The organism is Streptomyces hoynatensis (assembly GCF_003626535.1).
Lineage (GTDB): Bacteria > Actinomycetota > Actinomycetes > Streptomycetales > Streptomycetaceae > Streptomyces > Streptomyces hoynatensis.
Genome location: NZ_RBAL01000010.1, coordinates 114,948 through 172,473 on the forward strand (window position 1 = coordinate 114,948; position 57,526 = coordinate 172,473).

45 protein-coding genes and 2 pseudogenes (2 of these 47 only partly in view) are annotated in these 57,526 nt (G+C 76.6%); 32 read left to right on the forward strand and 15 right to left on the reverse strand.

What is annotated here, in order from left to right; genetic code table 11:
* The 3 genes from D7294_RS18375 to D7294_RS18385 all read left to right on the forward strand — a co-directional run.
* Positions 1-88 carry the 3' end of a ChaB family protein gene (locus D7294_RS18375; protein WP_120681091.1) on the forward strand. It extends 323 nt beyond the left edge of the window, so the window shows 88 of its 411 coding nt (coding positions 324-411); its start codon lies off the left edge, out of view; the stop codon is at positions 86-88.
* Between the two features lie 118 nt (positions 89-206).
* Positions 207-1,475 carry a cytochrome P450 gene (locus D7294_RS18380; protein ID WP_241562454.1) on the forward strand — a complete coding sequence of 423 codons (1,269 nt, stop codon included), beginning with the start codon at positions 207-209 and terminating at the stop codon, positions 1,473-1,475.
* 145 nt (positions 1,476-1,620) lie between these two features.
* Positions 1,621-3,066, forward strand: a complete 1,446-nt coding sequence (locus D7294_RS18385) for an ATP-binding protein (protein ID WP_120681095.1) — start codon at positions 1,621-1,623, stop codon at positions 3,064-3,066.
* On the opposite strand, the gene D7294_RS18390 is transcribed toward D7294_RS18385, so the two are convergent.
* The gene (locus tag D7294_RS18390; protein WP_120681097.1) at positions 3,041-4,591 is read right to left on the reverse strand and encodes a hypothetical protein; all 1,551 of its coding nucleotides are present in this window, start codon (positions 4,589-4,591) and stop codon (positions 3,041-3,043) included. The two genes, D7294_RS18385 and D7294_RS18390, sit on opposite strands and share 26 nt — an antisense overlap.
* A 113-nt stretch (positions 4,592-4,704) precedes the next feature.
* Positions 4,705-5,067 (reverse strand): MmcQ/YjbR family DNA-binding protein, encoded by a 363-nt coding sequence (locus tag D7294_RS18395; RefSeq protein ID WP_120681099.1) that lies wholly within the window; start codon positions 5,065-5,067, stop codon positions 4,705-4,707.
* 198 nt (positions 5,068-5,265) lie between these two features.
* Here D7294_RS18395 and D7294_RS18400 point away from each other — a divergent pair, with 198 nt between their 5' ends.
* A complete protein-coding gene (locus D7294_RS18400) occupies positions 5,266-6,138 on the forward strand; it encodes an oxidoreductase (protein WP_120681101.1) in 873 nt (290 codons plus the stop codon).
* On the opposite strand, the gene D7294_RS33985 is transcribed toward D7294_RS18400, so the two are convergent.
* On the reverse strand, positions 6,101-6,520 hold the full coding sequence (locus tag D7294_RS33985) for an SDR family oxidoreductase (protein WP_422070716.1): 420 nt from the start codon (positions 6,518-6,520) through the stop codon (positions 6,101-6,103). The two genes, D7294_RS18400 and D7294_RS33985, sit on opposite strands and share 38 nt — an antisense overlap.
* A 150-nt stretch (positions 6,521-6,670) precedes the next feature.
* Here D7294_RS33985 and D7294_RS33265 point away from each other — a divergent pair.
* A pseudogene (locus D7294_RS33265) lies at positions 6,671-6,817 on the forward strand (AraC family transcriptional regulator); the annotation flags it as partial.
* Positions 6,818-6,872: 55 nt separating this feature from the next.
* On the opposite strand, the gene D7294_RS18415 reads toward D7294_RS33265, so the two are convergent.
* The gene (locus D7294_RS18415; protein WP_120681104.1) at positions 6,873-8,345 is read right to left on the reverse strand and encodes a glycoside hydrolase; all 1,473 of its coding nucleotides are present in this window, start codon (positions 8,343-8,345) and stop codon (positions 6,873-6,875) included.
* A gap of 315 nt (positions 8,346-8,660) precedes the next feature.
* On the opposite strand from D7294_RS18415, the gene D7294_RS18420 reads away from it, so the two are divergent.
* Entirely contained in the window at positions 8,661-10,169 is a 1,509-nt protein-coding gene (locus D7294_RS18420) for an MFS transporter (protein ID WP_120681106.1), read from the forward strand.
* A gap of 143 nt (positions 10,170-10,312) precedes the next feature.
* The gene (locus D7294_RS18425; protein WP_120681108.1) at positions 10,313-11,542 is read left to right on the forward strand and encodes a threonine synthase; all 1,230 of its coding nucleotides are present in this window, start codon (positions 10,313-10,315) and stop codon (positions 11,540-11,542) included.
* A 166-nt stretch (positions 11,543-11,708) separates the two neighbouring features.
* Here D7294_RS18425 and D7294_RS18430 read toward each other — a convergent pair whose 3' ends face one another.
* The 3 genes from D7294_RS18430 to D7294_RS18440 form a co-directional block, all read right to left on the reverse strand.
* Complete coding sequence (locus D7294_RS18430; protein ID WP_120681110.1) at positions 11,709-12,575, reverse strand: DNA-formamidopyrimidine glycosylase family protein; 867 nt, start codon at positions 12,573-12,575, stop codon at positions 11,709-11,711.
* A 74-nt stretch (positions 12,576-12,649) separates the two neighbouring features.
* Positions 12,650-13,066: a TIGR03668 family PPOX class F420-dependent oxidoreductase gene (locus tag D7294_RS18435; RefSeq protein WP_120681112.1), complete on the reverse strand. Its 417-nt coding sequence runs from the start codon at positions 13,064-13,066 to the stop codon at positions 12,650-12,652.
* A 10-nt stretch (positions 13,067-13,076) separates the two neighbouring features.
* The gene (locus D7294_RS18440) at positions 13,077-13,985 is read right to left on the reverse strand and encodes a LysR family transcriptional regulator (RefSeq protein WP_120681114.1); all 909 of its coding nucleotides are present in this window, start codon (positions 13,983-13,985) and stop codon (positions 13,077-13,079) included.
* A gap of 218 nt (positions 13,986-14,203) precedes the next feature.
* On the opposite strand from D7294_RS18440, the gene D7294_RS18445 reads away from it, so the two are divergent.
* Together D7294_RS18445 and D7294_RS18450 are read left to right on the forward strand one after the other, a co-directional pair.
* On the forward strand, positions 14,204-15,064 hold the full coding sequence (locus tag D7294_RS18445; protein ID WP_120681116.1) for an aldo/keto reductase: 861 nt from the start codon (positions 14,204-14,206) through the stop codon (positions 15,062-15,064).
* A gap of 199 nt (positions 15,065-15,263) precedes the next feature.
* Positions 15,264-16,586 (forward strand): SGNH/GDSL hydrolase family protein, encoded by a 1,323-nt coding sequence (locus tag D7294_RS18450; protein WP_120681118.1) that lies wholly within the window; start codon positions 15,264-15,266, stop codon positions 16,584-16,586.
* A gap of 24 nt (positions 16,587-16,610) precedes the next feature.
* On the opposite strand, the gene D7294_RS18455 is transcribed toward D7294_RS18450, so the two are convergent.
* Positions 16,611-18,257 carry a cytochrome P450 family protein gene (locus D7294_RS18455; protein WP_120681120.1) on the reverse strand — a complete coding sequence of 549 codons (1,647 nt, stop codon included), beginning with the start codon at positions 18,255-18,257 and terminating at the stop codon, positions 16,611-16,613.
* 150 nt (positions 18,258-18,407) lie between these two features.
* Complete coding sequence (locus D7294_RS18460; protein WP_120681122.1) at positions 18,408-21,383, reverse strand: AfsR/SARP family transcriptional regulator; 2,976 nt, start codon at positions 21,381-21,383, stop codon at positions 18,408-18,410.
* 298 nt (positions 21,384-21,681) lie between these two features.
* On the opposite strand from D7294_RS18460, the gene D7294_RS18465 reads away from it, so the two are divergent.
* The 4 genes from D7294_RS18465 (at position 21,682) to D7294_RS18480 (ending at position 25,916) form a co-directional block, all read left to right on the forward strand.
* A complete protein-coding gene (locus D7294_RS18465; RefSeq protein ID WP_120681124.1) occupies positions 21,682-22,614 on the forward strand; it encodes an alpha/beta hydrolase in 933 nt (310 codons plus the stop codon).
* A 323-nt stretch (positions 22,615-22,937) separates the two neighbouring features.
* Positions 22,938-24,266, forward strand: coding sequence for an extracellular catalytic domain type 1 short-chain-length polyhydroxyalkanoate depolymerase (locus D7294_RS18470; protein ID WP_120681126.1), 1,329 nt, complete (start codon positions 22,938-22,940; stop codon positions 24,264-24,266).
* 127 nt (positions 24,267-24,393) lie between these two features.
* Entirely contained in the window at positions 24,394-25,152 is a 759-nt protein-coding gene (locus D7294_RS18475) for an ArsR/SmtB family transcription factor (RefSeq protein ID WP_120681128.1), read from the forward strand.
* A 5-nt stretch (positions 25,153-25,157) separates the two neighbouring features.
* Positions 25,158-25,916, forward strand: a complete 759-nt coding sequence (locus D7294_RS18480) for an SRPBCC family protein (protein ID WP_120681130.1) — start codon at positions 25,158-25,160, stop codon at positions 25,914-25,916.
* Positions 25,917-25,992: 76 nt separating this feature from the next.
* Here D7294_RS18480 and D7294_RS18485 read toward each other — a convergent pair whose 3' ends face one another.
* On the reverse strand, positions 25,993-26,823 hold the full coding sequence (locus D7294_RS18485; RefSeq protein WP_120681132.1) for an NAD(P)H-binding protein: 831 nt from the start codon (positions 26,821-26,823) through the stop codon (positions 25,993-25,995).
* Between the two features lie 122 nt (positions 26,824-26,945).
* Here D7294_RS18485 and D7294_RS18490 point away from each other — a divergent pair, with 122 nt between their 5' ends.
* Positions 26,946-27,347: a winged helix-turn-helix transcriptional regulator gene (locus D7294_RS18490; RefSeq protein ID WP_120681134.1), complete on the forward strand. Its 402-nt coding sequence runs from the start codon at positions 26,946-26,948 to the stop codon at positions 27,345-27,347.
* Positions 27,348-27,585: 238 nt separating this feature from the next.
* On the opposite strand, the pseudogene D7294_RS18495 reads toward D7294_RS18490, so the two are convergent.
* Positions 27,586-28,194 (reverse strand): annotated as a pseudogene (locus tag D7294_RS18495) (TetR/AcrR family transcriptional regulator); the annotation flags it as partial.
* 97 nt (positions 28,195-28,291) lie between these two features.
* Here D7294_RS18495 and D7294_RS18500 point away from each other — a divergent pair.
* From D7294_RS18500 to D7294_RS18520, 5 genes are all read left to right on the forward strand, one after another.
* Positions 28,292-30,916 (forward strand): beta-glucosidase family protein, encoded by a 2,625-nt coding sequence (locus D7294_RS18500; protein WP_120681136.1) that lies wholly within the window; start codon positions 28,292-28,294, stop codon positions 30,914-30,916.
* Between the two features lie 268 nt (positions 30,917-31,184).
* A complete protein-coding gene (locus D7294_RS18505; RefSeq protein WP_120681138.1) occupies positions 31,185-33,587 on the forward strand; it encodes a phosphoketolase family protein in 2,403 nt (800 codons plus the stop codon).
* A gap of 264 nt (positions 33,588-33,851) precedes the next feature.
* Entirely contained in the window at positions 33,852-35,186 is a 1,335-nt protein-coding gene (locus tag D7294_RS18510) for a glycosyltransferase family 4 protein (RefSeq protein WP_120681140.1), read from the forward strand.
* Positions 35,183-36,079, forward strand: coding sequence for a hypothetical protein (locus D7294_RS18515; RefSeq protein ID WP_241562455.1), 897 nt, complete (start codon positions 35,183-35,185; stop codon positions 36,077-36,079). The genes D7294_RS18510 and D7294_RS18515 overlap by 4 nt, the downstream gene beginning before the upstream one ends.
* A 232-nt stretch (positions 36,080-36,311) precedes the next feature.
* Positions 36,312-37,607: a phosphoribosyltransferase family protein gene (locus tag D7294_RS18520; RefSeq protein ID WP_120681318.1), complete on the forward strand. Its 1,296-nt coding sequence runs from the start codon at positions 36,312-36,314 to the stop codon at positions 37,605-37,607.
* Positions 37,608-37,685: 78 nt separating this feature from the next.
* Here the strand turns inward: D7294_RS18520 and polX are convergent, their stop codons facing one another.
* Entirely contained in the window at positions 37,686-39,428 is a 1,743-nt protein-coding gene (polX, locus tag D7294_RS18525; protein ID WP_120681142.1) for a DNA polymerase/3'-5' exonuclease PolX, read from the reverse strand.
* Positions 39,429-39,634: 206 nt separating this feature from the next.
* Between polX and D7294_RS18530 the strand changes: the two genes are divergently transcribed.
* Positions 39,635-40,765 carry a site-2 protease family protein gene (locus D7294_RS18530; RefSeq protein ID WP_120681144.1) on the forward strand — a complete coding sequence of 377 codons (1,131 nt, stop codon included), beginning with the start codon at positions 39,635-39,637 and terminating at the stop codon, positions 40,763-40,765.
* Positions 40,766-40,836: 71 nt separating this feature from the next.
* On the opposite strand, the gene D7294_RS18535 is transcribed toward D7294_RS18530, so the two are convergent.
* Entirely contained in the window at positions 40,837-41,250 is a 414-nt protein-coding gene (locus tag D7294_RS18535; protein WP_120681146.1) for a nuclear transport factor 2 family protein, read from the reverse strand.
* A 122-nt stretch (positions 41,251-41,372) separates the two neighbouring features.
* Here D7294_RS18535 and D7294_RS18540 point away from each other — a divergent pair, with 122 nt between their 5' ends.
* The 6 genes from D7294_RS18540 to D7294_RS18565 all read left to right on the forward strand — a co-directional run bounded on the left by D7294_RS18540 (position 41,373) and on the right by D7294_RS18565 (position 45,269).
* Complete coding sequence (locus tag D7294_RS18540) at positions 41,373-41,984, forward strand: TetR/AcrR family transcriptional regulator (protein WP_120681148.1); 612 nt, start codon at positions 41,373-41,375, stop codon at positions 41,982-41,984.
* Positions 41,985-42,172: 188 nt separating this feature from the next.
* The gene (locus D7294_RS33740) at positions 42,173-42,511 is read left to right on the forward strand and encodes an SH3 domain-containing protein (RefSeq protein ID WP_120681150.1); all 339 of its coding nucleotides are present in this window, start codon (positions 42,173-42,175) and stop codon (positions 42,509-42,511) included.
* Between the two features lie 260 nt (positions 42,512-42,771).
* Entirely contained in the window at positions 42,772-43,029 is a 258-nt protein-coding gene (locus D7294_RS18550) for a hypothetical protein (RefSeq protein ID WP_120681152.1), read from the forward strand.
* 32 nt (positions 43,030-43,061) lie between these two features.
* A complete protein-coding gene (locus D7294_RS18555; RefSeq protein ID WP_120681154.1) occupies positions 43,062-43,799 on the forward strand; it encodes a TetR/AcrR family transcriptional regulator in 738 nt (245 codons plus the stop codon).
* Entirely contained in the window at positions 43,792-44,034 is a 243-nt protein-coding gene (locus D7294_RS18560; protein ID WP_120681156.1) for a hypothetical protein, read from the forward strand. The genes D7294_RS18555 and D7294_RS18560 overlap by 8 nt, the downstream gene beginning before the upstream one ends.
* 134 nt (positions 44,035-44,168) lie before the next feature.
* Positions 44,169-45,269 (forward strand): C40 family peptidase, encoded by a 1,101-nt coding sequence (locus D7294_RS18565; RefSeq protein ID WP_120681157.1) that lies wholly within the window; start codon positions 44,169-44,171, stop codon positions 45,267-45,269.
* A gap of 81 nt (positions 45,270-45,350) precedes the next feature.
* Here the strand turns inward: D7294_RS18565 and D7294_RS18570 are convergent, their stop codons facing one another.
* Both D7294_RS18570 and D7294_RS18575 read right to left on the reverse strand, forming a co-directional pair.
* Entirely contained in the window at positions 45,351-45,851 is a 501-nt protein-coding gene (locus D7294_RS18570; RefSeq protein ID WP_120681159.1) for a roadblock/LC7 domain-containing protein, read from the reverse strand.
* A 612-nt stretch (positions 45,852-46,463) separates the two neighbouring features.
* Entirely contained in the window at positions 46,464-49,280 is a 2,817-nt protein-coding gene (locus D7294_RS18575) for a sensor histidine kinase (protein ID WP_158674651.1), read from the reverse strand.
* Positions 49,281-49,544: 264 nt separating this feature from the next.
* Here D7294_RS18575 and D7294_RS18580 point away from each other — a divergent pair, with 264 nt between their 5' ends.
* The 6 genes from D7294_RS18580 to D7294_RS18605 all read left to right on the forward strand — a co-directional run.
* A complete protein-coding gene (locus tag D7294_RS18580; RefSeq protein WP_120681162.1) occupies positions 49,545-50,420 on the forward strand; it encodes a hypothetical protein in 876 nt (291 codons plus the stop codon).
* A 263-nt stretch (positions 50,421-50,683) separates the two neighbouring features.
* The gene (locus tag D7294_RS18585) at positions 50,684-51,541 is read left to right on the forward strand and encodes a lysozyme (protein WP_120681164.1); all 858 of its coding nucleotides are present in this window, start codon (positions 50,684-50,686) and stop codon (positions 51,539-51,541) included.
* A gap of 200 nt (positions 51,542-51,741) precedes the next feature.
* Entirely contained in the window at positions 51,742-52,551 is an 810-nt protein-coding gene (locus D7294_RS18590) for a spermidine synthase family protein (RefSeq protein WP_120681320.1), read from the forward strand.
* Between the two features lie 116 nt (positions 52,552-52,667).
* Positions 52,668-53,552 carry a response regulator transcription factor gene (locus D7294_RS18595; RefSeq protein WP_241562457.1) on the forward strand — a complete coding sequence of 295 codons (885 nt, stop codon included), beginning with the start codon at positions 52,668-52,670 and terminating at the stop codon, positions 53,550-53,552.
* A 58-nt stretch (positions 53,553-53,610) separates the two neighbouring features.
* Positions 53,611-54,675, forward strand: a complete 1,065-nt coding sequence (locus tag D7294_RS18600; protein ID WP_120681322.1) for a HAMP domain-containing sensor histidine kinase — start codon at positions 53,611-53,613, stop codon at positions 54,673-54,675.
* Positions 54,676-55,011: 336 nt separating this feature from the next.
* Positions 55,012-57,526: the 5' portion of a multifunctional oxoglutarate decarboxylase/oxoglutarate dehydrogenase thiamine pyrophosphate-binding subunit/dihydrolipoyllysine-residue succinyltransferase subunit gene (locus tag D7294_RS18605; protein WP_120681166.1), read on the forward strand. Its footprint extends 1,283 nt past the window's final position; 2,515 of the gene's 3,798 nt are visible here — the first part of the coding sequence; its start codon is at positions 55,012-55,014; its stop codon lies off the right edge, out of view.

Consider the following 57,526-nt stretch of genomic DNA (forward strand, 5'->3'; position numbering starts at 1 on the left):
CTCCGGCATGAACAAGTCCGACCTGCTGTCGGCGATCCGCAAGGAGAACCGCTCCGAGACCCGTTCGGCCCGTGGCTCCGGCCGCTGACCGGCCCCCAGGCGGGCGCGGGCCCGCACCGGCCCACCACCGGCGCCTCTCCTCACCCCGGCTCGCGCGGCCGGGGCATGCGGCGGTCCGCGACGAACTACGGCTGGCGACACGGCTGTTGCTGCCCGCCCTCGCCGAGGGCCTGATCCAGCGCCGGCCGCGCGCCATGGCCAGGGCGGAGCGCAAACAGGCCGACCGCACGGCCATCGACCTGGTGCGCGACCTGCGGGCGCGTTACGGGGAGGGGCCGCTCGGGCTGCGCGCCGGGCCGCGGCGGGTGGCCCTGCTGCTCACCGCCGACGACCTGGAGCGGGTGCTGCGCCAGACGCCCGAGCCGTTCAGCCCGGCCGCCTGGGAGAAGCGCCGCGCGCTCGACCGGTTCCAGCCGCACGGCTCGCTGATCAGCGGCGGCGAGCCGCGCCGGGCCAGGCGGCGGATCAACGAGGCCGCCCTCGACCTGGCCCGCCCGCCGCACGCCGAGCTGCTGCCCGCCCTGGCCGCGCGGGTGACCGAGGAGGCCGGGCGGGTCGCCAGGGAGGCCGAGGGCGGCGTCCTCGCCTGGGAGGGCTTCGCCGCCGGCTGGTGGCGGGCGGTCCGCCGCGCGGTGCTCGGCGACGCCGCCCGCGAGGACACCGACCTGACCGGCCGGCTCGCCGCGCTGCGGGCGGCAGGCAACTGGTCGCTGCTGGGGCCGCGGCGGCGCCTGCCACGCGCCGAGTTCCTGGTGCGGGTGCAGCGTTACGCCTTCCACGCCCCGCCCGACACGCTGGCCGGGCAGCTGCGGGCCCTGGACACCCGCCCGGAGGCGGACCCGGTGGGGCAGGTGCCGCACTGGCTGTTCGCCTTCGACGCGGGGGGCGCCGCCACGCTGCGGGCCCTCGCGCTGCTCGCCGCCCACGAGGAGAGCGCCGAGCGCGCCGCCCGGGAGGCCGCGGAGGGCGGCCCCGGCGGCCCGTGGGACCTGCCCTTCCTGCGGGCCTGCGTGCAGGAGTCCGTGCGGCTGTGGCCCACCACCCCGCTGCTGCTCAGGGAGAGCACCGAGGACACCCGCTGGCGCGGCACGCTCGTGCCGCGGGGCACGGCCTTCGTGGCGTACACGCCCTACTTCCACCGCGCCGAGCCCGCCGCGCCGTACGGGGACGCGTTCGCACCCGGGATCTGGCTGGACGGCCGGGCCGCCGGGCTGCCCGCGCTGGTGCCGTTCAGCGCGGGCCCGGGCGCCTGCCCGGGCGAGGACGTGGTCCTGCTGACCGCGAGCCTGTGGCTGGCCGCCCTGCTCCGGCGCCACCGCTACGCGCTCGGCCCGAAGGGCCCGCTGCGGCCCGGCCGCCGGATCCCGGCCACCCTCGACCACTTCGCCCTCCGCCTCACCCCGCACCCGGCCTGAGGCCGGGGCCCCCGCCCCGGGCCCCGGAATCCCAGGGACCCGGGGCCCGGCGTCGCGCGAGTGGTCACCCACCGTCGGAGAACAGTTACTCTATTTCGTCTTACTATGATGAAGTTGAGTAAGACTCTCACGAGGGAGGCGGGCGATGGCGGGCTTCGTGGGACGCCGGGCCGAGCTGCGGGTGCTCAGGCGGCATCTGGACTGGGTGCGCGAGGGCAAGGGCGACCAGCGCGGCCGGGCCCTGCTGTTGCGCGGCAGGCGGCGGGTGGGCAAGTCCCGCCTCGTCGACGTCTTCTGCGCGGAGGCCGGGGTGCCCTTCGTGGTGCACCAGGCCACGCGCGGCGAGGCGCCCGACCGGGAACGCGCCCGGTTCCTCGCCGAGGTCGGGCGGCTCCCCTTCCCGGAGACGGCGCTGCTCGCCGGGGTGCGGGGCGTGGCCGACTGGGACACCGCCCTGCGCCAGCTCGCCGCGGTGCTGCCCGACGACGAGACCACCGTCGTCGTCCTGGACGAACTGCCCTGGATGCTGGAGGCCGATCCGGTCCTGGAGGGCACCTTGCAGACCGTGTGGGACCGGGTCCTCAGCCGCAAGCCCGTGCTGCTCGTCCTCATCGGCAGCGACCTGGCCATGATGGAACGCCTTTCCGACTACGGCCGTCCCTTCCACCAACGCGGCGTCGAAATGGTGCTCCCACCGCTGTCGCCGCAGGAGGTCATGACGATGACCGGGCTGCCGGCCGCCGAGGCCCTGGACGCCTGCCTGATCACCGGCGGTCTCCCGCTGATCTGCCAGGAGTGGCAGGCGGGCGAGAGCCGCACGGACTTCCTGGCGCGTGCCCTGGAGGACCCCACCTCTCCCCTGCTGGTCTCGGGCGAGCGGATGCTGGCCGCCGAGTTCCCCGCGGCGCTGCAGGCCAGGCACGTGCTCTCCGTCATCGGCACCGGCGAGCGCACCTTCGGGAACATCGCCGCCCGGGCAGGCTCGGCGGCCCAGCCGCTCGCGCCCGGCTCGCTCAACCCGGTGCTGCGGACCCTGCGGGACAAGCGCCTCGTCGCCGTCGACGTCCCGCTGTCGGCGCGCCCGGGCGAGCGCGACCGCCGCTACCGGGTGGCCGACCCCTACCTGCGCTTCTGGCTCGCCTTCCTGGAGCGGGGCATCGCCGAGGTCGAACGCGGGCGGGGCCGGCTGGTCGCCGAGGCGATCGAGCGTGGCTGGGCCTCCTGGCGCGGCCGTGCCGTGGAGCCGCTGATCAGGGAGGCGCTGGCGCGGCTGCTTCCGGACGGGCGGTGGCCGCAGGTGCGCGAGGTCGGGGGCTGGTGGCCGCGCACCAACAGGCCGGAGATCGACCTCGTCGGCGCGGACCGGGCCCCGGCCCGCGACATCGCCTTCGTCGGCTCGATCAAGTGGCACGAGCAGGAGCCGTTCGACGCACGCTCCCATGCGGCACTCGCCAGGGACGCGGCGGCGGTGCCCGGAGTCACGGAGGAGACCGCGCTGATCGCGGTCTCCCGCACCCGGTGCACGGCGCGTGACCTCGCCGCCGTCTACCGCCCCGAGGACCTGATCAGGGCGTGGCCCCCGGCGGAGTGAACTCCCCCGGCCCGTCGGCCGCTTGGGCGAGGAGGCCGGACAGCGGCAGCCAGGCCCGCTCGCCTTCCGGGGCCACCGGCGCGGCGGCGAACCGCTCCCAGGCCGCCGCGTCCTCGCCGAGCGCCTCGGCGACCACCGCCTCGACCGCCGGGTGCCCGGCGCGCAGCGCCGCCCAGGCGGGCAGCGCCCGCACGGCCTGAGGCGTGCACGGGGGCGCGTCCAGCACCAGCCGCACCCAGGCCGCGCGCTCCTCGGCGCCCCCGCCGAGGCGGACCTGGAGCTCCCGGGTCAGCCTGAGCAGCGCCTCGGCGGGCGCCGAGTGCGCCGCGAGCAGCCCGGCGAACCCGGCCGCGTCGCCGCCGCGCGCCGCGTGCGCCGTCAGCGCCCGCTCCCGCGCCTCGTCGCCCTCTGCGGTCGCTGCGGTCGCTGCATCCCCTGCGTCCGGCCCCGGGTTCGCGGCGAGGCAGGCGATGGCCGCGAGGAGTTCGGCCGCCTCGGCGTCCACGGGCGAGGCGCCGGCCAGCAGCCTGGCGACGCCCTCCCGCACCTCGGCCGTGGGGGCACCGGGCAGGTGCCGCAGCATCGCCCGGACCCAGCGCAGCTGGTCGGCGCGCCGGCGCGGCCGGGCCTCCGCCGGGTCCCACAGGCCCAGCGCCTGCCGCGCCCGCTGGGCGAACTCGGCGGCCAGGGCGGCGAGTTCGGCCGCAGGGCAGCGCCACTCCGCCGCCGCCTCGCCCGGGTGCAACAGGTGCCGCCAGCGGGTGTTCGCGGCCCTGGTGATCCAGTCGACCGCCGCGTTGTGCCCGCCGGAGGGGTGGGCGCCGCCCGGCACCAGGTAGGACTCGGGCAGCGGGCGGGCGGCCTGGGGCAGGGCCGCGAGCTCCGGCGCGACCTCGGCCCACACCTCATCCCGGGCCCGGCCGCCCTCCAGCAGGCGGCAGACGCGGGTGGCCAGGACCGCCCCGGCGAACCGCTCCAGGTCGGCGCGGGCCACCTCGGCGAGCAGCCCGGGCTCCACCGCCCAGGGCAGCGTGCCCAGCAGGTGGTCGCGGATCACGGTCTGCGCGGGCGTGCCCTCGGTCAGCGCGAGCAGCCGGGCGTGGCGGGCGGGGTGCGCGCGCAGCACGTCGCGCCACATCAGCCGCCAGGCGGTGAAGGCCGGCCGGTACGCGGCCAGCCAGGCCCTGGCGTCCTGCCCCGGCCGCAGGTCGGCGGGCGGTCCCGGCAGCAAGGCGACGGCCGCGTCGAAGAGTTCCCCCTCCGGCGGCCGGGCGGCCAGCACCGCCTGCGCGGGCGTCGGCTCCTTGAGGAGTTCGGGCGTCATGGCGGGAACGCGCGGGGTGCGGCGGCGCAACTCCCGTGCGGCGGCCGCGGGCAGCGCGGCGGCGAAGGCGGCCAGGCCGGCGTCCGTGCAGCGGGCGAGATGGGCCTCGCGGGCCCGTGGGGGGCAGCCGGGGAGGGCGAGCACGGCCCGCGCGAAACGGGGGTCGCCAGGGGCGGCGGGCGTGGCGGGGGGCTCGCTCACCGGCTCACCTTCCGTGGGGGTGCGGCGGACGGCCCGCGGCGCCTCGGGGCCGGGACCGGGCACGGAATGTATCAGGCCGCCCGGAACGCCGGTGGTTCCCCCCGCCCCGCGGCTCAGGGGCGGTCGAGCCGCAGCCGCTCCGCGCGCGGCAGCGTGGCCACGACCAGGGCGTAGGAGTCCTCGATCAGGTCGGCGACCATGGGGTCGGGCAGCGAGCCGTCCAGCGTCACGGTGTTCCAGTGCCGCTTGTTGAGGTGCCAGCCGGGGGCGATCGCCGGGTACGCGGCCCGCAGCCCGGGGGCCAGGTCCGGATCGCACTTGAGGCTCACCTTGAGCGGCGAGTCGTCCAGGGCGCTGAAGGCGAAGATCTTCCCCAGCACCTTGAAGGCCGAAAGGCCGGGGTTGCGCGGGAAGGGGAAGTCCTCCACGGCCGCGTTGTGGCCGAGGCACAACGCCCGCAGCTCGGAAGGGGTCACCCGCCCAGTATGCGCGGCGAAGGGGGGAGCACCGCACCCCCCTTCGGCCCCCCGCCCGGCCGCCCGGCCGCCTAGCCTCGATGCCGCGGCCGCCCTGGCCCCCCGGGGGCCGAAGCCGCCACCGGCGCCACCGCCGCCGGGGGCCCGGCCCGCCGAACCGGCCGGGCCGACGAGGACGACACCGAGTGAGGACACCGCATGACCGACGCCGACTCCCCCGTCTGGTTCGTCACCGGCTGCTCGACCGGCCTCGGCCGGGCGCTGGCCTCGGCCGTGCTCGCCCGCGGCTGGCGTGCCGCGGTCACCGCCCGCGATCCGGGCCGGGTCGCCGACCTGACCGGCGGCGCGGCGGGGGCCGCCGGGCACGGGGGGCGGGCCCTGGCCCTGGCCCTCGACGTGACCGACCGGCAGGCCGTCGCCGCCGCGGTGCGGCGGGCCGAGGAGGAGTTCGGCCGGGTGGACGTCCTCGTCAACAACGCCGGCTACGGCTACCTGGCGGCCGTCGAGGAGGGCGAGGACGCCGAGATCCGCGCCCTGTTCGAGGCCAACGTCTTCGGCCTCGCCGAGGTCACCAGGGCGGTGCTGCCCGGGATGCGCGCCCGCCGCTCGGGGCACATCGTGAACGTTTCCTCCCTCGGCGGCCTGGCCGCGTTCGCCGGCACCGGCTACTACCACGCGACGAAGTTCGCCGTGGAGGGCCTGTCCGAGTCGCTCGCCGCCGAGGTGGCGCCGCTGGGCATCGGGGTGACCCTCGTGGAGCCCGCCGCCTTCCGCACCAACTGGTCCGGGCCCTCGATGCGGCAGTCGGCGCTCCGCATCGGGGACTACGCGCCGACCGCGGGCGCCAGGCGCGAGAGCACCCTGGCCGGCTACGGGCGCCAGCCGGGCGACCCGCGACGCGCGGCCGAGGCGATCATCGCGGCGGTCACCGCGGAACGCCCGCCGCTGCGGCTGCTGCTCGGGCGCACCGCCTGGGAGGTGGCGCGGGCCAGGCTCGACACGCTGCGCGCCGGCTTCGAGGAGTGGCGGGAGGTCACCCTGGGCGCCGACTTCCCCGAGCCGGCCGCCTGAGCCCGCCGCCTGAGCCCGCCGCCCGGGCGGGCCCGCGCCCCCGCCACCGCCCGTGGCGCCCCCGGCCGGCCGGGGGCGTGGGCGCGCCTCGGGACCAGGCGCCCGCCGCCGCGGCCTCCCCGGTCAGGGCCGCCACGGCGACCTCGGCGATGTCCTCGGCGTCGACGAAGGGCGTGCGCCCCTCTCCGGTGGGCAGGGCCGGCGTTCCGCCGCGGACCAGGGGGAGCCAGAAGCCCTCGCCGAAGTTCTGCGCGAACCAGTCGGGCCGCAGGATGGTCCAGGCGACGCCGCTCTCCCGCACCGCCCGCTCGGCGGGCCTGAGGGGATGCCCGCCGTCCGCCTCGCCCACGCCGTGGGCCGTGAGCAGCACCAGGCGCCGCACGCCCGCGGCGACCGCGGCGGCCCCGAGGGCCGGAACCCGCCCCCGCGGGTGGGCCGCGGCGGCGGCCAGGTCGGGCTCCGCGAGGCAGGCGGCCTGCGCGCCGTCCAGCGCGGGCCCCCGACTCGCGGGCCCCGCCAGGTCGAAGGCGCGGTCGCGGCCGACCTGCTGCGCGACACCGAGGAGCCGATCGCCGCGGTGGGCCGCCGGGTGGGCTACGCGGACGCGTTCGCCTTCAGCGCCGCGTTCCGGCGCCTGCGCGGCGTCGGCCCGTCCGGCCGGCGCCGCCTCGGGCGCTGAGGCCCGCGGGCGCGGGCGGCCCGCCGCCGGAGGTGGGCCGCCCGCGCCCGGCCGCTCAGAGCGAGACGCCCTCCACCTGGAAGGTCTGGATCTCGCCGGCCGCCAGGGAGGCCGTCAGCAGGCGGCCGTTCAGCCTCAGGTCGTCGTGCCGGGCGTACCGGTCCCCGTTGCCGGAGGTCTGCGTGTTCCAGCGCGGGACCGCGCCGCCCGAGCCGCCGGTGACCTGGCCGAAGCGCGAGAGGTCGAAGGTGAAGCTCTGGGCGGTGTCCGGGCTCGCCGCGACCAGCACCAGGCGGCGCGCCGCCGCGTCGTAGGCGGCGACGGTGTTGCCCAGGTCGGTGGCGAGCAGCCGCATGCCCGGCCTGATGTGCCGGGTGAACTGGGCGAAGGCGTAGTACTTGGTCTGCACCTCGCCGGCCTGGAGCGTGCCGGGGTCGTAGTGGATCATCGCCCAGCCGGGGCTGGGGTCCATCACCTGCCAGTAGCAGTACGCGGTCGGGTGCAGCCAGCGGAAGTCCAGGATCAGGTTGGTCGCCAGGGACATGCCGGTGGCGTCGTTCTGCCCGGTCTCGGAGTTCCACAGCCCCTTCCCCGCGCCGGTGACCTCCTGGTACAGCAGGTCACGGCGCCCGCCCGCGCCCTGGTAGCCGTGGACGTTCACCCGGTCGACCAGGGCCCTGGTGCCGGCGCCGAACGAGGCCCAGGTGGTGCGGGCCAGGTCGTAACTCGTCTCGTCCGAGGCGGCGATGGGGGTGTCCGCCAGGCCGAGCCGGTCCAGCTCCGCGCGGAGGTGGCCGAGCACGGTGGCCTGCACCGAGGCGTCGACGTGGCAGCCCTCCTGCCCGCCGTCCGCGACCCACCAGGCGGAGGAGGGCTCGTTGAACGGCTCCACGGAGGCGAAGGACACCCCCCAGGAGTCGCGGGCCCGGCGGGCCACGGTCGCCAGGTAGGTGGCGAACTGGCGGTAGTTCCACGACTGGAGGTTGTTGCCGCCGTCGGCGGCGCCCGAGGGGTTGTGGTTCAGGCACATCCACCACATCGGCGAGTTGGAGAACAGCTCGGCGCGCGCCCCGCGCGCGACGGCGTTCAGCAGGGCGGCCCGCTGGGTGGCGTCGGCCTCCCAGTGCCAGGCGGCGGAGGCCGGGTCCTCGCTGGTCCAGTCCCACCAGTAGCCCTCGATCTGCTTGTAGCGGGGGATGTGGGGGGAGACGGCCATCGACTCGCCGTTCACGCTGTTCCAGCTGCATCCGCCGAGGTTGTAGCGCGCGAGGTTCAGCCCCAGCCCGGGCAGGGTGCGCCCCCCGTAGGAGACGTCCCGCAGCGTGAAGAAGGCGTCGGCGAAGTCCTGGCGGGTGCCGAAGACGTTCGCCCACCAGGCCAGGGAGGTGCCCCAGCCTTCCCACTCCCCGAAGTTCGCGCCCGGGTCGACCGTCGCGGTCGCCGCCGCGGCCGTGCGGGCCGTGCCCGCCGCGACGGCCCCGCCGAGCACCGCGCCGCCGGCGGCGGCGAGCAATGTCCTGCGTCTCATCGGCTCCTCCTGTGGTCGGCGGCCCCCGGAAGCAGGTTGGGGCCGGGGCGCCGGGCTGTCGAGGGCTGCCGCAGCGCTTTCCCGCACGCTCTTCAAACGATTCACACGCGTCGTCCCCGGGCCCGGGGACCGGGGCGCGGCACCCGGGTGAGGGCGTGTCAGTTCCGCCGCGGGCCGTCGCACGGGCCGTAACCTCAAGCCAGCGGCCCGGGCGCACCGCCGCCGCGCCGGGGCGCGCGCCGGAGCGCGGGCACCGGCCCGGGGTGCCGCCGCGCACGAACGGCCGCCTTCCCGCCCACCCTTTCGGAGGCGAAGATGCGCTCCCCTGCCCCTCGGCGCGCCTCCGGGCGTCTCGCCCGCGCCCTCGGCCCCTTCCGCGGGGTCCCCTGGGCCGGGAACTACCCGGCCGCCGCCGCCCTGGTGCTGCTGGCGCTGTGTCCCTTCCTGGTGCTGACCACGGCGACGACGCTGATGCGCCCGCTGCTGATGGAGCACCTCGGCGCCACCGCGTTCCAGCTCCAGCTGACCGCCGGGCTCGGCAACGCGGGCTACGCCTTCGGCGCGGTGCTCGCGGCCGACCTGACCCTGCGGCTGCAGCGCCGCCACGTGTACCTCATCGCCCAGGGGGGCTTCGTGCTGGCCTCGGTGCTGGCGCTGATCGCCCCGGTGATCTACGTGTTCAGCGTCGGCATGGTCCTGCAGGGCCTGTTCACCGGCATCCTCCTGGTCGTCGCGCTGCCGCCGCTGATCACCACGCACGGCGTCGAACGGCTCCCGACCACCGCCGCGATCGTCAGCCTCGGCCTGTTCGGCGTGGTGACGATCGGGCCGCTGGTCGGCGGCATCGTCGGCAGCGTCGGGGGCTGGCGGCTGCTGTTCACGATCTTCGCGATCCTGGCGGCGATCGGCCTGGGGATCGGCGTGCTGACCTTCGAGCGGAACGAGCCGCCCAATCGGAGCGCCGGCTTCGACTGGCTCGCCATCCCGCCCGCCCTGGGCGCCACCGTGCTGCCGTTCTTCGGCGTCTCCTGGCTGTCGCGCAGCTCCTTCGGGCACGCGGCCTTCCTCGCGCCCCTCGCGCTTGGCCTGCTGCTCGGCGTGCTGCTGGTGGCCTCGCAGTACCGCAAGGCGACCCCGCTGATGCCGGTGCGCCCGATCAGCAGCACCTTCCCGGTCGCCGGCACGGCCGGGGCGATGATCGTCGGCGCCTCCTTCACCGCGCTGATCGAGCTGTCCGAGGCCTACCTGCTCGAGGTGACCCGCTACGAACCGGCGCGCATCGGGGGGCTGCTGATCACGCAGCTGGCCGGGGTCCTGATCGCCGCCCTGCTGCTGCGCCAGGCGCTGCCCACCAAGTGGACGCCCTACCTGGCGCTGTCCGGACTGGTCGGCGTCGCCGCGGGCGGGGTGGTGCTGCTCTTCGTGACCTCGTCGAACGCGGGCGCCCTGATGCCGGCCGCGGCCTTCTGCCTCGGCTACGGGGCGGGCGCCGGGGTCGCGCCCGGCCTGTTCCTCGCCGGTCTGTCCACGCCCGCGGCGCGGATCGGCGCGACCTTCGCGCTGGTCGAGCTGCTGCGCTCGGAGGCGGCCTTCCTGGTCGGGCCGATCCTCCTGCACGTGGCGATGACCTCCGGCTTCCCCGGGGGCTTCCGCCTCGCCGTGGGCATCACCCTCATCGTGGTCGTCGCCGGCATGCTGCTCCTGCTCCTGGTCTTCCTGCTCGGCGGCGTCCTGCCGCACCGGCCGAGGCTGGAGGAGTGGATGCGCGGCGGGCCCACCGCCTACCGCTCCCCGCCGCTGCTCGCCAACGTCAGGAACCGCTGAGGCCCCCGCGGCTGGAGTGCGCTCCAGGGTTGACGTGGCCGGTGGGGCTGGGATCTTCTCGGTGGAAACGGGCGTCCGCGCAGGTGGGCGCCCGCGGCACCCCCGCGGGTCCCCCCACGCGGCACAGGGAGTGAAGGAGCGGCATGTCGGCTGGGTACTTTTCGGCGCTTTCCCATCTGGAGTGTTCCCGGACCGGCGAGCGGAGCGAGGCCGACGCCGTGCAGGGCACCTCGGCCGCGGGGGCCCCGCTGCTGGCCAGGTACGACCTGGAGCGGGTGCGGGCGCGGGTCACCCGCGAGGAGATCGCCGGGCGGGCGCCCGACCTGTGGCGCTACCGCGAGGTCCTCCCGGTGCGCGACCCGCGGCACATCGTCTCGCTCGGCGAGGGCATGACCCCGCTGCTGCCGCTGCCGCGCTACGGCGCGGAACTCGGCGTGCCGGGCCTGCTGATGAAGGACGAGGGGCTGATACCGACCGGCAGCTTCAAGGCGCGCGGCGCGGCCGTCGGCGTCTCCCGGGCCGCCGAACTCGGCGTGCGCGGCATCGCCATGCCCACCAACGGGAACGCGGGCGCCGCCTGGTCCGTCTACGCCGCCCGCGCCGGGCTGCGCAGCCTGATCGCGATGCCGGTGGACGCCCCGGAGATCACCCGCAGGGAGTGCGTGGTGGCGGGGGCCGAGCTGTACCTGGTCGACGGGCTGATCGGGGACGCGGGCCGGCTGGTGGCCGCCGCGGTGGCCGGGCGGGAGGGCTACCAGGAGGTCTCCACCCTGAAGGAGCCCTACCGCCTGGAGGGCAAGAAGACGATGGGCTACGAGATCGTGGAGCAGCTCGGCTGGCGGGCGCCCGACGTGATCCTGTACCCGACGGGCGGCGGCGTCGGCATCATCGGCATCCACAAGGCGCTCCGGGAGATGCGGGAGCTGGGCTGGCTGAGCGGCGAACTGCCGCGCCTGGTGGCGGTCCAGGCGGCGGGCTGCGCGCCGATCGTGGAGGCATTCGAGCGCGGGGAGCGGGAGAGCGTGCCCTTCCCCGACGCCCGCACGGTCGCCTTCGGGATCACGGTGCCGAAGGCGCTGGGCGACTTCCTGGTGCTGGACGCGGTGCGCGAGACCGGCGGCACGGCCCTGGCCGTGACGGACGAGGAGCTGCTGGCCGCGCAGCGGGCGCTGGCGCGGGCGGAGGGCGCGTTCGTCTGCCCGGAGGGCGCGGCCTGCTTCGCCGCGGTCGGCCGGCTGCGGGAGTCGGGCTGGCTGCGCGGCGGGGAGCGCGTGGTCGTGCTGAACACCGGCTCGGGCCTGAAGTACCCCGAGACCGTGGCCGTCGACGTGCCGACCCTGCCCGTGGACGGCCGCATTCCCGCACGCCCCTGACCCGGCGGTCCGTTCGGCCCGGGCGGCGCGCCCCCCACGGCGAGGGCCGGCGCGGCCCTTCCGGCGTGGGGGCGTGCAGGGCCCCGCGGGCGGCGCGGCCCTTCCGGCCGGGGGACCCGTCGGCCGGGGACCCGTCGGCCGGGGGACCCGTCGGCCGCGGGTCCGTTCAGCGGGGGCCGGGGCGGCGGGGCGGGCGGCCCGGGCGCGGGGCCGCGGGGCCGGGGGCCGGGCCGCGCTGGCAGCCGGGGCACCAGTAGGTGGGCCGTTCGCGGCCCTGGGTCTCGTGCGTCTCCCCGGCGACCCGCACCGGCGTGCCGCACACCGGGCAGGGCCGCGGCGCGCGCCCGTACACGTGCAGGCGCGGGCCGCGGGCGCGCAGCCGCGGCGGGGTGGTGGCGCGGGCCGGGCGCTCGCGGTTCTCCGCCAGGAGCCGCTCCGCCTCGGCGACCAGGCCCGCGAGGCCGCCCGCGCGGTCCAGCTCCCCCACCGTGAGCCACGGCGTGGCGCGGGCGAGGAAGCACAGCTCCGCCATGAACACGTTGCCGATCCCGGCGAGGTTGCGCTGGTCGAGCAGGGCGGTGCCGAGGGGGCGCGCCGGCTCGGCCCGCAGGCGGCGCAGCGCCTCCTCCCGGTCCCAGTCGGGGCCGAGCAGGTCCGGGCCCAGGTGCCCGACCACCCGGGCCTCCTCCGCCGTCCGCAGCAGGTCGAGGACCTGGAGGCGGTAGCCGACCGCGGTGCCCTCCGCGGTGCCGAGCACGGCCCTGATCTGGTGGCCGGGGCCGCCGTGCCAGCGCTCCCCCGCCGCGAACACCCGCCACTGGCCGTCCATGCGCAGGTGCGAGTGCAGGGTGAGGCCGCCCTCGACGCGGGCCAGCAGGTGCTTGCCGCGGGGCACGACCCCCAGCACGGCGCGGCCGGTGAGGTCGGCCGTCGCCAGCTTCGGGACGCGCAGCTCGCAGCGGACCAGTCGCCGGCCGGCCAGCGCGGCGTCCAGCCGCCTGGCGGCCTGCCACACCGTGTCTCCCTCGGGCATGCGTCCCATGATGCGCCCGCGCCCCGCCGCCGCGGCGGGCGCCCGTGGCGCTGGGGGGGCGGCCGGGGTGCGGGTCAGGAGGCCGCCCAGCCGGTCCAGCGGGTGGGGGCGACGGCGAGGACCGGGCCCGCCGGGCGGCGGGCCCGGTAGGGCGGGTACTTCCTGGCCAGGCTGTCCAGCGGCCCCTCGCGGGCGGGGCCTTCGAGGATCTCGGCGCGCCCCTCGGCCCTGACCCACCACAGCCGGGACCAGTCCTCCTCGTAGGAGTCGGCCAGCAGGCAGACCCGCGGGTCCGCGCGGACGTGGCGCAGCCGGGCCAGGCGCGGGTGGCGCTTCGGCTTGACCTCGTCGACGGCGGTCACCAGGCGCCCGTCGTGCACCGCGAAGGTGACGGGGACCAGGTGCGGGGCGCCCGCCTCGTCCACCGTGGCGAGGCGCAGGACGCGGGCCGCGGCGAGCCTGGCGCGGGCCTCGGTCTCGGAGAGCTGCATGCCCCGAGTGTCACCGCCCGGCCTGCCCGGCCCGGGCCTCCTTCGGGGCGCGCGGCGCGTCGGCGAACTCCCGCAGCAGGGCCGCCGCGCCGGGGGAGGTCGGCCGGCCGGTCACCGCGACCACCTCCCACTCGGGGACCCGGCCGGTCAGCGGCACGAAACGCGCCCGGTCGGTCTTGCGCGAGAAGTGGCGCGGCACCAGGGCCACGCCGAGGCCGAGGCCCACCAGGTCGAGCAGCGCGTGGACGTCCGTCACCTCGAGCGGGACGCGCCGCACCACCCCGGCCGCGGTCAGCACCCGGTCGGCGAGGTCGCGCGTCACCCAGCCCGCGGGAAAGTCCACGAAACGCTCGGCCCCCAGCTCGTGCGGGGCCACCCCCTCGCGCCCGGCCAGCGGGTGCCCCGGCGCGCAGGCGAGCACCAGCGGCTCGGCGGCCAGCGGGCGCACCGCGAGACCCTCCCCCGGGCCTGCGGGGCGCTGCACCACGGCGAGGTCGAGCCCTCCGGCGCGCACCTGCTCGGTCAGCTCGTCCGAGCCGCCCTGCCTGAGGTGGATCTCCATCCCGGGGTGGCGTTCGACGAAGCGGGCGAGCGCGGCGGGGAGGTCGACGGCGGGCTGGCACTGGAGGGCGCCCACGGAGAGGCTGCCGCGCAGCAGCCCCTGCGCGGCGGCCACCGCGTCCCTGGCCGCGCCGGTGGCGGCGAGCGCCCGCCTGGCCTCGGTCAGCAGCGCCCGGCCCGCCGGGGTCAGCCGCACCTGCCGGGTGCTGCGGACGAACAGCGGGGCGCCCAGCTCCCGTTCGAGGGCCCGGATGGAGGCGGAGAGGCCGGACTGGGCGACGTGCAGCCGCCCGGCGGCCCGGGTGAAGTGGCACTCCTCGGCCACCGCGACGAAGTACTCCAGCTGCCGCAGTTCCATCGCCCGCTCCCCGGCCCCGTGCGGCGCCGGGGCATTCAGCACCGGGGCCGATCAATTTCATCAGTTGCTTCTGTTGGACAGATTAATCCCCGCCGCGAAGACTGGGGGAGGCGGTGGCGCCCCCGGCCGCGCCGTCCGCGCGGGCGCGCGGCGGCACCGCGGGTCAGGACCGCATTCCACGGCCGCACCCAGGCGGCATCCCCGAGGAGGAAACCCGCATGCAGACGCGCCGCATCGGCGAGGTCCAGGTCAGCGCCATCGGGCTTGGCGGCATGCCGATGTCCATCGAGGGCAGGCCGGACGCCGCGCGTTCGGTCGCGACCCTCCACGCCGCGCTCGACGCCGGCGTCACCCTGATCGACACCGCCGACGCCTACCACCGGGACGCGGACGAGGTCGGCCACAACGAGTCGCTGATCGCCGGGGCCCTGGCGAGCTGGGGCGGGGACGCCTCCTCGGTGCTGGTGGCCACCAAGGGCGGCCACCTGCGCCCAGGCGACGGCAGCTGGACCCTCGACGGCTCGCCCGAGCACCTCAGGCGCGCCTGCGAGGACTCGCTGAAGCGGCTGGGCGTGGAGGCCATCGGGCTCTACCAGTTCCACCGGCCCGACCCACGGGTGCCCTACGCGGAGTCGATCGGTGCCCTGAAGGAGCTGCTCGACGCCGGGAAGATCAGGTACGCGGGCATCTCCAACGCCGACCCGGCCCGCATCAGGGAGGCCGACGAGATCCTCGGCGGGCGCCTGGTCAGCGTCCAGAACCAGTTCTCGCCCGCCTTCCGCTCCAGCGAGCCCGAGCTGGAGCTGTGCGCCGAACTCGGCATCGCCTTCCTGCCCTGGAGCCCGCTCGGCGGCATCAGCCAGGCCGGCGAACTCGGCTCCCGCTTCGGGGTGTTCGGCCGGATCGCCGAGGAGCACGGGGTGAGCCCGCAGCAGGTGTGCCTGGCCTGGATGCTGGCCAAGGCCCCCGTGGTCATCCCCATCCCCGGCGCCTCCCGGCCGGAGACCATCCGCGACTCGGTGCGGGCCGCGGACCTCGTCCTGTCCCCGCAGGAGCTGGCCGAACTCGACGCCGCCTGAGCCGGGGCGGCGGGCCGTCAGGCCGGCCGGGACAGGCCGCGAGGCCGGCCCCCCGGGCGGGCCGCGAGGCCGGTCGCGGGCCGGGACGACGCGGCTGTCGGGCCGTGGCGGGCGCCTACCCGACGCGCGTCGGATGACCCGCGCGGAAGGGGCGTGACAGCGTGCTGTCACTTCCCTCACCCCAGACCCGGGAGCCGCGTTGACGAAGACCGCCCCCTCCCCCACCCGCATCGGCTCGGCCGCCAGGGCCCTGCTCGCGCTGCTCGCCGGCGCGCTGCTGCTCGCCCTGGCGGCCCCCTCCGCCTCGGCCACCCCCGCCCGCGGCCACGGCCGAGACGGCTGGGTGGGCACCTGGTCGACGACCGTGACCACCGTCCCCGCCTCGGAGCACAACGCCTTCGAGGACCAGACGATCCGCCAGGTCGTGCACACCAGCATCGCCGGCGAGTCGCTCACCCTGCGCCTGTCCAACGAGTTCGGCACCACGCCGCTGGTCCTCGGCGAGGTGCACGTCGCCCGCCGGGCCGAGGGCGGCTCCGGGTCGGCGATCCTCCCGGGCACCGACCGGACCGTCACCTTCGGCGGCGCGCGCGGGATCACCATCCCCGCCGGCGCGCCCGCGCTCAGCGACCCGGTGGCGCTGCGGCTGCCCGCCGCGGCCGACCTGGTGATCAGCCTCTACCTGCCGGAGTACACCCCGGCCACCACCGTGCAGGCCTTCTCCATGTCGCAGACCTACCTCGCCGAGGGCGACGTGACGGGCGCGCGGGACATCGAGGCGACGGGCACCAGCGACCGCTGGTACTTCCTGCGCGGGGTCGCCGTCAGGCCCGAGCACGGGGCGCGGGCCAGGGCCGTGGTCGCGTTCGGGGACTCCATCACCGCCGGCTCCTCCGTGGGCACCGACCACAGGTGGTCCGACTACCTGGCCGCGCGGCTGCGCGCCGCCCACGGGCTGCCCGACACCGGGGTGCTGAACCAGGGCGTCAGCGGCAACCGCCTGCTGCACGACCCGAACCCGCCCGCCGGCTCGCCCGCCGAGGCGTACGCCGCGCTGTTCGGCGAGAACGCGCTGGCCCGCTTCGACCGGGACGTCCTGGCCCAGCCGGGCGTCGAGTCGGTCATCGTGCTGCTCGGCATCAACGACATCGGCCAGCCGGGCACGGACGTGGCCCCGGCCTCCGAGCGGGTCGACGCCGGGCAGATCATCCAGGGCTACCGGCAGCTCATCGCCCGCGCGCACGCCCGCGGGGTGCGGGTCATCGGCGGGACGCTCGGGCCGTTCGAGGACAACACCCTCGGCTTCTACAGCCGGGAGAACGAGGCCGAGCGGCAGGCCGTGAACGCGTGGGTGCGCACCGGCGGCGCCTTCGACGGCGTGGCCGACTTCGACGCGGCGCTGCGCGACCCGGACCGGCCCGGCCGGCTGCGGGCCGCCTACGACAGCGGCGACCACCTGCACCCGAACGACGCGGGCAACGAGGCGATGGCCGCGGCCGTACCGCTGCGGCTCTTCCGCTGAGCCGGCCGGTCGGGGTCGCCCGGCTCAGCCGCCGCGCCGGAAGAAGAACCAGGTGGGCAGCGCACGCCAGCCGCGGCGCTGGCCGTTGTCCTGGGCCTCGCCCTCGGCGCCCGGCTCCCCCTGGGGTCCCGGCGCCGCGAACTCCCCGGCGCCGGGCCCGAACTCGCCGACGGGCGCGGGCGCGTGGGCCTCCGCGGGGCCGACGGGCGCGGCGCCCGGGGCGAAGGGCGCCACCGCCGGGGCGGGCGGGTGGTCCGAGGGCGGCAGGTCCACGAAGGGGGCCGGCTCCCCCGGGTCCGCGGCCGGCCGGCGGCTCCTGGCCAGGACGGGCAGCTCCGCCGGGACGCGCACCACGTGCGGCGGCAGCCAGGCCAGCTCGTTCTCCTCGACCGCCAGGTGCATGCCGGGCAGCCGGTGCAGCAGCCTGCTCACCGCGGAGTCCACGATCGCCAGGCCGAGTCCCCTGGCGGGGCAGGCGTGCGGCCCCGCGCCCCAGGCCATGCGGGCGCGCTGGACGCGCAGCTCGCCCGCGGCGCCGGGCGCCGCCGGGGCCTCCGGGCCCGCCCCCTCCCGCGGCGGGGCGGCCTCGAAGGGGCCGCCGGGCGCGGGCGGCCGGTCGGCCCCCGGGCCGGCGAACGGCCCGCCGAACCCCTCGCCCGAGGGGTCGACGGCGGCCAGGCTGACGATGGCCATGTCCCCGGTGCCGATCTCCCGGCCGCCGAGCTGCATCGGGCCCTGCGCCCAGTGGTAGAAGGTGTTCTGCACCGGCGGCTGCTCGCCCAGGGCCTGGCTGGCGACCTCGGCCACCGAACGCCGGCCGGCCGCGGTCTCCCGCATCGCCTCCTCGTCGGTGAGCAGCTTCAGCACGGTGCTGACGATCCACGCCGAACTCGCGCCCAGGCCGCTGAAAAGCAACAGCCGTGTCTGGTCGGCGAGTTCGTCCTCATCCGGGTGGGCCATGCGGGTGCAGGCGATCAGCCAGGAGGTCAGGTCGGCGGCCGGGGCGCGCCGCTTCTCGGCGATCATCTCCCGCATCACCTTGTCGACCTGACGGCTCGCCGCCTCCGACTCGGGCCCCGCCTGGTTGATCTGGTGGATGGCGTGGGAGACGAGCGCCGCATGCGGCTCGGACATGCCGAGCAGGCCCATCATCACCAGCAGCGGCAGCGGCGCGGCGTAGCCGGAGAAGATGTCCACGGGACCGAACGAGGGCAGCGCGTCGATCAGCTGGTCGGCCAGGTGGTCGATGTAGGCGCGGGTGGCGGGCGGTCGCAGCTGGGCCAGGGTCTGGCTGACGGCCCCGCGCAGCCTGGCGTGCTCGGCGCCGTCCGAGGTCAGGGCGTGTCTGCCCGGCTCCAGCTGCGGAAGTATCGGGTGGCTCGGCACCCGGCGCTCGGCGAGGTCGCGCCACCAGCGTGAGTCGTGGGTCCACAGCCCGGACTCGTTGTGCAGCACGCTGAGCTGCTCCCGGTGGCCCAGCACGAGCCAGCCGCGGAAGCCACCGCGTTCGTCCACCTCGACGGGCACCACCGGGCCGTACTTCTCCCGAAGGCCCTGGTAGTACCGGAGGGGATCTCTCTCGAAGTCGGGGCCGTACAACGGAACGTAGGAGGCCGGACCGGCGGCGCGGGGCGGCCAGGGGGTGCCGTTTGGTGCCAGGGGCGAGGTCATGGAACTCCGATGGGGGGAACAACGCTAGACAGAGGGTGATCGTATTACCCCAACTCCGGTCGCGGGGAGGGCAGTAGGGGCCTTGGGCGCGGGCCCGCGGCGGCGCCGCGCCCGGCCCGGCGCCGTGCTGGGCCCGGCGGCGGCGCGCGCTCAGAGCGGCGCGGCCAGAACCCGTTCGAGCACCGGGTCGCGGCGCAGGGCGGGGGCCGCGAAGAGCTGGGCGGCGCGCTCCGCGCAGGAGCTGGCCGCCGCGTGGTTGCCGGCGGCGCTCAGGGCGCGGGCCAGCTGGCGGGCGGCGGCGGCCTGGCCGTAGGGCTGGCCGGTGCGCCCGGCCAGCTCGCGGGCCCGGGTGAGGTCGGCGATCGCCGCGGCCGGGTCGCCGCGGCGCAGGCTGATCACCGAACGGCACAGCAGCACGCCCCACTCGGCCTCCCCGTCGCCGGCGGCCCGGCACCGTTCGAGCGCGGTGCGGAAGGTGGCGAGCGCCAGGTCCTCCTGGCCGAGCAGGTGGTAGGCGCGGCCGAGGGCGGCGAGCGTGGCCCCCTCGCCGCGCCCGGCCGGGCCGCGGTCGGGCCCGAGGGCGCGCCGGAAGCAGTGCACCGCCTCGGCGTACCTGCCGAGTTGGAGCAGCGCCTCGCCCTGGTGGCGGCGGCAGCGGCGCACGGTCGCCAGGTGTGTGCGCTCGTCGAGCAGGGCGAGCGCCGCGGTGAGGTGGTCCAGGGCCCGGGCGGGCTCGGCGAGCCGCAGGCAGAGCCGGCCGAGCGCGTGCAGGGCCCGCGCCTCCCCCTCGCCGTCCCCGCGTTCGCGGCTGAGCGCGAGGGCGCGCCGCAGCGCGGCCCTGGCCGCCTCGTGCCGTCCCGCCCTGGCGTCCAGGTCGGCGGCCACCAGCAGCGTGAGGGCCTCGCCCGCCGCGTCACCGTGCCCGGCCGCGGCGCGCAGCGCCAGGGCGGTCAGCGCCTCCAGCTCGGCCCACCTGCCCTCGCGCATGGCGGGCGCCCGCACCAGCGCGAGCAGGCCCGGCAGGCAACGCGCCTGCTCGGCGGGCCCCTCGGCGGCGAGCCCCGCGGCGGCCAGCAGGCAGGGCAGTTCCGCGTCAAGCCAGCGGGCGCCGCCCGCCTGGGCCGCCCGGAACTCCTCCTGCCCCTGGCCGCCCGCCTCCTGCCCGGGCCCCCGCCCGGCGCGCCCCGGGGCGCCGACCACGGCCCGGCCGCTGTCCAGGTACCAGTCCAGGGCCCTGATCAGGGTCTTCTCCCGCTCGGCTGCGGGGAGTTCGGCGGCGAGGCGGGCGAGGGCCCCGCGCAGCGGGCCCGGCGGGCGGTAGCGGGCGTCTCCCACCGGCTCGATCAGCCGCGCCGCGGCCAGCGCGCGCAGGGCGGCCGCGGCGGCCCCGGCGTCCGCGCCGAGCAGGGCGGCGGCGAGCCCGGTGGTGCACTCGGGCACCGGCAACGCCCCCAGCAGCCGCAGCAGGCGGGCCGCCGCCCGGTCCTCCGGCAGGCCGGCGCGCAGGAGCGCCAGGCAGGCGGACGCCGCCTCCGCGGGCGCCCGCCCCGGCTCGGCGGGCGCGGGGGCGTCCAGCCGCCGGTGCAGGCTCTCGGGCGTGCGCCCCGGCGCGGCCGCCAGCCAGGCGCCGGCCAGGCGCAGGGCCGCCGGGTCGTGGCCGTACCGGCGGGCGAGGTTCTGGGCGGCGGCACGTTCCGCCTCGGCGAAGCGGCGGCCCGCGGCGAGTTCCAGCAGGCCGAGGGACTCGCCCGGCCGCAGCGCGGGCAGGGCGAGGCGGGCCGCGTCCAGGCCGGTCAGCGGCTCGCGGCTGGTGACCAGGACGGCGCACTCGCCGCGGGCCGGAAGCAGCGGCAGCACCTGGGCGGGGCAGGCCGCATTGTCCAGCAGGAGCAGCACGCGCCGTTCCGCGAGCAGCGACTGGTAGCGCGCCGCGGCCTCGGCCGGGGCGGCCGGGACCCGCTCTCCCGGCACCCCGAGGGCGCGCAGCAGGCGGCCGAGCGCCTCGGCGGCCGGCAGCGGGCGCGCCCCGTCCCCGGCGCCCTGGAGGTCGACGTGGCAGGCCGCCTCGGCCCGGTACTCGTCCGCGGCGGCGTGCGCGGCCCGCAGCGCGAGCGCGGACTTCCCGACGCCGGCCGGCCCGTGCAGCACCGTCAGCCGGGGCCCGCCCGCCGGGCGCAGGGCGGCCCGCAGCCAGGCCAGCTCCGCGGACCGGCCCACGAAGTGCACCGGGAGCCGCGGCAGTTCGCGGCGCGGCGGGGCCTGGGGCGCCCGGGGGGCGGGCTCCCGCGGCGCCCGGGCGTCCTGCCGTCCGGCCGGCCGGACGGCGCGGCCCCGCGGGCGTCCCGGCGGCGGGCCGGTCAGGGCCGCGTCCCGGCGCAGCACGGCCTGGCGCAGGCGGGCGAGCCCCGGGCCCGGGGTGAGCCCGGGCCCCTCGGCGAGCGCCCGGTGCGCGCGGCCGAAGACGGCGAGCGCCCCAGGCGCGTCCCCGCAGCGGTAGAGCGCCAGCATGAGCTGCTCGTAGGGCCGCTCGCGCAGGGGGAAGCGGTCGAGCAGCGGACGCAGCCGCGGCACGGCGGCGGCGTGCGCGCCGCGGGCGAGTTGCACGTCGGCGAGGTTTTCGACGGCGCTCGCGTACTGCTCGGCCAGGTCGGCGGCCCAGGCGGCGAGCGTCGGGCCGTGCCTGACGTCCGCGGCCGGCTCCCCGCGCCACAGCGCGAGCGCGGCGGACAGGGCGGCCTCCGCGGCGGCGAGGTCCCCCTCGGCGCGGGCCGCCAGGCCCTCCCGGTGGGCCTGCCGGAAGGCGTGCAGGTCGAACTCGCCCTGGCCCGGGCACAGCAGGTAGCCGCTCGGCGAGGTGGTGATCCGGCCCGCGGAGCGCCGGGCGTCGGGCGCCTGCGCGCCGGGGGGCAGCAGCCGCCGGAGCCGCATCACGTAGGTGCGCAGGTTGGAGACGGCGGAGGGCGGCGCCGCCTCGCCCCAGACCTCGGCGACGAGCGAGCGGACCGGCACCACCTGACCGGCGTTCGCCAGCAGCATCGCCAGCACCGTGCGCTGCCGGTCCGCGGCGATCCGGACCGGTATGTCGCCGGCTGCGACCTCAAGCGGTCCCAGGAGCCGAAACCTCACAGCCTGCCGTCCCCGTGCAGCACGTCCCCGAACGCGGCCCGCACCCTGCGGTGGCCGGTCGCGCTGTCATCCTGTTTCAGCCTAGCCTCACCGGGCACGCCCGGGTTTCCGGGTGACGGGGCGCGACGCCCGGGCGGCGTTCGGCGCGCCCGCGCGGCGCGCCGCGGCGGCCAGGCGCCGGAGCGCGCCCCGGCGCCTGAACCCGGCGCACGCGCGGGCGGGACCGTCGGACACGCGCCGGGTTTGTCCCGACGGCCGTCTGATGACCCGGCGTGACGCGGCGTGCCACGGTGAGCGCATGAGTTACTCGTTCGATCCGGAGCTGGCCGCGGCGCTGGCGATGGTGCCCGAGGTGGACGTGTCGGACCTGGCCGCGGCGCGGGCCGCGCAGGCGCGCGAGCTGGCCGAGCAGGTGGCCGAGGCCGACGAGGAGGGCGTGGACGTCGGTGAGTTGTGGTCGCCCGAGGTGACGATGCGGACCTACCGGCCCACGGGCGCCGCCGGGCCGCTTCCGGTCGTCTACCGCATCCACGGCGGCGGCTTCATGCTCGGCTCCCCCGACGTGGACCACGAGGAGAACCTGCGCCTGTGCCGGGAGCTGGGCGCCCTCGTGGTCTCCCCCGACTACCGGCTGGCGCCGGAGCACCGCTTCCCCGCGGGGCTCGAAGACTGCTACGCCGGGCTGTGTCATCTGGTGAAGAACGCCACCGAGTTGGGCCTGCGCCCCGAGCGGGTCGCGGTCGCCGGGGACAGCGCGGGGGCGTGCCTGGCGACCGCGGTGGCCCTGCTCGCGCGGGACCGCGGCGGCCCGGTGATCCGTTTCCAGCTGCTGGAGAGCCCCGCGGTCGACGACCGCCTGGAGACGCCGAGCGCCCGCCGCTTCGTGGACACGCCGATCTGGAACCGCCGCAACGCCCGGCTGAGCTGGGAGGCGTACCTGGGCCCGGGGGTGCCGGGCACCCGGGGGGTGCCGGTGCTCGCCGCGCCCGCCAGGGCCGCCGCGGGCGGGCTCGCCGGGCTGCCGCCCGCCTACGTCTCGGTGATGGAGTTCGACCCGCTGCGGGACGAGGGCATCGACTACGCCAGGACGCTGCTCGCGGCCGGGGTGCCCACCGAACTCCACCTCTTCCCCGGCACCTTCCACGGCGCGTCCATGGTGCGGCACGCCGGGGTGGTGCGCCGGGCCTCCGCGGAGGCCGTCGACGCCCTGCGGCGCAGGCTGAGCCGATGAGCCCGGGATGTCAGGGACGTTCTGGATATCCGGGATGTTCCGACCATATCCGCCCGGCGGGGTGCGGGGCGCCCCCGCCGGGGGGGCCGGCGCCCGGGGAGTGCCTCGCCCCGCGGGCCGCGGCGCAGGGTCCCGCCGCCGGCGAGCCCGGCCGGGCGCTCCGCGGGGCCGGCGGTGAAGCGCACCGGAGCCGCGGGATCGAGCGCCCCGCCGGGCGGCGCCCGGAGCCGGGCGGGCGCCCGCACGGCCGCGGCCTGCGCCCCCGGCGCGGACGGGCACGGCAACAGCCCCCAACCCCATCCGAGTTCAGGAAGGACAGGCCCATGACCCACAGAGCCGGGAAGCCGGTTCGCGCGTTACTCGCCGCCCTGTTCGGCGGCGTACTCGGAGTGCTGCCGCTGCTGGCCGCGCTCCTCGTGACCGCCCCCGCGGCATCCGCCGCCTCGCTGACCGAGGTCACCAACTTCGGGAACAACCCGAGCAACCTGCGCATGCACGTGTACGTGCCGGACAGCGCGGGCGCCGAGCCGCCGATCCTGGTGGCCGTGCACTACTGCACCGGCTCGGGCCCGGCCTTCTACTCCGGCACGGAGTTCGCCTCCCTCGCCGACCGCTACGGCTTCCTCGTCATCTACCCCTCGGCCACGCGCAGCGGCCAGTGCTTCGACGTCTCCTCGCCGCAGGCGCTGCGGCGCGGCGGCGGGAGCGACCCGGTGGGCATCATGTCGATGGTCACCTACGCCGAGCAGCACTACGGCGGCGACCCCGACCGGGTGTACGTCACCGGCGCCTCCTCGGGCGGCATGATGACCAACGTCCTGCTCGGCGACTACCCGGACGTCTTCAAGGCCGGCGCGGCCTTCATGGGCGTGCCCTTCGGCTGTTTCGCGACCACCGACGGCTCCGGCTGGAACAGCGCCTGCTCCGGCGGGCAGATCAGCCACACGCCGCAGGAGTGGGGCGACCTGGTGCGCGCCGCCTACCCGGGCTACTCGGGGCCGCGGCCGCGGATGCAGCTGTGGCACGGCACGGCGGACACGACGCTCTCCTACGCGAACTTCAACGAGGAGATCAAGCAGTGGACGAACGTGCTGGGCGTCAGCCAGACCCCGGCGCTGACCGACCAGCCGCAGAGCGGCTGGACGCGGACCAGGTACGGCAGCACCGGCACCCAGGCGCCGGTCGAGGCCGTCAGCCTCCAGGGCGTGGGCCACTCGCTGCCGATGAGCGGGATGGCGGCGCGGGTCATCTCCTTCTTCGGCCTCGACGGCACCACGGACCCGGGCGACCCGGGCGACCCGGGCGACCCCGGTGACCCGGGCGATCCGGGCACCGGCGCCTGCCAGGTCGGGTACACGGCCAACACCTGGAACACCGGCCTGACCGCGGCGATCACCGTCACCAACACCGGCAGTTCCGCGATCAACGGCTGGTCGCTGAGCTTCGCGCTGCCCTCGGGCCAGCGGATCACCTCGGGCTGGAACGCGACGTTCAGCCCCGCGACCGGCACCGTGACCGCGACCAACGTCTCGTACAACGCCGCCCTGGCGCCGGGCGGCAGCGTGTCGATCGGCTATCAGGCCACCCACGGCGGGAACACCGCGGCGCCCACCTCCTTCTCCCTCAACGGCCAGGCGTGCAGCGTGGCCTGACGCGCCGCACCGCCCTCCCCGGCCGCACCGCCCGCGCAGGGCGGTGCGGCCGGTCTGCTGCTCCGGCCCGCCCACCGACAACTCAAAGGGTCTGGACAAAAAAAGTTTTCGGTGCGAGGCTGAGGCCATGTGGGATGTGAGCGTGATCGAGGACGCCTCGGCGGCGGCCGCCTCGCTTGACCCGGTGCGGGCCAGGCTGCTGGCCGAGCTGGCCGCGGGCCCGGCCTCGGCGGCGATGCTGGCGCCCCGGGTCGGCCTGCCGCGGCAGAAGGTCAACTACCACCTCAAGACCCTGGAGCGGCACGGCCTGGTCGAGCTGGCCGGCGAGCGCCGCAAGGGCAATGTGACGGAGCGCCTGATGCGCGCCACCGCCGCCTCCTACGTGATCTCCCCGCTGGCCCTGGCCCCGGTCGAGCCCGACCCCGACCGCTTCCGGGACCAGCTCTCGGCCCGCTGGCTGCTCGCCCTCGCCGCCCGGCTGGTGCGCGACGTCGGGGCGCTGATCACGGGGGCGACGCGGGCGCGCAAGCGGCTGGCGACCTACGCGCTGGACGCCGAGGTGCGGTTCGCCGACGCGGCGGCCAGGGCGGCGTTCGTCGAGGAGCTGACCCGCGGGGTGAGCGCCCTGGTCGCCAAGTACCACGACGCGGAGGCGCCGGGCGGGCGCGAGCACCGCGTCGTCCTGGCGCTGCACCCGGCGCTCGGGCAGCCGCCCCCGCGGTCCGCCGCACTCGGCGAGGCGGCGCCGCCTGGCGGCCCCGCACAACGGGCGCCCGAGCCGCCGGACTCCCCACGGGAGATGCCGCGGGAGACGGGTCCCGGGGCAGGGCCGCGCGCGCGGGACCCACAGGACCGGAAGACCGAAGAGGACCTCAGGGAGCAGTGAACAGGATGTCCGAGGAGAGCAAGGACGCCGCGGCGCAGGGCGAGTTCGAGATCGTCCGCGAGTTCGAGGTGGCGGCGAGCCCCGAGCAGGTGTGGGACGCGATCACCACCGGCACGGCCGGCTGGCTGTGGCCCATGGAGTACGAGCCGCGCGAGGGCGGTCAGGCCCCGTTCGGCGGCACGGTCGTGGCCTGGGACCCGCCGCGGCGGCTGACCGCCAGGAGCGAGGACGTCTCGCAGGAGCAGCGCGCGCAGACGTTCAACCAGCTCGACCACCTCATTCAGCCGCGGGAGGGCGGCGGCTGCCGGGTGCGGTACGTGCACAGCGGGATCTTCGTCGAGGACTGGGACAACCAGTACGAGGGCGCCGACAAGCACACCGACTTCTACCTGCACACCCTGCGGCAGTACCTGGAGCACTTCCCGGGCCGCCAGGCGGCGTTCGCCACCTTCGACGCGCCCGGGGCCTCCGTCTCCCCCGGCGCCCTGGAGCGGGTGAGCCGCGCCCTCGGCCTGCCGGACGAGGGCGCCGAGGGCGAGCGGGCGGTCGTGGCCCTGCCGGGCGCGGGCGAGGCCGAGGCGGTCGTGGACTACCGCAACCGGTACTTCCTCGGCCTGCGCACCGGCCAGGCGATGTACCGGGTCTTCGGCCGCCACCACTTCGGGGCCCCGGTCGGCGTGAGCATCCACCAGTTCGCGCCGGACGCGGACGTGGCCAAGGAACAGGCCGCCTGGCAGGAGTTCCTCGGCGGGCTCTTCTCCTGAGCCGTTCCGGATCGGCCGCCCGGCGGCCGGGTCCCGGGCCCCGTGGGGCGCCGGGCCCGGCCGCCGGCGCGTGCGCTCAGGCGAAGGCCGCGGCGTTGCGCGCCGCCCAGGCGGCGAAGGGCCGCGGCGGGCGGCCGAGCAGCCGCTCGACGTCGCCGCTCACCTGCCGCTCCCGGGCGGAGGGCTCGCCCAGGATGCCCAGCGTGGCCTCGGCGACCGGCTCCGGCATGAACCGCAGCATGCGCTCCCTGGCCTCGGCGCGGCTCAGCTCCACGAAGGCCACCGGCTCGCCTATCGCCTCCCCGAGCGCCGCGGCCTGTTCCCTGGGCGAGACGGGGACGGGCCCGGTGAGCTCGTAGGTCTGCTTCTCGTGCCCCTCCCCCAGCAGCGTGGCGGCGGCGGCCGCGGCGATGTCCTCCGGGTCGATCACCGGCAGGGCCACGTCCCCGAACGGCGCGCTGACGGTGCGCCGTTCGCGCACCTCGGCGGCCCACTGGAAGGCGTTCGAGGCGAAGCCCCCCGGCCGCAGCACCGTCCAGTCGAGGCCAAGGCCCTTGACGGCCTCCTCCAGGTCCGCGGGGTGCCGCCCGCTGCCCACCCCCTGCGAGGACAGCAGGACGACCCGCCGCGCCCCGCCCGCCCGCACCGCGCCGAGCAGGCGGCCGGGGTCGCCGCCGGTGGCGGCCGGCCACTCGCCCGTCAGCAGCAGGAACACCGCCTCCGCGCCCTCGAAGGCGGGCCCGGGCCCGGCGGGGTCCGCCAGGTCGGCCCGCACCTGCCGCACCCCGGGCGGCACCCGATCCGCCGCCGTCCCGCGGGACACGGCCGTCACCTGCCTCCCCGCCGCCGCGAGCGCCCGCACCAGCGGCCGCCCCACGTTTCCGGTGGCTCCCGTCACCACGATCACCGTCTGCTCCCCGAGTCGATCCGATGTGAAGAAACTCCCGGGCCGGCCGCCCGGTGACAGGGACGCTACCTTCGTGGGGATAGTAGGTTCCTAGAGGAAAGTAACGGCAGGAAGGGCCCGTTGTGACCGACACCACTCCCCGCCCGGCGCGCGCCGCGGCCGTCCCCGCGACGGCCTGCCCGATCGCGCCGGTGGTCGACCTGGTCTTCAGCCGCTGGACCACGCCGATCCTGTGGACCCTGCACGAGTACGGGCGCCAGCGGTTCGTCGAGCTGGAACGCCGCATCGGCGCGATCACGCCCAAGGTGCTGACCCAGCGGCTGCGGCAGCTGGAACGCGACGGCCTGGTCGAGCGCACCTACCACGCGGAGATGCCGCCGCGGGTCGAGTACGAGATCAGCGAGCTCGGCCGCAGCCTGGCGCCGCTGTTCGCCACGCTCGCCCACTGGTCGGCCGCGCACCTGCCCGAGGTGGAGCGCGCCCGCCTGGCCTACGACGACCGGCCCGCCGCGCGCCGCCCCTGACCGCGCGACCGCGCGCCCGAAGGGGCCTCCCGCACCGGCTACGCGCCCCCGCCACCGGCTACGCGCCGGCCGGCTCCCCGGCCGCGCCCTCGGTGCTCGCGCCGGCCGCGTCCTGCCCGGCCGCGTCCTGCCCGGCGGCGCCCTGCCCGGCGGCGGGCCCGGCGGCGCCCTGCCCGGCGGTGGGCCCGGCGGCCGGCTCGCCCCCGCCCGCGGCGGGTTCGCCCACGTCGCCCTCGCCCCCGGCGGGTTCGCCCTCCCGCCCGGTGAGCAGGGCGCCGATCAGCTGGTCGGTGGCCGCCGCCATGTCCACCGCCTCCGGGTCGAGCAGCCACTGGACCTGCAGCCCGTCCATCACGGCGACCAGCGCGGCGGCCACCGCGTCCAGGTCGAGCCCGGGGCGCACCTGCCCCAGCTCCCTGGCCTCGGCGAGGGCCGCCACCAGCAGCGACCGCAGCCCGCTGTAGCGGTCGCGGAACCAGTCCTGCGCCGGGTGCCCCTCGGTGACGCTCTCCGCCGCGAGCACCGTGTACAGCCGCACGATCCCCTCGCGCTCCACGTTGCGCCGCACGGTGTCCACCAGGTGCCGCAGGAAGGCCAGCCCCTGCGGGCGGCCGGGGCCCGGCTGCTCCAGGTCGGAGGCGTCCCGCAGCGCGAGCACGCCGGTCAGCAGCCCCGACTTGGACCTGAAGTAGTGCAGCACCCCGGCCTGGGTGAGTCCGGCGCGCTCGGCGATCTCGGCCAGCGAGGCGTTGTGGTAGCCGCGGCTGGCGAACGTCTCCATGGCGATGCGCAGGATCTCCTCGCGCCGCCGCGCGCCGGCGGCCTGGCGGGTGCGTGGCTGGGGCATCCCAGGAGTCTAGGCCGGAAGTTCCGGAACCGGCAGGTACTTACTAAGTGGTTGGTAAGTCTGCTTGGATTCTTCAGCACCGGCCGAAAGGAGCGCCATGACCAGCCGTTTCTCCCCCTCCGCCGCCGCGGCCGAACAGCCGCCGCCCGCCCCGGGGCACGGCCCCGCCCAGGGCCCCGCGGCCGGGCCTGCGGGGCGGGGCGCGCAGGCGGACGGCGGGCCGCGGCCCGAGGCGGCCGGGCCCGCCGCCGGCGAGGCGGAGCTCGCCCGGCTGGTCCGCGGCCTCGACCTGGAGTCGAAGGTGCGGCTGCTGACCGGCGCCGACCTGTGGGCGCTGCCCGCGGAACCCCGCCTCGGCCTGCTCCCGGTGGCGATGTCGGACGGCCCGCAGGGCGTGCGCGGCACCGGCGACCTGCCGGGCGGCACCGGCCTGCTCGCCCCGGCCCCCAGCGCGCTCGGCGCCACCTGGGACCCGGAACTCGCCGAGCGGCTCGGGGCGCTCTTCGCCCGCGAGGCCCGCCGCAAGGGCGTCCACGTGCTGCTCGCCCCCGCGATCAACCTCCAGCGCACCCCGGTGGCCGGGCGGCACTTCGAGTACCTCGCCGAGGACCCGCTGCTGACCGGGGCGGTGGCCGCGGGGCTGGTGCGCGGCGTCCAGGGCGAGGGCGTGGCGGCCTGCCCCAAGCACTTCGTGGCGAACGACTCGGAGACCGACAGGACCCGCTACCTCGCCAGGCTCGACGAGCGGACGCTGCGCGAGGTCTACCTCGCGCCCTTCGAGACGGTGCTGCGCGAGGCCGGGGCCTGGTCCGTGATGACGGCCTACTCGGGCGTCGACGACGGCACCGAGGCCGCGCCGATGACGGAGCACGCGCGGCTGCTGCGCGGCGTGCTGAAGGACGAGTGGGGGTTCACCGGCCCGGTGGTCAGCGACTGGGCCGCCACCCGCAGCACCGCCGCGTCGGCGCGCGGCGGGCTCGACCTGGTGATGCCGGGGCCCGAGGGCCCCTGGGGCGCGCGCCTGGCCGCGGCGGTCCGCGCCGGGGAGGTGGCCGAGGCCGACATCGACGACAAGGTGCTGCGGCTGCTGCGGCTCGCCCGGCACACCGGGCGGCTCGCCGGCTCCCCCGCCCGCCGGGAACCGGCCGGGCGCGACCGCGCCGACTTCGCGCTGCTGCGCGAGACGGCCACGCGCTCCATGGTGCTGCTGCGCAACGAGGGCGGCCTGCTGCCGCTGTCCGCGGACGACCCGGCGGCGCCGCTGCGCCGGGTGGCCCTGATCGGGCCCAACGCGGTCGCCCCCTACTTCCAGGGCGGCGGCAGCGCCTTCGTGCCCGCGGTCCGCAGGATCGGGTTCGCGGCCGGGCTGCGGGCGGCCCTGCCGCCCGGGGTCGAGCTGAGCGTGCACCGCGGCGGCGACGCGCGCGCACACCCGCCGTTCCTCTCGCCCGGCGTGGCGGCCGACCCGCGCACCGGCGAGAGGGGAGTGCGCGCCCACTACCTCGACGCGGCCGGCGCCACGCTCGGCGAGGCCCTGCGCCCCACCGGCGACTGGGGCGACTTCCACGACTTCCCCGAGGGAACGCGGCGGGTGCTGCTGCGCACCACGCTCACCCTGCGCGAGCCGGGCACGCACCGCCTGGAGATCGGGGCGGTGGGCCGCTTCGAGGCGCGGGTGGACGGCGAGCGGGTCGCCGCGGGCGACGACGACCGCGGCGTCGGCCTGGTCCTCGACTCCAGCCACCACCACCCGCCGGGCACCTGGGTCACCCTGGAGGTGCCGAAGGACGAGCCGCGCGCCGTGGCCCTGGAGATCGACCTCGGGGTGGTGGACGCCGAGGGCTACGGCCGCCTGGTGACCGCGCACCTGCGGCACCTGCCGCCCGGCCCCTCCCGCGCGGAGGAGATCGCCGAGGCGGTCGCGGCGGCCGAGCGGGCGGACGTCGCCGTGGTGGTGGTCGGGACCAACGAGGAGGTCGAGTCCGAGGGCTGGGACCGGCAGAGCCTCGCCCTGCCGGGCCCGCAGGACGAGCTGGTGCGCCGCGTCGCCGCGGCCTGCCCGCGCACCGTGGTCGTGGTGAACGCGGGCGCCCCCGTGCTGCTGCCCTGGGCGCGGGAGGTGCCGGCGGTGCTGTGGGCCTGGCTGCCGGGCCAGGAGGCGGGCGACGCGCTGGCCGACGTGCTGCTCGGGCGCGCCGAGCCCACCGGCCGGCTGCCCTGCACGCTGCCCGCCGGGGCGGCCGAGGTGCCGGTGCCGCACGCCAGGCCGGCCGGCGGCGTGGTCGACTACGCCGAGGGCCTGGACGTGGGGCACCGCGGCTGGGACCGGGCCGGGCGCACGCCCGCCTTCCCCTTCGGGCACGGCCTGGGCTGGACCACCTGGGAGTACGCCTCGGCGGCCGCCACCGCGGGCGAGGCGGAGGGCGTCCGGCTCGCCGTGCGGCTGCGGAACACCGGGCGGCGGCCGGGGCGCGAGGTGGTGCAGGTGTACCTGGAGCCGCCGCAGGACGGGCCCGCCCGCCCGCTGCGCGCCCTCGCCGGGTTCGCCACGGTCACGGCGGCCCCCGGCGAGTCCGTCACCGCGACGGTGAGCCTGCCGCGCCGCGCCCTCCAGGTGTGGAACCCGGAGCGGGCCGGGTGGGAGACCCCGCCCGGGGAGTACACCCTGCGGGTGGGGCGCTCCAGCCGCGACCTCAGGCTGGCGGTCCCGCTGCGCCTCTGAGGCCGGCGCCCGCCGCGGCCCGGGCGCCCCTTCCCCGCCCCCGCGCCGGCGGAACGCCCCCCTCGGCCCGCCCCGGCGCGTTCCGGCCCACCCCGGCGCGTTCCGGCCCGCCCGCGAGTTCACGGCGCGCCCCGGTCGCGTTCCCCCCGGCCGGGGCGCGCCGGGGCGTGCGGACCGGGGTTCCCGCCCGTGCGGCCGGGCGCCCGGCCGTTTCGCCGAGGCCCCGGCGGGGAACCCGCCGCCTCCCCGGACCCGTGGGAGAGTCGTCATGCGTCAGGAACTCCGGCCGCCGGGCACGGCCCTCGACCCCGCGGAACTCGCCGCGCTCGACGCGCACTGGCGCGCCGCCAACTACCTGTCGGCCGGCCAGATCTACCTGCTGGCCAACCCGCTGCTCACCGAGCCGCTGCGCCCCGAGCACGTCAAGCCGAGGCTGCTGGGCCACTGGGGCACCACCCCCGGCCTCAACCTGATCCACACCCACCTCAACCGCGTGATCACCGCCCGCGACCTGGACGCCCTCTGCGTGTGGGGCCCCGGCCACGGCGGCCCCGCCGTGCTGGCCAACTCCTGGCTCGAGGGCAGCTACACGGAGACCTACCCGGACGTCACCAGGGACGCGGCCGGCATGGCCAGGCTGTTCCGGCAGTTCTCCTTCCCCGGCGGGGTGCCCAGCCACGTGGCGCCCGAGACCCCCGGCTCGATCCACGAGGGCGGGGAGCTCGGCTACTCCCTCGCCCACGCCTACGGCGCGGCCCTGGACAACCCGGGGCTGCTCGTGGCCTGCGTGATCGGCGACGGGGAGGCCGAGACCGGGCCGCTGGCCGCCTCCTGGCACTCGAACAAGTTCCTCAGCCCCGTCCACGACGGGGCGGTCCTGCCGATCCTGCACCTCAACGGCTACAAGATCGCCAACCCGGCCGTCCTGGCCCGCCTGCCGCGCGCCGAACTCGACGAGCTGCTGCGCGGCCTGGGCCACGACCCGCTGTACGTCGAGGGGGACGAGCCGGCCCAGGTGCACCAGAGCATGGCCAGGGCGATGGACGAGGCCCTGGACCGCATCGCCCTGATCCGGCACGACGCCAGGCGCCTGGGCGCCGAGGCCGCGCCACGGCCCCGCTGGCCGATGATCGTGCTGCGCACCCCCAAGGGCTGGACCGGGCCCGCCCGCCGCGACGGCCTCCCCGTCGAGGGCACCTGGCGCGCCCACCAGATCCCCCTCGACGACGTCCGCGACAACCCCGCCCACCTGCGGCAACTTGAGGAGTGGCTGCGCTCCTACCGGCCGGAGGAGCTGTTCGACGGCCGCGGGCGGCCGAGCGCCCAGGTGCTCTCGCGCGTCCCGGCAGGCCCCCGGCGCCTGGGCGCCAACCCGCACGCCAACGGCGGCCTGCTGCTGCGTTCCCTGCCCCTGCCGCCCCCGGCGGACTGCGCCGTGCCGGTGGACGCGCCGGGCACCACGCTGCACGCCCCGACCGCCGTGCTCGGCGCCTACCTCGACCGGCTGATGGCGCGCACCGCGGAACGCCGCGACTTCCGCCTCTTCGGCGCGGACGAGACCGCGTCCAACCGCCTCCAGGAGGTCTACCGCGCCACCGCGAAGGCCTGGCAGGAGGAGATCCTCGACGTGGACGAGCACCTCGCCGGGGACGGGCGGGTGATGGAGGTCCTCTCGGAACACCTGTGCCAGGGCTGGCTGGAGGGCTACCTGCTCACCGGCAGGCACGGCCTGTTCTCCAGCTACGAGGCGTTCGTCCACATCGTCGACTCGATGACCAACCAGCACATCAAGTGGCTGCGCACCGCGCGCCGCCTGCCCTGGCGGCGGCCACTGGCCTCGCTCAACTACCTGCTGACCTCGCACGTGTGGCGCCAGGACCACAACGGCTTCTCGCACCAGGACCCCGGATTCGTCGACCACGTCTTCAACAAGAGCCCCGAGGTGGTGCGCGTCTACCTGCCGCCCGACGCCAACACCCTGCTGGCGGTGGCCGACCACGTCCTGCGCAGCCGGGACTACGTCAACGTCGTGGTCGCCGGCAAGCACCCCTGCTTCGACTGGCTCGACCTGGACGCCGCCCGCTCGCACTGCGAACGCGGCGCCGGGATCTGGGAGTGGGCGGGCTCCGAGGACGACGGGCGCGAGCCGGACGCCGTGCTCGCCTGCGCGGGCGACGTGCCCACCCAGGAGGCGCTGGCCGCCGCCGACCTGCTCCACCGGCACCTGCCGGAACTCGCCCTGCGCGTGGTCAACGTGGTGGACCTGGCGCGGCTGCTGCCGGCCGGCCGGCACCCGCACGGCATGACCGACCGGGACTACGACGGGCTGTTCCCGCCGGGCCGCCCGGTGATCTTCGCCTACCACGGCTACCCCTGGCTGATCCACCGCCTCACCTACTCCCGCGCCAACCACGACCAGTTGCACGTGCGCGGCTACGTCGAGGAGGGCACCACCACCACGCCCTTCGACATGGTGGTGCGCAACGACATGGACCGGTACCGGCTGGCCATGGACGTCATCGACCGGGTGCCCGGGCTGGCGACGCGCGCCGCCCACGTCCGCCAGCGGATGCACGACGTCCGCTACCGGCACCACGGCTGGATCCGCGAACACGGCACCGACCTCCCCGAGGTGGCGGGCTGGCGCTGGGGCCGGGACAGGGCCGGCTGAACCGGGCGCGCGGGCGCGGCGCGGCGGCCGGGCGGCGGCTTCCGCGGGCGGCGTGCGCCCCAAACGCGCCTCACCCGCCAGGGCTTGCCCGGGTGAGCCGGTCGGGCCGGCCGGCGGGCCGGGGGTACTGTGTGGGGCGCTGCCCCCTCGCTTCCCTCGCCAGGGCCGCGCCGCGGAGCGACCGCGGGCGGGGGCCGCACTCCTTCCGGGGGCCGGCCGCGCCCCCGGGCAACCGCCCACGCGCCGAAGAAAGTCTCTCCCGGCATGAAGATTTCTTTCCTCCTCCACAACGGCTACGGGATCGGGGGGACGATCAAGACGACGTTCAATCTGGCGCAGGCGCTGGCGGAGCGGCACGAGGTCGAGATCGTCTCCGTGTTCCGGCACCGCGAGGACACCACCTTCTCGCTCGATCCCCGCGTCGCCCTGCGGCCGCTGGTCGATCTCCGCGAGGAGAAGGAGCACCCGCTGCACCTGCGGCGCGCCCGGGTCTTCCCCGCCGGCGAGTACCGCTACCACCAGTACAGCGAGCTGACCGACCAGCGCATCGCCGCCTGTCTGGCCGAGCTGGATGCGGACGTCGTGGTCGGCACCAGGCCGGGACTCAACGTGCACCTGGCGCTTGAGGGCCCCAGGCAGGCGGTGCGGATCGCCCAGGAGCACCTGACGCTGAACAACCATCCGCCGCGGCTGCGCAACGAGTTGCGCCGCGTCTACCCGCGTCTGGACGCCCTGACCACGGTCACCCGGGCCGACGCCGAGCAGTACCGGCGCCGGATGCGGCTGCCGCGGGTGCGCCTTGAGGCGCTGCCCAACAGCGTGCCCGAGCCCCCGCTGCCGCCCGCGGACGCGACCGGCCGGATCGTGGTCGCGGCCGGGCGGCTGGTGCGGGTGAAGCGATACGACCTGCTGATCAGGGCGTTCCAGCGGGTCGCCGAGGAACGGCCGGACTGGCAGCTGCGGATCTACGGCAACGGCGAGGAACACGACCGGCTGCGCGCCCTGATCGAGCGGCTCGGCCTGTACAACAACGTGTTCCTGATGGGCACCGCCGGCCGGATGGAGGCCGAGTGGGTCAAGGGCTCCATCGCCGTGGTGAGTTCGGACCTGGAGCCCTTCGGGATGACCATCGTCGAGGCCATGCGCTGCGGCCTGCCCGTGGTCAGCACCGACTGCGACTACGGTCCGGGCGAGATCATCAAGGACGGCGTGGACGGCCGCCTGGTGCCGGTGCGCGACAAGGACGCGCTCGGCGAGGCGCTGCTCACCCTGGTCCGCGACGACGAGCTGCGGCGCGCCATGAGCCGCGCGGCGCTCGAAAACTCCCGCCGCTACGACCCGGTGCCGGTGCTCGGGCAGGCGGAAGAGCTGTTCACCGGCCTGGTGGAGGCCAAGCGCTCCGGGGCGGGCGCCCCCGCGCGCGGCCCCCTCGGCAGGCTGGCCGACACCCTCTACAGCCGCGGCCACGCCGTGAAGGACGGCGCGTACGCCGCCGCGCTCGGCACCGCGCGCGCCGTGCGCCTCACCCAGCTGGCCCGCGCCGCGGGCCTGACCCGCACCGCCCGTATCGACCGCACCGCCAGGAAGGCCGGCCGATGAGCCCCGCCACCGCCCCCGCCACCGAAGCGGCCAAGGCCGCGCTTCCCCTCGCCGACTGCGTGATGACCGCGGAGGGCGCGCTGACCCTGCGGCTGCGGCCGCCCGCGGGGGCCGGCACGCCCGGCGAGCCGCGGCTGCTGCTGGTCCTGCGCCCGAAGAAGGGCGAGCCCGAGACCGTGACCCACACCCTCGCCCTGGAACGGGACGGCGCGCACTGGCGGGCCGAGCTCGGCCCCGAGCCCGTGCTGGACGAGGGCCGCTGGGATGTGTACGCACGCGTCGGCGCGGAGGGGGCCAGGCAGCGGGTGCTCCCCGGCGTGCGCGACCTGCGGGCCCTGCCGGAGCGGGAGCTGCCCGGCCCCGGCGCGCGGGGGCCGCTCGCGCTCCGGCTGCCCTACGACACGAAGGACGGGTACCTGGCGATCCGCGCCTGGGTGCGGCCCGCCCACGCGGAGGCGGGCCGGATCGAGGTCGCGGAGGACTCGATGACCGTGACCGGCCGCCTGGTGGGCGCCGAGCCCGGACCGGGCGCGGCGGCCCTGCTCAAGCGCCGCGGCAAGGGCGGGCCCCTGCGGCAGCTCGCGCTGCGCGACGAGGGCGCGGGCGCGTTCTCCTTCACCGCGGACTACGGGCTGCTCGTCGAGGACTCGGCGGAGGAGGCCGACGCGGCGGACCCGGAGGGCCAAGGGCCGGCCGCGGGCGGCGAGCCGGTGTTCTGGGACGTGTTCGTGCGGCCCGCCGAGGGCGCCACGCGGATCCGGGTGGGGCGGCTGTTCGACGACGTGGCGGACAAGAAGCCGGTGTTCGTCTTCCCCGAGCGGACGGCGGGGCCGCGCACGGTGCGGCCGTACTACACGGTCGACAACGACCTGTCCCTGCGCGTCGCCGGCTGAGGCCACCGCCGCCCCGGCCCTGCCGCCCCCGGCCCGGTCCCGGGCCGCCCCGGCCCGCCGCCCCCGGTCCTGCCGTCGCCTGGCCCCGGCCTGCGCCCCGGCGCCCGCGCCGGCGCGCCCGTCTTCGCGCGCCCCGGCGGTGCGCGCCCCGACGGCTCGCGCGGGCGGCCGGATGGGGTTTCGATGGAGTGAGGACACCCGGCAGCAGACAGCGGGCTTGGAGGTGGCGGCCTTGATGTTCGCCGACCGAATCGACGCAGGGCGGCGGCTGGCCCGGGAGGTGGCGCACCTCAAGGGCCGGGACGTGGTGGTCCTGGGGCTGCCGCGGGGCGGGGTGCCGGTCGCCGCCGAGGTCGCCAGGGCGCTGGACGCGCCGCTGGACGTGGCGGTGGTCCGCAAGCTCGGGGCGCCCTTCCAGGCCGAGCTGGCCATGGGCGCGATCGGCGAGGACGGCGCCCGGGTGATCAACGAGGACGTGGTGCGCGCCGGCCACATCCGCGAACGGGACATCGCGGAGGTCGAGTCGGCCGAGCGGGAGGAGCTGGCGCGCCGGGCCCGCGCCTACCGCGACGGCGGGGAGCCGGTCTCGGTGGCGGGCCGGACGGCGGTGATCGTGGACGACGGCATCGCCACCGGCGCCACGGCCCGCGCCGCCTGCCGCTCGGCCAGGGCGCGCGGCGCAGAACGGGTGGTGCTTGCGGTGGCCGTGGCGCCGCGCGACTGGCAGGCGCGGCTCGGCGGGGACGCCGACGAGTTCCTGTGCCCGGACACCCCGGCCGACTTCTCGGCCGTCGGCCAGTTCTACCGCGACTTCGAGCAGACCACCGACGCCGAGGTGGTGCGCTGCCTGGAGCGGGGCCACAGCCGGGAGGTCACCGTCCCGGCGGGCGAGCTGCGGCTCGGCGGCGAGCTCACCGTGCCCCCGCGGGCCGCGGGCCTGGTGGTCTTCGCCCACGGCAGCGGCAGCAGCAGGCACAGCCCGCGCAACCGGTTCGTGGCCGAGTCCCTCAACGCCGCGGGTCTCGGCACGCTGCTCTTCGACCTGCTGACCGAGGAGGAGAGCCTGAACCGGGCCAACGTCTTCGACGTCGGGCTGCTGGCCGGGCGGCTGACCGAGGCCACCGGCTGGCTCGCCTCACCGGCCGAGGGGGCCCCGGGCCTCGATCCGGGGCTGCCGGTGGGCTACTTCGGCGCGAGCACCGGGTCGGCGGCGGCGCTGTGGGCGGCGGCCGAGCCGGGCAGCCGGGTCGCGGCGGTGGTCTCCCGCGGCGGCCGCCCCGACCTGGCCGGGCCGCGGCTGGCCACGCTGAAGGCGCCGACGCTGCTCGTCGTGGGCGGCGCCGACCTCCAGGTCCTGGAGCTGAACCGGGCCGCGCGGCGCTCCCTGCGCTGCCCCAACGAGCTGCGCGAAGTCCCGGGCGCGAGCCACCTCTTCGAGGAGCCGGGGGCCCTGTCCACGGTGGCCGAGCTGGCCCGCGACTGGTTCGTGCGGCACCTCGCCGGCGAGACGGGCGGCGGCCCCGGCTGAGGGCGCCCCCCACACGCCGGGCGCGGGCGCGTTCACCGGCCGGGGCGGCCCGCGTTCACCCGCCGCCCCGGCCGGGGTTCACCGGCCGGGGCGGCCGGGCGCGCGCAGGAAGCGCCGGAGCCTGCCCAGCGGCCAGGCGTTGATCACGTCCTCCTTGGTCAGCCATCCGCGCTGGGCGGTGCCCACCCCGTAGCGGGTGTGGCCGAGTTCGCCCACGGTGTGGGCGTCGCTGTCGATGGCGAACTTCACCCCCTGCCGCCTGGCCAGCAGGATGTGCTCGTCCTTGAGGTCGAGGCGGTTCGGGTGCGCGTTGATCTCCATGGCGGTGCCGGTGCGGGCGCACGCGGCGAAGACGGCCTCCAGGTCCACGTCGATCGGCGCCCGCTGCCCGATCTTCCGGGTGGTGGGGTGCCCGATGATGTTGACGTAGGGGTTCTCGCAGGCCCGGATCAGCCGCCGCGTCTGGGCCTTGCGGTCGAGCCCGAAGTGGGAGTGCACCGAGGCGACGCACAGGTCGAAGCCGGCCAGGAAGTCCCCTGGCCAGTCCACCTCGCCCTCGGGGCCGATGTTCAGCTCCGTGCCGTGCAGCAGCCGCGGGCGCCGCCCCTGGCGCTCGGCGAGGCGGCGCAACTCCTCGCGCTGGGCGAGGATCTTCTCCCGCGTCATCTGCTGCATGTACAGCTCGGGCGCGTGGTCGGTGATCGCGAAGTAGGCGTAGCCGCGCGCGGCGGCCTCGGCCACCATCTCCGCCGCCGAGGCCAGGCCGTCCGTCAGGTCGGTGTGGGTGTGCAGGTCTCCGCGCAGGTCCCGCTCGGTGACCAGCTCGGGCAGCTCCCCGTTCAGCGCGGCGGCCACCTCGCCGCGGTCCTCGCGCAGGGCCGGGGCGATCCACGGCAGGCCGAGGCGCCGGTAGACCTCCTCCTCGGTCCGCGCGGCGAGCTTCCGGCCGCCCTTCGCCTCGAACAGGCCGTACTCGGACAGCTTCAGTCCCTTGCGCACGGCGATCTCGCGGACCCTGATGTTGTGCGCCTGGGAGCCGGTGAAGTACAGCATTCCCGCGCCCCAGGAGTCGGGCGGCAGCACCCGCAGGTCGAGTTGCAGGCCGCGGGCGTTGCGGATCGAGGTCTTCTTCCGGCCGCTCATCACCACCTCGGCGGCCTGCGGCAGGCCGGTGAACGCCGCCATGATCCGCTCGGCCTCCTCCTCGGGCGCGGCGGCCAGGACGTCGATGTCGCCGATCGTCTCCCGCATCCGGCGCACCGAGCCGGCGTAGGCGCACCGCTTGAGGCCGGTCGCCTCCCGCAGCCCGGCCACCACGTCCTCGGCGATGCCGACGGCCGTGCCCAGCAGGATGCGGCCGTGCGCCTGCCGCATCAGCTCGACGCCGTGCAGGATGTTCTCCCGGGACTTGGGGCCGAAGCCCTTCAGGCCGCCGAGCCGGTCCTCGTGCACCGCGCTCACCAGCTCGTCCACCGAGGCGATGCCGAGATCCCGGTACAGCGCGAGCGCCTTCTTGGGCCCGAGCGTGGGGATCGACATCAGCTCCCGGACGCCGCCGGGAATCTCCCGCCTGGTCTCCTCCAGGGCCGCGACGTGCCCGGTGCGCAGGTACTCCTCGACCTTGTCCGCGATGGACTTGCCCACCCCCGAGATGTCGCGCAGCTCCTTGGTGCCGAGCCGCGACACGTCCCCGGGGTGGCCGCCGATGGCGCGCGCGGCCCGCTCGTAGGCGCGCTGCTTGAACGCGTCTCCGCCGGTGATGGCGATGAGGTCGGCGTACTCCCGGAGCAGCGCCTCGACCTCCTCGTTCGGCCGGGCCATGTGGCCAGTCTAGGAAGGGCCGCGGGGATCGGCACGGCGAGGAACGGCCCCGCACGGGGCCCCCGGCCGGCCGTTCCCGCCCACCCGCCCGGCCGGAATGGCCGCCGCCCGGCGCGGGTACCCGGGCCCGGCCGGAGCGGGCCGGGTGCGGGGCCCGGCGGGGAGAACCCGAGGGGCCGGAAGGGGACGACTCAAGGAGGCGGCGCGTGCTGACGACCTTCCCGCTCGGCCGGATCGCGGGCATCAGGATCGGGGTGAACTGGAGCGTCCTGGTGATCTTCGCGGTGATCGCCTTCGGCCTGGCCGCCGGCCGGCTCCCCGACCTCTACCCGGGCCGCTCCTGGGTGCTGTACACCCTGGTGGGCCTGGCGACCGCCCTCGTCTTCTTCGCCTCCCTGCTCGCCCACGAGGTCGCCCACGCCCTGGTGGCCAGGCGCAACGGCGTCGGGGTGGACTCGATCGTGCTGTGGCTGCTCGGCGGGGCCACCCAGCTGCGCGGGGAGGCCCCGCGCCCCGCCGCCGAGCTGCGGATCTCCGGGGTCGGGCCGCTGGTGAGCCTGGTGCTCGGCGGCCTGTTCGTGCTGCTGACCTGGCTGCTCGACCTGGCCTCCGCGGCCGGTCCGATCGTGGAGGCCGCCGCCTGGCTGGCCCTGATCAACCTGCTGCTCGCGGCGTTCAACGTCATCCCCGCCGCCCCCCTGGACGGGGGCAGGATGCTGCGCTCCCTGCTGTGGTGGCGCACCGGGGACCGGCTGCGGGCGGCGCTCGGGGCCTCGCTGGCCGGCCGGGTCTTCGGCTGGCTGCTGCTGGCGCTCGGCATCTTCTGGTTCCTGTGGACGGCGGCGCTCGGCGCCCTCTGGCTGGCGCTGATCGGCTGGTTCCTCGCGCTGGCCGCCACCGACGAGGCCCGGCAGGCGCGGGTGCGGCAGACGCTGGGCGGGGTGGTGGTGCGCCAGACCATGACCCCCGACCCGGTCACCGTGCCCACCGGGCTCACCGTGGACCGCTTCCTCGCGGAACGCGGCTTCGCCTACCGGCACTCGGCCTTCCCCGTCACCGGGAACGGCGGGCGGGCGGTCGGCCTGCTGACCCGCGCCCGGGCGGACGGCGTGCGCGCCGAGCGGCAGCCGGACACCACGGTCGGCGAGGTGATGCTGCCGCTGGCCGAGGCGCGGGTCACCGGCCCCGACGAGCGGCTCTCCGACGTGCTGCCCGGGCTCGAGGCGCGCCCCGAGCGGCGGCTGCTGGTCCTGGAGGACCGCCGGGTGATCGGCATCGTCTCCCCCGCCGACATCAACCGCACCCTGGAGGCGATGGCCCCTGGCCCCGGCTCGTGAGGGTTCCCTTCACCTCCTGAAGATCCCCCTCACCTCCTGAAGGCTGCTCACGCCGGCGCGCCGCGGGTGCCTCACGCCCCGCCCCGCGCCGCGGCGACGGCGGTGACATCCATGTAGTCCCGCACGTGCGTCAGCAGCCCGTCCCCGCCCACCCGGAGCACCAGCAGCCCCGGCACCTCGGCGGCCGGGGACTCCCCGGGGCCCGCGCTGACCACCTGTTCCACGACGATCACCTCCGGGTCCGCGGTCTCGTGGACCGCGACCTCCCTGATCCCGAAGGCCCGCACCGGCCCGCTCCACATGCCGCGGTACCCCTCGCGCACCGCCTCGCGGCCCACGAAGCCGGCCGGCGCGCCGGGGAAGCGGAAGGGGAACTCGTGCACGGCGTCCTCGGCGTACAACTCGGCCAGGGCGTCGGCCGAGCCGTCGAGCATCGCGCGCCGATAGCGGGCGAGCACCTCGCGGGGCCGGCTGATTCCGGACATGGCACTCCCTTCGATTTTGCTCAACGCTCGTTGAGCCAGTTCGCTCAACGAGTGTAGAGCAATCTTCGCCCGCCCACTCAACGGCCGTGGAGCGAACGGGCGGGCGGGTACAGTCGTCACCGATGACCGAGCAGCCGGCACCCCGGGCCGAAGGCGCCGCCGAGGCGCCCGGCCTCTCGCGCGCGCAGCGGCGGCTCCGCTCGGAGCGGCGCATCCTGGAGGCCGCCAGGGAGCTGTTCGCCCGCCAGGGCTTCGAGCGCACGACGATCCGCGCCGTCGCGGCGGCGGCCGGGGTCGACCCGGCCCTGGTCATGCAGCACTTCGGTTCGAAACAGGGGCTGTTCACCCAGGCCGTCCGGGTCGCCGTCCCCGAGAGCCCGGCCGCGCAGGCCCGGGACCAGGAGCAGGTGGTGGACGCCCTCCTCGGCTCGCTCGGCCTGAAGCTGGACGGGCTCCCGGCCTCCTCGCTCGCGATGATGCGCTCGATGCTCACCCACCCCGAGGCCGCCGCCCACGCGCGCGAGGTGCTGGAGGCGCAGATCTCCGGCCTCGCCGAGGCCACCGCCGGGCCCGAGGCCCGCGCCAGGGCCGCCCTGCTGATGTCGATCACCGTCGGCGTCGCCGTCTGCCACCAGCTGCTCGCCCTCGACTCGCTGCGCGGCACGCCGCAGGACCGGCTGGCCGCCCTGCTGCGGCCCGCGCTGCGCGCCCTCCTCGACGAGGACCCAGGCTGAGGCCTCCCCGCCCCGGGCCGAGGCTCCGGAGACCCCGGCCCCACCCGCGCAACGGCCGCTCGCCCGCGGCCCGTTGCCCGCGGCGGCCGGAGCCACGTCCCACTCCGCGGAGTCACGAAGGGTGACAGGTTGCGGGGCCATTCGGGTGCACCTACGCTGAAATCGACTGCGGAGAGTGAGGAGGCGTGATGTCCCGATCTCTGCTCGGCAGCCAGCTGTCGATGTGTGTCGCGGTGGGCGCGATGGTGATGGCCGCCGTCAGCGGCCCCACCGACGAGCGGCCCGAGGCCCCCGCCGACGGGGCGAGCGAGCCGGGCCGCGTCGTCGCGGCGCACGGCGCCGACCTGCGCGAGGCCCCCGCCCCCGGCTCCCCCGCCCTGGACACGGCGGCCCCCGACTCCTCGCTCACGGTGATCTGCTCCGCCGAGGGCGGTGGCGGCAGCAGGTGGTACCTGGTCCACACCGACACCTACGCCTGGGCCGCGGCCGGCGCCGTCGCCCCGGACACCCGGCCCCCCGCCTGCTGACCCGGCCCCCGTCCGGCCCGCCCGGCGACCGCGGCCCCGTGGCCCCGTGCCACCCGCCGGTTCTCGCCAATTCCCGGCGCGGCCCGCCGCCGTGGCCGGTCCGCTCCGGTCACGGCCGCGTTCAGGAAACGACGCGTTCGGCCACCTCCGGTAAAGAGACGGCATTCTTTCGCCCGCCCTCGTCCGACAATCGCATCACGCTGAGCGTCGCGTCCGCTACCCTCCATGAGGACGCCTCATCCGCCCCGAGGGATGCGCCCGTGACCGACCGCCTCACCTACCGCCTCAAGTACGACGCGGCGGCGCAGGCCGTGCACGACGCCCTGCCAGGGCCGGTGAGCGAGCTGCTGACCAGGGGAATGGCCGCCGCCTGCGAGGACCCGCTGCGCGCCACCGAGCCCTACGGGCACGAGGACCCGGTGATGCGGATGGTGGTCACCGAGCGGGCCTTCGCCGTCGTCCTGGCGGGGCACCGGCTGCGCACCATCACCGTGCTGCACATCAGCCACCTCGACTGACCGGCGCCGCCCCGCCCGTTACGCTTCGGCACATGAACGGCCGCCCCCCACCCCCGAGTCCGCCGTACCGCAGGCTGAGCGTCGAGGAGCGCCGCCGCCAGATCATCGCCGCCGCGCAGGGGCTGTTCGCCAGGAACGCGCCCGAGGACGTCTCCCTGGAGGACGTGGCGGCCGCCGCGGGCGTCTCGCGGCCGCTGGTCTACCGCTACTTCCCCGGCGGCAAGCAGCAGTTGTACGAGGCCGCGCTGAGCGCCGCGGCCGAGCGCCTTGAGCGCTGCTTCGAGATCCCGGAGCGCGGCCCGCTCAGCGCGCGCATGGCCGAGGTCCTCGACCGGTACCTGGCCTTCGTCGACCAGCACGCGGAGGGCTTCACCGCCCTCCTCAAGGGCGGCAGCGTCGTCGAGACCTCCCGCACCACCGCCACCGTGGACCGGGTCCGCCGGGTCGCCGCCGACCACGTGCTGCGCCACCTGCGGCAGCCCTCGCCCAGCCCCTGGCTGCTGCTGACGGTGCGCACCTGGCTCTCGGTCGTCGAGGCGGCCTCGCTGATCTGGCTCGACGAGGGCAGGCAGTGGCCGCCCGACAGGCTGCGCGACTGGCTGCTCGACCAGCTCATGGGCGACCTGGTGGTCACCGCGGGACGCGACCGCCCGACGGCCAGGATGCTGCGCCCCGTCAACGCGCTGGAACCGCGCGGCGGGCGGCGCGACCGGCTGATCGGCCGCACCCTCGCCCTGTTCGTCACCTGGAGGTTGCGGCCCCGTGCGTAGCGAACCGACCCCCTTCGTCGGCGGGCCGCTGGACGGCAGGGTGCTCCCGGTGCTCGTCGGCCCCACCGGCAGGCCGCCGCGCGTCTACCGGGTGCCGGTGCCCGCCACCGCCGACGCGCCCGCCACCGTGCACGTCTACCGCCTGGAGCCGGCCGGCCGCACGCCCCGGCTCCGGCTGCCCCGCGGCTGGACCTACGTCTACGACCCCGGCGAGCAGCCCGCGCCCCCCGCCTAAAGGGCTCTCCCCCCTCCCGCGCCGGGCCCGGGCCGCCGCCCCCCGTTCGGACGCGCCCGGCGTGCGCCCCGCCCGGTTCCGTGCACACGATCACACGATCGCCGATCCGCACGGAACGCAGGAGGAACGCCCGCATGACCGCACCGCCCCGGCGGCCGAGCAGGGTGGCCGCCACCGCCCTGACGGCCGCGCTCACCGCCCTGGCCGCCCTGAGCCCCTCCCCCGCCGCGGCCGAACCGGCCGACGGCATCCCGGCGTTGCTCGGCGAACTCCGCACCCTGTGCCGGGAGGCGGACGAGGCCACCGCCGCCTACCAGGAGGCGGCCGAGCGGCTGCGCGCCCAGCGGGCGGAGGCGGACCGGCTCGGCCGCAGGCTCGCCGGCACCCGCGGCGACCTGGCCGGGGCCAGGCGCACCGCGGGACGGCTCGCCAGCGCCCAGTACCGCGCGGGCGGGCGCGCGGGCGGGGCCGGCCTCGCCGGGATTCCCCCGTACGTGCGGATGCTGCTCGGCGAGGACCCGGGGCGCGCGCTGCACGAGGCACGGATCGCCTCCCGGGTCTCGGCCGCGCAGGCGGCCGAGATCGCCCGCCTCGTGGAGGGCGAGCGGCGGGCGGACGCGCTGGCCACCGCGGCGCGCGAGGCCCTGGACGCCGAACGCACCCTCGCCGGAAGGCAGCGGGAGCGGCGCGCGGAGGTGCGCCGGCGGCTCGACGAGGTGACCCGCCTGCTCGCCGGGCTCTCCCCCGCCGAGCGCTCCGCGCTGACCCGCCTGGAGGAGACGGAGTCCGAGGCGGCCAGGCGCGAGATGTACGCCGAGGGCGCGCTGCCTCCCGCGGACGCCGCCCCCTCCGCGGCGGGCCGCGCCGCCCTGGGCCACGCCCTCGAACAGCTCGGCAGGCCCTACGCCTTCGGCGAGGCGGGGCCCGGGGCCTTCGACGGGCCCGGCCTCGCCGCCCGCGCCTGGGCCGCGGCCGGCCGCGCGATCCCCGCCACCGCGGCGGCGCAGTGGGCGGAGCTGCCGCGGGTGCCGCTGAACCGGCTGCGCCCGGGGGACCTGGTGTTCTACTCCCCGGCCGCGGACGACCCGCGGGCGGCCGACGTCGCGCTCTACGCCGGCGAGGGCGAGGTGGTGGCCGCCCCTGGCCCGGGGCGGCGGGTGGCCAGGACCCCGGTCACCCTCGGCCACCTCCTCGGCGCCGCCCGGCCCGACGCCGCGGCCCCCGCGGGCGGCTGACGCCCCCTCGCCCGGCGGCGCGTCGCCCGGGCCGCCGCCGGGAGGCCGCCGTCCGGGGCCGCCCGCCGCGGGCGGCCCCGTTCAGCGCGGCAGCGGGCGGGGCGTGGACTGCCTGAGTTCGGCGCGGAGCTGAGGGGTCAGCAGGTGCCCGGCATGCCCCACGAACAGGGCCATGTGGTAGGTCACCACGCTCATGTCCGCCTCGGGTTCGGTGTAGACGCCGAGCAGCGAGCCGTCGCTGATGGTCATGACCAGCAGGTTGCCCGCCTCCATGGCGACCAGGGTCTGCCTGACCTGGCCGCCCTCCATCAGCGAGGCGGCGCCTGTGGTCAGGCTGCCGAGCCCGGAGACCACGGTGGCGAGGTCGGCCGCGGCGCCCAGCGGCCCGGTCATGGAGTGCCGTGGCCGGCCGGACTCCTGGGCCCGCGCCGACTCCGAGGAGAGCAGCGGCAGGCCGTCGGCGGAGACGACCGCGACGGAGACGACGCCCGGCACCTGGTCGACCAGCCGCCGCAACAGCCAGTGCAGGTCCTGCCCGCCGCTGCTGAGGGCGTCCGGTGCCGTGGGGGTCTGCGAGGTCATCGGATTCCTCCGTGGATACCCCCGGCCCCGGCCGGGGGAGGAAACGGAGCCCCTGCGGAGCGGGCCAGGGAAGGCCGAATGCCCCTCGGGCCGGTTCGGCCGGCGCCGGCCGGCGGCCGGCACCCTGGGCTCACACGGGAGCTGACAGGTGGTGAGGCGTGACGCGGCAGGCCACGCGCGGGTTCACGTACCGCTTCTACCCTACGGACGAGCGGGCGGCCGAGCGGTCCGGCGCGTTCGGCCGCGTCCCTCCCGGGGACCACCGGGCGCCCGGGGAGCGCGGGGGAGCCCGGTGCGGGCGCGAACTCCCCGGGATCGAGCGCCGGTTCCCCGGCGCGCAACGGCCCTTGAACGGCGGCACCGCCCGCGGGCGGCCACCGCCGCACGCCCGCGCACGCCGGAGCGCCCGCGCCTGCCGGGGCGCCCGCGGAGCGGCGCGCGACCGCGGCGGGCAGGCGGCGCACGCCCTCCCGGCCGCCGGTGCCGCGGCGCCGGCCCGGGGAGACGGTGGCGGGCCTCACCGGGAGCCCCCCGGGACGGGGCGGGCGCCGGCGGGCCGGGACGCCCTTCGGCGGCCCGCCACAACCCCGCGGCTGACGGGGCGAGATGACCTCACGTCGGCCGTTCCTCTCCGCTCGCTTCCCCGCCCTCCGCGAATCCCCCCGGCCCCGCCGCGGGTTCCGTCCTGGCCCCCGGCAGGTGTCCCGGCACGCCCGGGTACTGCCCGGTCTCCGCGGCGTCCCGGTGGCCCTCGCGCGCGCCGCGCTGGAAGCCGCCGAGCCGGCGGCGCAGCTCCTCGGCGTCCACCGCCGCCCTGGCCCGCGTGGCCTGCGGGTCCGGCGTATGCGCCGCCGCCCTGGTGCGCATCGGCAGCCCGCTGCCGGTGACGGGGCGCGGCGCGCTGTCGGCGGCCCGCCCGTGCTCGGGCGGCCCGGCCTGGCCGCCCGCGGGGCCGCCGGACTCGGGCGCGCCGGAACGCGCCGCGTCGCCGACCAGCCGCTGCACCAGCGCATGCCCCCCGGTGTCCGCCACCGGCTGCGCGCCGGTGGCGTACGCGCCGGTGCCGGCGACGGCCCGCTCCCCCGGCGCGGGCGCGCCCGGCGCCGCCGCCGGATGGGCGCCCGAGTCGGCGAGGGGGGCCGCAGGCCGCGGGTGCCCGGCCGCCTCCTCGGCAAGGTGCGCGCCCGGCACCGGCCCGCCCGAGGGCCCCTCGGGCCCCGGCGCGCGCCCCCCGGCGGCCGCGGGCGCGGGCGCCACTGGGTGGCCGCCCGGTGGCGCCGGCGGCACCGCCACGGGGTGGCCGCCCGGGTCGCCGAGGGCCCCCGGCCCTTCGGGGGAGAGGGCGGGCGCCTGGAGCGGCGCCGCCTGCCCGCCGGCGCCCGGAGCCCCCGGCGCCGCGGGATAGGGGCCAGGAACGTCCTCGATCAGCGCGGCGGGCAGCGCCACCTCGGCGACCGTGCCGCCGTTCTCGCCCGGCCCAAGCCAGCACCGCAGCCCGTGCCGCGCGGCCAGCCTGGCCACCGTGTACAGGCCCATGCCGATGCCGAGCCCGGCGTGGCCGCCCTGGGTGCCGTCCGCCGCGGGCGGCGGGGTGACCGGGTCGGCGAGCCGCGCGTTCAGCTCCGCGAGCCGCTCGGCCGTCAGCCCGGCGCCCTCGTCCTCGACGCTCAGCAGCAGTTCGCTCTCCGCCCACCGGCCGGTCAGCCGCACCCGGCTGCCGGGGGGCGAGAACGCGGTCGCGTTGTCGAGGAGTTCGGCCAGCAGGTGGCTGACGTCGCGGGCGGCGAAGCCGGTGAGCCACACCGCGGGGGGCGGCGGCACGGTCTCGACCAGCTCGTACCGCTCTATCTCGCTGACCGCGGCCCTGGCCACGTCGATCAGCGGCACCGGCTCCCCAAGTTGTTGCAGCGGCTCGGCGCCCGCCAGCAGCAGCAGGTTCTCGCCGTGCCGCCGCATCCGGGCCGCCAGGTGGTCGAGGCTGAACAGCACCGCGAGGTGGTCGGGGTCGGTCTCGTGCTCCTCCAGGCCCTCGATCACGGCCAGTTGCTCGCCGACCAGGGCGAGCAGCCGCTGCGCGTGGTGCGCGAACATCCCGTGGACCGCGCCGTGCAGCGCGGCCAGCCTGCCGTGCAGCTCGGTCTGTTCCGCCAGCAGCCGGTCGCGCTCGGCGCGCAGGCCGCCGCTGTCCTGGGCCGCCTCCTCGGCGCGCCGCGCGGCCTCGGCGGCGTGCTGGTGCAGGGCGACGGCGCGGGAGTGCAGCGCGTTGACCGCGCCGACGACCTCGGCGAACTCGTCGTTGCGGCCGGTGTACTTGACCGGCGCCTGGCCGGTCGGGTCGGCGGCGACCCGGCGGCTGCCCAGCCGGACGGCGGCCAGCGGCCTGGTGAGGGAGCGCGCGGTCTGCACGCTGACGGCGAGCGCGAGCAGCAGCGCGGCGAGCACGACGGCGGCGGTGATCTGCAGGGCCGTCAGGTCGTCGTCGCGCAGCTTCTCCAGCCGGCCGGTGTGCGCGTCGGCGAGCGAGGAGAGGGCGCCGCGCTGCATGCCGGTGCGGGCCACCAGCGCGTCGTGCACCTCGGTCACGTCCAGGGCCAGGTCCTCCTCGCCGAGCGAGGGCCCGTCGGTGAGTTCGGCCAGGTACTCCTCGGCCGCGGTCACCTCGCCGCCGCTGACGGTGCGCCGGTACGCGTCCACGTCGGCCTCGTCGGCGACCGCGGCGAAGTCGGCGAGCGCGGCCCGCTCCGCGACCGCCTCCGTCTGGGCCCGCCCGGCGAGTTCCGCCCGCTCCCCCTCGCCGGTCAGCGCGGCCAGCAGCAGGCCGCGGGCGGCGGCCGAGGCGTGCACGGCGCGCACCAGGTCGGGCAGGGCGTCGCCGGTGGCGTCCGTGGCGCGGCCCGGGGCGGTCCTGGCCGCGGTCCGGTAGAGGGCGTCGAGCTCGCCGATGACGGCGTCGTAGGACTCGAAGATCTCCAGCGGGGTGCTCTCGCCGGCCAGCGCGCGGTTCCTGAGGCCGGGCAGGGAGTCAAGGCCCTCGCCGAGCGATCGGCCGACGGAGTCCCGGAGTTGGGCCGTGCGGCGGTCGGCGCGGGCGCGGGCGTCGTCGCCGAGCGCGGAGTCCAGCGCCTCCCGGCTGCCGTCGGCCGCGGCCACGGCGAGGGCGTCGCGCTCGTCGGCGAGAACGTGGGAGAGGGCGACGGCGCGCTCGGCGAGCCGGGTGTCGTCCAGCAGTTGCTGGGAGGCCCGCAGGTCGCGCACCGTGTCCAGAACGGCGGGAGTGCCGGCGGCGGCCACCGCGATCCCGGTCAGCAGCACCCCGGCCAGCAGCCGGGTGCGGACCCGCACGCGCCGTCGGCGCGCCGCGTGGGCGCGGGAACCTGACGGTGCGGAGGCGGGCGGGTCGGCGGTGTCGTGCAGTGTCGTCTTCCGCACCTGTGCTCGCATTCTCGTCACTTAGGCACCGAACCTTGCCAGCGCCGACAGGACAGGAGGCGGTCTCGCCCCACCAGCCACCCGAAGGAGTGAACCCCAACCGGGAGTTGGCGGACAAGCCGGTGCCGGGCGCCGGCGCCCGGGCGCCGGGGAATCGATTGGATTTCCACCACGGCTCCTGGCAAGATCCGCTTCCGGCGCGCCGGCACCCGGCGCAATCCCCGCAATCCCCGACAATTGCCAGCCTACGGCAGACTGATCGCCATGCGCATCCAGGCGGCCACGGAGCCGGGCGACCCGAAGCGGCACAACGAGGACTACGCCGCCTACACCGCCTACACCGCCTACACCGCCTACGCCGCGGCGGCGTTGCCCGCCCCGGGGTGGGGCGGGGCGCTCGTGGTGCTCGACGGGGTGACGGGGCCGATGGGCCCCGACGGCTGCCGCCACGGCGTCGCCTGGTTCGCCGGCCGGCTCGGCGGCGCCCTGCTCGAACTCGCCGGCTCCCGCCGGGAGTCGTCACTGGAAGACTGCCTGGCCGAGGCCATCTCCCGTACGGCGGACGCCCATCGCGACACCTGTGACCTTTCTCACCCGCGCACGCCGCAGGCCACGGCGGCGCTCGCGCGCTGGGACCAGGAGCGGGTCGAGTACCTGGTGCTCTGCGACTCGGTGCTGCTGCTCGACGAGGCCGGGCCCGCGGGCGAGGGCGCGCCGGGGGGCGGGGAGCGCGCCGGCGGGCGGGTGCGGGCGGTGCTCGACACCAGGCTGGGCGACCTGCGCCCGGCCGCGCGCCGGCTGCCGCGCGGGGAGCGGGCGGCGTTCGTGGAGGGGCTGCGCAACGCGCCCGGCGGCTTCTGGACGGCCGCCGCCGACCCCTCGGTCGCCCGGCGGGCGGTGACGGGCTCCCTGGCGCGCGGGCGCGTGCGCGGCCTCGCCGCGCTCACGGACGGGCTCGGGCGCTGGGTGGAGACCTTCGGGATCGGCGACTGGCCCGACCTCTACGCCCTGCTGGCCGAACGCGGCCCGGATGCCGCGATCGACGAGGTGCGGGCGGCGGAGGCGGCGGACCCGCTGGGGGCGGCCTTCCCCAGGGCCAAGACACACGACGATGCCTCGGTGGTCATCGCCGAGCTCTGAGCGATCATGGGTAAAACGTATCCACCCACTGATCCCACGTTTTCCCGCTCGCACCCGGCCCGACTTCCCGCTCGCGCCCGGCCCGACGTGAACGCCCCCGCCCGTTCGATCAACCCCGTTCGTCCAGCGCACCGGCCCAGACCGGCGGCGTGAGGTGATCGCCCCTTCGCCGCCCCCGGCCGCGCACCGTCCTTTTGGCATGGCCATACCATGCCGACGAGCCGGTCTCGTTCCCCCACACCAAGGTCTCCGAAAGGCAGCACATGCCCATGCACGGAACCGGTACGACCAGCATCCGGCGCAGGTTCCCCACCCTGATCGGGGTCGCCGCAGCGGCGCTCGGGCTGCTCCTCGCCTCCCCCGGCGCCGCCACCGCGGACGGCACGACGCCCCTGGGAAGCCACCCCGCCATCGGCTCGGCCTCCATGGGCTCGACCATCCGGGAGCACGAGGGCGCGGGCGACTACTCCCGCGCCCCCTCGGCCTCCCCCCTGGCCTCCGTCGAGGGCGTGGACGTCTCCAGCCACCAGGGCAACGTCGCCTGGTCCACCCTCAGGAACGGCGGCGTCAGGTTCGCCTACGTCAAGGCCACCGAGGGCACCACCTACAAGAACCCCTACTTCACCCAGCAGTACAACGGCTCCTACGACGCCGGCATGCTGCGCGGCTCGTACCACTTCGCGCTGCCCGACGTCTCCGGCGGCGCCACCCAGGCGACCTACTTCGCCACGGGAGGCGGCGGCTGGTCGGGCGACGGCAAGACGCTGCCCGGCGTGCTCGACATCGAGTACAACCCCTACGGCTCCACCTGCTACGGCCTGAGCCAGAGCGCGATGGTCGACTGGATCAGGGACTTCACCACCACCTACCGGGAGCTGACCGGCCGCGACGCGGTGATCTACACCTCGACGGCCTGGTGGACCCAGTGCACCGGCAACTACGGCGGCTTCGCCTCGACCAACCCGCTGTGGGTGGCCAGATACGCCTCCTCCTCCGGCACCCTCCCGGCGGGCTGGGAGTTCTACACCTTCTGGCAGTACACCTCAAGCGGCAAGACGGTCGGCGACCACGACCTCTTCAACGGCGCGATGGACCGGCTCCAGGCCCTCGCCGACGGCTGAGCCCGCGGGACCCGGCGCAGCCCCGGGCCCGCCCGCGGCGCGCGTGCCCCCGCGCGCGGCCACGGGCGGGCCCGCGGGGGCCCGCCCGCCGATGCGCGAAGATGGCGGGCATGGCTTCCACCGCTCCCGGCTCCCCGCAGCACCCGGCCCCGCCGGCACCGAACACCCCGGAGCGCGGCGGCGCCCCCGGCCTGCCCGGCATCCCGGGCCCCCACGGCGAGGAGGGCCCGGTGGTCCTCGACCGCAGGCAGGGCCCGTACGGCGAGGTGGTCCTGCGCCGCCACGGGCGGCTGCTGCAGATCATCGCCAACGGCTGTTTCCTCATGGACACCTCGGACGGGCGCTCGGAACGCCTCCTGGTCAGCGCCGCCCTGGACACCCTCCTCGCCCACGGCGGCCCAGCCGGTCCGGTCGAATCCGCCGGCCCCCTCGCCCCCGCCGGTCCCACGGGTCGCACCGGCCCCACCGGCCCCGCCCCAGGGGAGGCCGAGGCGGCGGAACGCCGCGCCCCCACCCTGCTGATCGGCGGCCTCGGCGTGGGCTTCTCGCTGGCCGAGGCCGCCGCCGAGCCCCGCTGGGGCCGGATCGACGTCGTGGAGCGCGAGCCGGCCGTCCTCGACTGGCACCGCGCCGGCCCGCTCGCCGAGGTGAGCGCGGGCGCGCTGGCCGACCCCCGCGTCCGGCTGATCGAGGCCGACCTGCTCGCCACCCTGCGCACGGCCGGCCGCCGTTACGACGCCCTGTGCCTTGACATCGACAACGGCCCCGACTGGCAGGTGACTTCGGACAACGAGGACCTCTACTCCCCCGCGGGTCTGGCCGCCTGCCGTGCCGCGCTCGCCGACGGGGGCGTGCTGGCCGTCTGGTCGGCGCGCCCCTCGGAGGAGTTCGTGAAGAATCTCCACAAAGCCGGATTCACGGGAGTTCACACCAGAGAGGTGCCGGTCGCCCGGGGCGTTCCCGACGTGCTGTTTCTCGCCAGCCACCATCTCGCCAGGCAGACCGCGTAGCCGGGGCCTTCACTTCGGCTCTACGCTGCTTCTCAAGTGCTCATCAGCACATTCACGCATTCGACAGCCAGCCTCCAGCCGACTGGCGCTCAAGGACACCACCCGGGGCGGGACAGATGAATCACACCGACACCAGGACACCGCCGATGGACCGGAACCACCAGGAGAAAGTCCCCACTCCGAACGGCCAGCCCGAGTCCGCCGCGCACCATGCCGGGCAGGAGCGGGCCGCCCATCACACCACCGCCACAGCCGCCACACCCGGAGCACAGCGCCGCGTGCTCGTCGTGGAGGACGACCCGACGATCGTCGAGGCGATCGCCGCCAGGCTGCGCGCCGAGGGTTTCCTCGTGCAGACGGCGGCCGACGGCCCCGCCGCCGTGGAGACCGCCGCGGCCTGGCACCCCGACCTGCTGATCCTCGACGTCATGCTGCCGGGCTTCGACGGCCTCGAGGTCTGCCGCCGGGTCCAGGCCCAGCGGCCGGTCCCGGTGCTGATGCTCACCGCGCGCGACGACGAGACGGACATGCTGGTCGGGCTCGGCGTGGGCGCCGACGACTACATGACCAAGCCGTTCTCCATGCGGGAGCTGGTCGCCCGCTCCCACGTGCTGCTGCGCCGCATCGAGCGCGCCGCGGTCGCCGCCACCACGCCGCGCCCCGGCAGCGTGCGCCTCGGCGACCTGGAGATCGACCGGACCCAGCGGCGGGTGCGCGCCGCGGGCAAGGACATCCACCTGACGCCCACCGAGTTCGACCTGCTGATGTGCCTGGCCCGCTCGCCCCGCGCGGTGCTCACCCGCGAGCAACTGCTCGCCGAGGTCTGGGACTGGGCCGACGCCTCGGGCACCAGGACCGTGGACAGCCACGTGAAGGCGCTGCGCCGGAAGATCGGCGCCGAGCGCATCCGCACGGTGCACGGCGTCGGGTACGCGCTGGAGACCCCGCCCGGCTTCGCCGGCGAGCCCGCCGTCCGGGGTCAGGGCGCCGGCGAGGTCTGACCGCGTGCTGGAAGTGGTCCGGCATCGGCTGGAGCGGGCCCGGGGCGTCGTCTCGCGGATGCTGCGCCCGCTCGACCCGATGCGTTCGGTCAAGGCCGCGCTCGGCTGGCTGGTGATCATCTCCGTGACGATCACCACGCTGCTCATCCTGATGGCCTACCGTTCCGACATCGAGCTCCAGGTGATCGCGATCATCGCGATCATCGCCTCGCTGCTGGTCACCCAGTTCGTCGCGCACAGCCTGGCCGCCCCCGTGCTGGAGATGACCTCCGCGGCCCGGGCCATGGCCCGCGGCGACTACGGGCGGCGCGTGCACGTGGCGCGGCGGGACGAGCTGGGCGACCTGGCGTACGCCTTCAACCGCATGGCGGCCGACCTCCAGGCCGTCGACCGGCACCGCAAGGAGCTGGTCGCCAACGTCTCACACGAGCTGCGCACCCCGATCGCGGGGCTGCGTGCCGTGCTGGAGAACGTGGTGGACGGCGTCTCCGAGGCCGACCCGCAGACGATGGCGACCGCCCTGCGCCAGACGGAGCGCCTCGGCCGCCTGGTCGAACAATTGCTCGATCTCTCCCGGCTGGAGAACGGCGTGGTGCCGCTCAAGCCGCGCGCCTTCGCGGTGGAGCCCTACCTCTCGGCGGTGCTCAGCGACGCCTCGATGCGCGGCAAGGGGCACGCCAGGACGGACGTGCGGCTGCGGCTCGACGTCAGCCCGGGCACCCTGCGGGCGCACGCCGACCCGGAGCGCCTGGACCAGGTGGTGACGAACCTGGTGGACAACGCCGTCAAGCACAGCCCGCGCAACGGGCAGGTGACGGTGGTGGCGCGGCCCGGGCAGCCGAGCGGCGGGCTGATCCTGGAGGTGCTCGACGAGGGCCCCGGCATCCCGCCGGGCCAGCGCGAGCTGGTGTTCGAGCGCTTCGGGCGCGGGACGATCGACGGCGCGACCCCGCGGGACGGCGGCACCGGGCTCGGCCTCGCCATCGCCCGCTGGGCGGTGGATCTGCACGGCGGCACGATCGGGGTGGCCGAGTCCCGCCGTGGCTGCCGCATCCGCCTCACCCTGCCGGGGCAGGCGGGGCAGGCGGGCGCCGGCCGGGCGAGCACGCGGGCGGGAGCCTGAGGCGCGGGCCGCGGGGGTGGGCGCCCGAGGCGCGGCTCACGCGGCTCACGCGGCTCACGCGGCTCGGGCGGCTCGCGCGGTCTGGCGGCACCGCCCGGCGCACCCGGCGCACCCGGCCCACGGCACAAAGGGTGCGGAAGCGGTCCGATATTGCCATTCCGTTGCCGTTTCGCGCCTAACTCGGTGCAGTTCCCGGCCTCTTCGGGCCTGAAACCATTCGCGGAATGTGGTGTAGGCCACGTATGGGGGCTGAGGACTGCGCCTGACCGTCAGGGGGGCGTAGCCTTGATTTCCGCTGTCCATTACCTTGCGAAGCGGAAGAGGGCGGTTGCCGCCGTGTCGCCACAGTCTCAAAAGACCTCCAGCGTCGAACCCGGCCAAGGAGCGGAGAAGAATCCTGCCGCCGGTTTCGGCGCCAACGAGTGGCTTGTCGACGAGATCTACCAGCAGTACCTCCAGGACCCGAATTCCGTCGACCGGGCCTGGTGGGATTTCTTCGCGGACTACAAGCCGGGAGGGGACGGCTCAGCGCAGGCCGAGGCCCCTCGGGCGGCCGTAGGCGCCCCCGCGGCGCCCGCCGCCCCCGCCGCCGCGGCGCAGCCCGCGGCGCCCGCCCCGGCCCCGGCCCGCGAGAAGCCCGCCGCGGCCCCGCCGGGACCGCAGCAGGCCCCCGCCCGGGCCGCCGCGCCGGCTCCCGCCCCCGCGCCCGCCCCGGCCGCCGCGCAGCCCGCCCAGCCGGTTGCGAAGGCAAAGTCGGCCGGCGCCGACGGCGCCCAGGCCGCCGCCGCGGAGGGTCCCGAGCTGGTCACGCTCCGTGGCCCGGCCGCGGCCGTCGCGAAGAACATGAACGCCTCGCGCGAGCTGCCGACCGCCACCTCGGTGCGCGCGGTGCCGGTCAAGCTGCTGTTCGACAACCGCATCGTCATCAACAACCACCTCAAGCGCGCCCGCGGCGGCAAGGTCTCCTTCACCCACCTCATCGGCTACGCGATGGTGCAGGCCCTGGCGGCCATGCCCTCGATGAACCACTCGTTCACCGAGAAGGACGGCAAGCCGACCCTGGTCAAGCCCGAGCACGTCAACCTGGGCCTGGCCATCGACCTGGTCAAGAAGAACGGCGAGCGGCAGCTGGTGGTCCCGGCCATCAAGAAGGCCGAGACGCTCAGCTTCTTCGAGTTCTGGCAGGCCTACGAGGACATCGTCCGCCGTGCCCGCTCCGGCAAGCTGACGATGGACGACTACGCGGGCGTCACCGCCTCGCTGACCAACCCGGGCGGCATCGGCACCGTCCACTCGATGCCCCGGCTGATGCCGGGCCAGGGCGTCATCCTGGCGGTCGGCGCCATGGAGTACCCGGCGGAGTTCCAGGGCACCTCGCAGGAGACCCTCAACCGCCTGGGCATCTCCAAGGTCATGACCCTGACCAGCACCTACGACCACCGGGTCATCCAGGGCGCCGCCTCGGGCGAGTTCCTGCGGGCGATCAGCCAGCTCCTGCTCGGCGAGCACGGCTTCTACGACGACATCTTCGAGGCCCTGCGCATCCCCTACGAGCCGATCCGCTGGCACGTGGACATCGACGTCAACCACGACGACGAAGTCACCAAGGCCGCCCGGGTGTTCGACCTGATCCACGCCTACCGGGTGCGCGGTCACCTGATGGCGGACACCGACCCGCTGGAGTACAAGCAGCGCAAGCACCCCGACCTGGACATCACCGAGCACGGCCTCACCCTGTGGGACCTGGAGCGGGAGTTCGCGGTCGGCGGCTTCGCCGGCAAGGCGATGCTGAAGCTGCGCGACATCCTCGGCGTCCTGCGCGACTCGTACTGCCGCACCACCGGCATCGAGTACATGCACATCCAGGACCCCAAGGAGCGGACCTGGATCCAGGACCGGGTGGAGCGCCCGCACACCCCGCCCGAGCGCGAGGAGCAGCTGCGCATCCTGCGCCGGCTGAACGCGTCGGAGGCGTTCGAGACCTTCCTCCAGACCAAGTACGTCGGCCAGAAGCGCTTCTCGCTCGAGGGCGGCGAGACCGTCATCCCGCTGCTCGACTCGGTGCTCGACGAGGCCGCGGCCGACAAGCTGGACGAGGTCGTCATCGGCATGGCGCACCGCGGCCGGCTGAACGTGCTCGCCAACGTCGTCGGCAAGTCCTACGCGCAGATCTTCCGCGAGTTCGAGGGCAACCTCGACCCCAAGTCGATGCACGGCTCGGGCGACGTGAAGTACCACCTGGGCACGCAGGGCACCTTCACCGGCCTCTCGGGCGAGACGATCAAGGTCTCGCTCACGGCCAACCCCTCGCACCTGGAGGCCGTCGACCCGATCGTCGAGGGCGTCGCCCGGGCCAAGCAGGACGTCATCGGACGCGGCGGCAAGGACTTCACCGTCCTGCCCATCCTCATCCACGGCGACGCTGCCTTCGCCGGGCAGGGCGTCGTGGCCGAGACGCTCAACATGTCGCAGCTGCGCGGCTACCGCACCGGCGGCACCGTGCACATCGTCATCAACAACCAGGTGGGCTACACCGCCACCCCGGCCTCCGCCCGCTCCTCCACGTACTGCACCGACGTGGCGCGGATGATCGAGGCCCCGATCTTCCACGTCAACGGCGACGACCCCGAGGCCGTCTGCCGGGTCGGCCGCCTCGCCTTCGAGTACCGGCAGGCGTTCAACAAGGACGTGGTGATCGACCTCGTCTGCTACCGCCGCCGCGGCCACAACGAGGGCGACAACCCCTCCTTCACCCAGCCGCTGATGTACGACCTGATCGACAAGAAGCGCTCGGTGCGCAAGCTCTACACCGAGTCGCTGATCGGGCGCGGCGACATCACGCTGGAGGAGG

Excerpts from the sequence above, each read along its gene's own strand:
- D7294_RS18385 (WP_120681095.1), top strand. The coding sequence starts at position 1,621 with ATGGCGGGCTTCGTGGGACGCCGGGCCGAGCTGCGGGTGCTCAGGCGG.
- D7294_RS18400 (WP_120681101.1), top strand. The coding sequence starts at position 5,266 with ATGACCGACGCCGACTCCCCCGTCTGGTTCGTCACCGGCTGCTCGACC.
- D7294_RS18415 (WP_120681104.1), bottom strand. The coding sequence starts at position 8,345 with ATGAGACGCAGGACATTGCTCGCCGCCGCCGGCGGCGCGGTGCTCGGC.
- D7294_RS18420 (WP_120681106.1), top strand. The coding sequence starts at position 8,661 with ATGCGCTCCCCTGCCCCTCGGCGCGCCTCCGGGCGTCTCGCCCGCGCC.
- D7294_RS18425 (WP_120681108.1), top strand. The coding sequence starts at position 10,313 with ATGTCGGCTGGGTACTTTTCGGCGCTTTCCCATCTGGAGTGTTCCCGG.
- D7294_RS18430 (WP_120681110.1), bottom strand. The coding sequence starts at position 12,575 with ATGCCCGAGGGAGACACGGTGTGGCAGGCCGCCAGGCGGCTGGACGCC.
- D7294_RS18435 (WP_120681112.1), bottom strand. The coding sequence starts at position 13,066 with ATGCAGCTCTCCGAGACCGAGGCCCGCGCCAGGCTCGCCGCGGCCCGC.
- D7294_RS18440 (WP_120681114.1), bottom strand. The coding sequence starts at position 13,985 with ATGGAACTGCGGCAGCTGGAGTACTTCGTCGCGGTGGCCGAGGAGTGC.
- D7294_RS18445 (WP_120681116.1), top strand. The coding sequence starts at position 14,204 with ATGCAGACGCGCCGCATCGGCGAGGTCCAGGTCAGCGCCATCGGGCTT.
- D7294_RS18455 (WP_120681120.1), bottom strand. The coding sequence starts at position 18,257 with ATGACCTCGCCCCTGGCACCAAACGGCACCCCCTGGCCGCCCCGCGCC.
- D7294_RS18465 (WP_120681124.1), top strand. The coding sequence starts at position 21,682 with ATGAGTTACTCGTTCGATCCGGAGCTGGCCGCGGCGCTGGCGATGGTG.
- D7294_RS18470 (WP_120681126.1), top strand. The coding sequence starts at position 22,938 with ATGACCCACAGAGCCGGGAAGCCGGTTCGCGCGTTACTCGCCGCCCTG.
- D7294_RS18475 (WP_120681128.1), top strand. The coding sequence starts at position 24,394 with ATGTGGGATGTGAGCGTGATCGAGGACGCCTCGGCGGCGGCCGCCTCG.
- D7294_RS18480 (WP_120681130.1), top strand. The coding sequence starts at position 25,158 with ATGTCCGAGGAGAGCAAGGACGCCGCGGCGCAGGGCGAGTTCGAGATC.
- D7294_RS18500 (WP_120681136.1), top strand. The coding sequence starts at position 28,292 with ATGACCAGCCGTTTCTCCCCCTCCGCCGCCGCGGCCGAACAGCCGCCG.
- D7294_RS18505 (WP_120681138.1), top strand. The coding sequence starts at position 31,185 with ATGCGTCAGGAACTCCGGCCGCCGGGCACGGCCCTCGACCCCGCGGAA.
- D7294_RS18510 (WP_120681140.1), top strand. The coding sequence starts at position 33,852 with ATGAAGATTTCTTTCCTCCTCCACAACGGCTACGGGATCGGGGGGACG.
- D7294_RS18515 (WP_241562455.1), top strand. The coding sequence starts at position 35,183 with ATGAGCCCCGCCACCGCCCCCGCCACCGAAGCGGCCAAGGCCGCGCTT.
- polX (WP_120681142.1), bottom strand. The coding sequence starts at position 39,428 with ATGGCCCGGCCGAACGAGGAGGTCGAGGCGCTGCTCCGGGAGTACGCC.
- D7294_RS18535 (WP_120681146.1), bottom strand. The coding sequence starts at position 41,250 with ATGTCCGGAATCAGCCGGCCCCGCGAGGTGCTCGCCCGCTATCGGCGC.
- D7294_RS18540 (WP_120681148.1), top strand. The coding sequence starts at position 41,373 with ATGACCGAGCAGCCGGCACCCCGGGCCGAAGGCGCCGCCGAGGCGCCC.
- D7294_RS33740 (WP_120681150.1), top strand. The coding sequence starts at position 42,173 with ATGTCCCGATCTCTGCTCGGCAGCCAGCTGTCGATGTGTGTCGCGGTG.
- D7294_RS18555 (WP_120681154.1), top strand. The coding sequence starts at position 43,062 with ATGAACGGCCGCCCCCCACCCCCGAGTCCGCCGTACCGCAGGCTGAGC.
- D7294_RS18565 (WP_120681157.1), top strand. The coding sequence starts at position 44,169 with ATGACCGCACCGCCCCGGCGGCCGAGCAGGGTGGCCGCCACCGCCCTG.
- D7294_RS18570 (WP_120681159.1), bottom strand. The coding sequence starts at position 45,851 with ATGACCTCGCAGACCCCCACGGCACCGGACGCCCTCAGCAGCGGCGGG.
- D7294_RS18580 (WP_120681162.1), top strand. The coding sequence starts at position 49,545 with ATGCGCATCCAGGCGGCCACGGAGCCGGGCGACCCGAAGCGGCACAAC.
- D7294_RS18585 (WP_120681164.1), top strand. The coding sequence starts at position 50,684 with ATGCCCATGCACGGAACCGGTACGACCAGCATCCGGCGCAGGTTCCCC.
- D7294_RS18595 (WP_241562457.1), top strand. The coding sequence starts at position 52,668 with ATGAATCACACCGACACCAGGACACCGCCGATGGACCGGAACCACCAG.
- D7294_RS18600 (WP_120681322.1), top strand. The coding sequence starts at position 53,611 with ATGCTGCGCCCGCTCGACCCGATGCGTTCGGTCAAGGCCGCGCTCGGC.